The 56,940-nt window shown below is 58.6% G+C and carries 54 protein-coding genes and 1 tRNA gene (1 of these 55 only partly in view); 21 read left to right on the top strand and 34 right to left on the bottom strand.

The genetic code is table 11. The annotated features are described in order from the left end of the window. From CJ255_RS00890 to CJ255_RS00805, 18 genes are all read right to left on the bottom strand, one after another. Positions 1-1,696, bottom strand: partial view of a tetratricopeptide repeat protein gene (locus tag CJ255_RS00890; RefSeq protein ID WP_097642204.1) — the 5' portion only. 1,592 nt of this gene lie to the left of the window's left edge; 1,696 of the gene's 3,288 nt are visible here — the first part of the coding sequence; it begins with the start codon at positions 1,694-1,696; its stop codon lies beyond the left edge, outside the window. 36 nt (positions 1,697-1,732) lie between these two features. After that, entirely contained in the window at positions 1,733-2,668 is a 936-nt protein-coding gene (gene argF / locus CJ255_RS00885) for an ornithine carbamoyltransferase (RefSeq protein ID WP_097642203.1), read from the bottom strand. A 100-nt stretch (positions 2,669-2,768) separates the two neighbouring features. Next, a complete protein-coding gene (locus CJ255_RS00880; protein WP_245863092.1) occupies positions 2,769-3,551 on the bottom strand; it encodes an ATP-binding protein in 783 nt (260 codons plus the stop codon). Further along, positions 3,523-4,236, bottom strand: coding sequence for a DnaD domain-containing protein (locus CJ255_RS00875; RefSeq protein ID WP_097642202.1), 714 nt, complete (start codon positions 4,234-4,236; stop codon positions 3,523-3,525). The genes CJ255_RS00880 and CJ255_RS00875 overlap by 29 nt, the downstream gene beginning before the upstream one ends. Before the next feature lie 326 nt (positions 4,237-4,562). Further along, positions 4,563-5,915: a glycerate kinase type-2 family protein gene (locus tag CJ255_RS00870; RefSeq protein WP_097642201.1), complete on the bottom strand. Its 1,353-nt coding sequence runs from the start codon at positions 5,913-5,915 to the stop codon at positions 4,563-4,565. Between the two features lie 180 nt (positions 5,916-6,095). Beyond that, positions 6,096-6,866, bottom strand: coding sequence for an IclR family transcriptional regulator (locus CJ255_RS00865; protein ID WP_245863090.1), 771 nt, complete (start codon positions 6,864-6,866; stop codon positions 6,096-6,098). A 93-nt stretch (positions 6,867-6,959) separates the two neighbouring features. After that, positions 6,960-8,105 (bottom strand): alpha-D-ribose 1-methylphosphonate 5-triphosphate diphosphatase, encoded by a 1,146-nt coding sequence (locus CJ255_RS00860; protein WP_097642199.1) that lies wholly within the window; start codon positions 8,103-8,105, stop codon positions 6,960-6,962. A 112-nt stretch (positions 8,106-8,217) separates the two neighbouring features. Further along, positions 8,218-8,904 (bottom strand): phosphonate C-P lyase system protein PhnL, encoded by a 687-nt coding sequence (locus CJ255_RS00855; RefSeq protein WP_097642198.1) that lies wholly within the window; start codon positions 8,902-8,904, stop codon positions 8,218-8,220. Between the two features lie 196 nt (positions 8,905-9,100). Then, on the bottom strand, positions 9,101-9,937 hold the full coding sequence (locus CJ255_RS00850) for an ATP-binding cassette domain-containing protein (protein WP_097642197.1): 837 nt from the start codon (positions 9,935-9,937) through the stop codon (positions 9,101-9,103). Beyond that, positions 9,934-10,803, bottom strand: a complete 870-nt coding sequence (locus CJ255_RS00845) for an alpha-D-ribose 1-methylphosphonate 5-phosphate C-P-lyase PhnJ (protein ID WP_097642196.1) — start codon at positions 10,801-10,803, stop codon at positions 9,934-9,936. Before CJ255_RS00845 ends, CJ255_RS00850 begins: the two co-directional genes overlap by 4 nt. Before the next feature lie 369 nt (positions 10,804-11,172). Continuing rightward, positions 11,173-12,288 carry a carbon-phosphorus lyase complex subunit gene (locus CJ255_RS00840; RefSeq protein WP_097642195.1) on the bottom strand — a complete coding sequence of 372 codons (1,116 nt, stop codon included), beginning with the start codon at positions 12,286-12,288 and terminating at the stop codon, positions 11,173-11,175. 148 nt (positions 12,289-12,436) lie between these two features. Next, a complete protein-coding gene (gene phnH, locus CJ255_RS00835) occupies positions 12,437-13,066 on the bottom strand; it encodes a phosphonate C-P lyase system protein PhnH (RefSeq protein ID WP_097642194.1) in 630 nt (209 codons plus the stop codon). 54 nt (positions 13,067-13,120) lie between these two features. Further along, the gene (phnG, locus tag CJ255_RS00830) at positions 13,121-13,540 is read right to left on the bottom strand and encodes a phosphonate C-P lyase system protein PhnG (RefSeq protein ID WP_097642193.1); all 420 of its coding nucleotides are present in this window, start codon (positions 13,538-13,540) and stop codon (positions 13,121-13,123) included. A 9-nt stretch (positions 13,541-13,549) separates the two neighbouring features. Further along, positions 13,550-14,380, bottom strand: a complete 831-nt coding sequence (locus CJ255_RS00825; protein ID WP_097642192.1) for a PhnE/PtxC family ABC transporter permease — start codon at positions 14,378-14,380, stop codon at positions 13,550-13,552. Next, entirely contained in the window at positions 14,377-15,162 is a 786-nt protein-coding gene (gene phnE, locus CJ255_RS00820) for a phosphonate ABC transporter, permease protein PhnE (RefSeq protein ID WP_097642191.1), read from the bottom strand. Before phnE ends, CJ255_RS00825 begins: the two co-directional genes overlap by 4 nt. Then, the gene (gene phnC / locus CJ255_RS00815; RefSeq protein ID WP_097642190.1) at positions 15,152-15,937 is read right to left on the bottom strand and encodes a phosphonate ABC transporter ATP-binding protein; all 786 of its coding nucleotides are present in this window, start codon (positions 15,935-15,937) and stop codon (positions 15,152-15,154) included. Before phnC ends, phnE begins: the two co-directional genes overlap by 11 nt. Positions 15,938-16,274: 337 nt before the next feature. Next, entirely contained in the window at positions 16,275-17,354 is a 1,080-nt protein-coding gene (locus tag CJ255_RS00810) for a PhnD/SsuA/transferrin family substrate-binding protein (RefSeq protein ID WP_097642189.1), read from the bottom strand. A 204-nt stretch (positions 17,355-17,558) separates the two neighbouring features. Then, positions 17,559-18,299 carry a DUF4349 domain-containing protein gene (locus CJ255_RS00805; RefSeq protein WP_245863089.1) on the bottom strand — a complete coding sequence of 247 codons (741 nt, stop codon included), beginning with the start codon at positions 18,297-18,299 and terminating at the stop codon, positions 17,559-17,561. Positions 18,300-18,847: 548 nt separating this feature from the next. On the opposite strand from CJ255_RS00805, the gene CJ255_RS00800 reads away from it, so the two are divergent. The 7 genes from CJ255_RS00800 to CJ255_RS00770 all read left to right on the top strand — a co-directional run bounded on the left by CJ255_RS00800 (position 18,848) and on the right by CJ255_RS00770 (position 28,454). Further along, positions 18,848-20,815 carry a hypothetical protein gene (locus CJ255_RS00800; protein WP_097642188.1) on the top strand — a complete coding sequence of 656 codons (1,968 nt, stop codon included), beginning with the start codon at positions 18,848-18,850 and terminating at the stop codon, positions 20,813-20,815. Positions 20,816-21,805: 990 nt separating this feature from the next. After that, a complete protein-coding gene (locus CJ255_RS00795; RefSeq protein ID WP_097642187.1) occupies positions 21,806-22,525 on the top strand; it encodes a M50 family metallopeptidase in 720 nt (239 codons plus the stop codon). Then, a complete protein-coding gene (locus CJ255_RS00790) occupies positions 22,522-23,688 on the top strand; it encodes a methyltransferase (RefSeq protein ID WP_097642186.1) in 1,167 nt (388 codons plus the stop codon). The genes CJ255_RS00795 and CJ255_RS00790 overlap by 4 nt, the downstream gene beginning before the upstream one ends. Positions 23,689-23,739: 51 nt before the next feature. Then, positions 23,740-24,084: a Uma2 family endonuclease gene (locus CJ255_RS24795; RefSeq protein ID WP_097642185.1), complete on the top strand. Its 345-nt coding sequence runs from the start codon at positions 23,740-23,742 to the stop codon at positions 24,082-24,084. 200 nt (positions 24,085-24,284) lie between these two features. Next, positions 24,285-25,031, top strand: a complete 747-nt coding sequence (gene allE / locus CJ255_RS00780) for a (S)-ureidoglycine aminohydrolase (protein WP_097642184.1) — start codon at positions 24,285-24,287, stop codon at positions 25,029-25,031. Continuing rightward, on the top strand, positions 25,019-26,257 hold the full coding sequence (locus CJ255_RS00775; protein ID WP_097642183.1) for a hydantoinase/carbamoylase family amidase: 1,239 nt from the start codon (positions 25,019-25,021) through the stop codon (positions 26,255-26,257). The genes allE and CJ255_RS00775 overlap by 13 nt, the downstream gene beginning before the upstream one ends. 232 nt (positions 26,258-26,489) lie before the next feature. After that, positions 26,490-28,454 carry an acetoacetate--CoA ligase gene (locus CJ255_RS00770; RefSeq protein WP_097642182.1) on the top strand — a complete coding sequence of 655 codons (1,965 nt, stop codon included), beginning with the start codon at positions 26,490-26,492 and terminating at the stop codon, positions 28,452-28,454. 199 nt (positions 28,455-28,653) lie between these two features. Here CJ255_RS00770 and CJ255_RS00765 read toward each other — a convergent pair whose 3' ends face one another. Continuing rightward, a complete protein-coding gene (locus tag CJ255_RS00765; protein WP_097642181.1) occupies positions 28,654-28,875 on the bottom strand; it encodes a Flp family type IVb pilin in 222 nt (73 codons plus the stop codon). 140 nt (positions 28,876-29,015) lie between these two features. On the opposite strand from CJ255_RS00765, the gene CJ255_RS00760 reads away from it, so the two are divergent. After that, positions 29,016-29,240: a hypothetical protein gene (locus tag CJ255_RS00760; protein ID WP_097642180.1), complete on the top strand. Its 225-nt coding sequence runs from the start codon at positions 29,016-29,018 to the stop codon at positions 29,238-29,240. Between the two features lie 106 nt (positions 29,241-29,346). On the opposite strand, the gene CJ255_RS00755 is transcribed toward CJ255_RS00760, so the two are convergent. Further along, the gene (locus CJ255_RS00755; protein WP_097642179.1) at positions 29,347-30,390 is read right to left on the bottom strand and encodes an ABC transporter ATP-binding protein; all 1,044 of its coding nucleotides are present in this window, start codon (positions 30,388-30,390) and stop codon (positions 29,347-29,349) included. A 5-nt stretch (positions 30,391-30,395) separates the two neighbouring features. After that, a complete protein-coding gene (cobA, locus tag CJ255_RS00750) occupies positions 30,396-31,166 on the bottom strand; it encodes a uroporphyrinogen-III C-methyltransferase (RefSeq protein ID WP_097642178.1) in 771 nt (256 codons plus the stop codon). A 701-nt stretch (positions 31,167-31,867) separates the two neighbouring features. On the opposite strand from cobA, the gene tpx reads away from it, so the two are divergent. After that, a complete protein-coding gene (gene tpx / locus CJ255_RS00745; RefSeq protein WP_097642177.1) occupies positions 31,868-32,383 on the top strand; it encodes a thiol peroxidase in 516 nt (171 codons plus the stop codon). Positions 32,384-32,426: 43 nt separating this feature from the next. Here the strand turns inward: tpx and cas4 are convergent, their stop codons facing one another. From cas4 to CJ255_RS00725, 4 genes are all read right to left on the bottom strand, one after another. Further along, on the bottom strand, positions 32,427-32,933 hold the full coding sequence (gene cas4 / locus CJ255_RS00740; protein ID WP_245863088.1) for a CRISPR-associated protein Cas4: 507 nt from the start codon (positions 32,931-32,933) through the stop codon (positions 32,427-32,429). Continuing rightward, positions 32,930-33,151, bottom strand: coding sequence for a hypothetical protein (locus CJ255_RS00735; protein ID WP_097642175.1), 222 nt, complete (start codon positions 33,149-33,151; stop codon positions 32,930-32,932). Before CJ255_RS00735 ends, cas4 begins: the two co-directional genes overlap by 4 nt. Positions 33,152-33,168: 17 nt before the next feature. Next, on the bottom strand, positions 33,169-33,432 hold the full coding sequence (locus CJ255_RS00730) for a DUF433 domain-containing protein (RefSeq protein WP_097642174.1): 264 nt from the start codon (positions 33,430-33,432) through the stop codon (positions 33,169-33,171). 213 nt (positions 33,433-33,645) lie between these two features. Then, positions 33,646-34,833: a M50 family metallopeptidase gene (locus CJ255_RS00725; protein ID WP_097642173.1), complete on the bottom strand. Its 1,188-nt coding sequence runs from the start codon at positions 34,831-34,833 to the stop codon at positions 33,646-33,648. A gap of 539 nt (positions 34,834-35,372) precedes the next feature. On the opposite strand from CJ255_RS00725, the gene bicA reads away from it, so the two are divergent. Beyond that, positions 35,373-37,091: a bicarbonate transporter BicA gene (gene bicA / locus CJ255_RS00720; protein WP_097642172.1), complete on the top strand. Its 1,719-nt coding sequence runs from the start codon at positions 35,373-35,375 to the stop codon at positions 37,089-37,091. On the opposite strand, the gene arsM is transcribed toward bicA, so the two are convergent. The 3 genes from arsM to CJ255_RS22350 all read right to left on the bottom strand — a co-directional run bounded on the left by arsM (position 37,057) and on the right by CJ255_RS22350 (position 38,596). Then, positions 37,057-37,890 (bottom strand): arsenite methyltransferase, encoded by an 834-nt coding sequence (gene arsM, locus CJ255_RS00715; protein ID WP_097642171.1) that lies wholly within the window; start codon positions 37,888-37,890, stop codon positions 37,057-37,059. The two genes, bicA and arsM, sit on opposite strands and share 35 nt — an antisense overlap. 104 nt (positions 37,891-37,994) lie before the next feature. Then, positions 37,995-38,339: an ArsR/SmtB family transcription factor gene (locus CJ255_RS00710; RefSeq protein ID WP_097642170.1), complete on the bottom strand. Its 345-nt coding sequence runs from the start codon at positions 38,337-38,339 to the stop codon at positions 37,995-37,997. A gap of 62 nt (positions 38,340-38,401) precedes the next feature. After that, positions 38,402-38,596: a hypothetical protein gene (locus CJ255_RS22350; RefSeq protein ID WP_124681772.1), complete on the bottom strand. Its 195-nt coding sequence runs from the start codon at positions 38,594-38,596 to the stop codon at positions 38,402-38,404. Positions 38,597-38,926: 330 nt separating this feature from the next. On the opposite strand from CJ255_RS22350, the gene CJ255_RS00705 reads away from it, so the two are divergent. Next, the gene (locus CJ255_RS00705) at positions 38,927-39,673 is read left to right on the top strand and encodes a metalloregulator ArsR/SmtB family transcription factor (protein ID WP_097642169.1); all 747 of its coding nucleotides are present in this window, start codon (positions 38,927-38,929) and stop codon (positions 39,671-39,673) included. Here the strand turns inward: CJ255_RS00705 and CJ255_RS00700 are convergent. Then, positions 39,663-40,892 (bottom strand): ATP-binding response regulator, encoded by a 1,230-nt coding sequence (locus CJ255_RS00700; RefSeq protein WP_097642168.1) that lies wholly within the window; start codon positions 40,890-40,892, stop codon positions 39,663-39,665. The genes CJ255_RS00705 and CJ255_RS00700 overlap by 11 nt on opposite strands. Positions 40,893-40,989: 97 nt before the next feature. Beyond that, positions 40,990-42,444, bottom strand: a complete 1,455-nt coding sequence (locus tag CJ255_RS00695) for a DUF2135 domain-containing protein (RefSeq protein WP_097642167.1) — start codon at positions 42,442-42,444, stop codon at positions 40,990-40,992. Positions 42,445-42,798: 354 nt separating this feature from the next. On the opposite strand from CJ255_RS00695, the gene CJ255_RS00690 reads away from it, so the two are divergent. From CJ255_RS00690 to CJ255_RS00665, 6 genes are all read left to right on the top strand, one after another. Next, positions 42,799-43,221, top strand: coding sequence for a single-stranded DNA-binding protein (locus CJ255_RS00690; RefSeq protein WP_097642166.1), 423 nt, complete (start codon positions 42,799-42,801; stop codon positions 43,219-43,221). A 261-nt stretch (positions 43,222-43,482) separates the two neighbouring features. After that, positions 43,483-45,444, top strand: coding sequence for an ATP-dependent helicase (locus tag CJ255_RS00685; protein ID WP_097642165.1), 1,962 nt, complete (start codon positions 43,483-43,485; stop codon positions 45,442-45,444). Continuing rightward, positions 45,441-46,199, top strand: coding sequence for a class I SAM-dependent methyltransferase (locus CJ255_RS00680; RefSeq protein ID WP_097642164.1), 759 nt, complete (start codon positions 45,441-45,443; stop codon positions 46,197-46,199). The genes CJ255_RS00685 and CJ255_RS00680 overlap by 4 nt, the downstream gene beginning before the upstream one ends. A 168-nt stretch (positions 46,200-46,367) precedes the next feature. After that, positions 46,368-49,229: a DNA polymerase I gene (polA, locus tag CJ255_RS00675; protein WP_097642163.1), complete on the top strand. Its 2,862-nt coding sequence runs from the start codon at positions 46,368-46,370 to the stop codon at positions 49,227-49,229. Positions 49,230-49,346: 117 nt separating this feature from the next. Further along, on the top strand, positions 49,347-50,339 hold the full coding sequence (locus CJ255_RS00670) for a glycosyltransferase family 2 protein (RefSeq protein ID WP_245863087.1): 993 nt from the start codon (positions 49,347-49,349) through the stop codon (positions 50,337-50,339). A gap of 148 nt (positions 50,340-50,487) precedes the next feature. Continuing rightward, entirely contained in the window at positions 50,488-51,444 is a 957-nt protein-coding gene (locus CJ255_RS00665; RefSeq protein WP_097642161.1) for an SPFH domain-containing protein, read from the top strand. Between the two features lie 323 nt (positions 51,445-51,767). Here CJ255_RS00665 and CJ255_RS00660 read toward each other — a convergent pair whose 3' ends face one another. Together CJ255_RS00660 and CJ255_RS00655 are read right to left on the bottom strand one after the other, a co-directional pair. Then, on the bottom strand, positions 51,768-53,282 hold the full coding sequence (locus CJ255_RS00660) for a ComEC/Rec2 family competence protein (RefSeq protein ID WP_097642160.1): 1,515 nt from the start codon (positions 53,280-53,282) through the stop codon (positions 51,768-51,770). 62 nt (positions 53,283-53,344) lie between these two features. Next, a complete protein-coding gene (locus tag CJ255_RS00655; protein ID WP_097642159.1) occupies positions 53,345-54,040 on the bottom strand; it encodes a TIGR04283 family arsenosugar biosynthesis glycosyltransferase in 696 nt (231 codons plus the stop codon). 188 nt (positions 54,041-54,228) lie between these two features. Between CJ255_RS00655 and CJ255_RS23255 the strand changes: the two genes are divergently transcribed. Together CJ255_RS23255 and CJ255_RS00645 are read left to right on the top strand one after the other, a co-directional pair. Continuing rightward, positions 54,229-54,323 (top strand) — tRNA-Sec (locus tag CJ255_RS23255). 203 nt (positions 54,324-54,526) lie between these two features. After that, positions 54,527-54,814 carry a hypothetical protein gene (locus tag CJ255_RS00645; protein ID WP_097642157.1) on the top strand — a complete coding sequence of 96 codons (288 nt, stop codon included), beginning with the start codon at positions 54,527-54,529 and terminating at the stop codon, positions 54,812-54,814. A 102-nt stretch (positions 54,815-54,916) separates the two neighbouring features. On the opposite strand, the gene CJ255_RS00640 is transcribed toward CJ255_RS00645, so the two are convergent. Together CJ255_RS00640 and CJ255_RS00635 are read right to left on the bottom strand one after the other, a co-directional pair. Then, complete coding sequence (locus CJ255_RS00640) at positions 54,917-55,135, bottom strand: type II toxin-antitoxin system HicB family antitoxin (protein ID WP_097642156.1); 219 nt, start codon at positions 55,133-55,135, stop codon at positions 54,917-54,919. 19 nt (positions 55,136-55,154) lie between these two features. Beyond that, positions 55,155-55,340, bottom strand: a complete 186-nt coding sequence (locus tag CJ255_RS00635; protein WP_097642155.1) for a type II toxin-antitoxin system HicA family toxin — start codon at positions 55,338-55,340, stop codon at positions 55,155-55,157. Between the two features lie 700 nt (positions 55,341-56,040). On the opposite strand from CJ255_RS00635, the gene CJ255_RS00630 reads away from it, so the two are divergent. Next, on the top strand, positions 56,041-56,310 hold the full coding sequence (locus tag CJ255_RS00630) for a hypothetical protein (RefSeq protein WP_097642154.1): 270 nt from the start codon (positions 56,041-56,043) through the stop codon (positions 56,308-56,310). 239 nt (positions 56,311-56,549) lie between these two features. Next, complete coding sequence (locus tag CJ255_RS00620; RefSeq protein WP_097642153.1) at positions 56,550-56,732, top strand: hypothetical protein; 183 nt, start codon at positions 56,550-56,552, stop codon at positions 56,730-56,732. The last annotated feature ends 208 nt before the right edge of the window (positions 56,733-56,940 follow it).

Raw genomic sequence — 56,940 nt, 5'->3', positions numbered from 1 at the left:
GCACGCGGAAGGTGTCAATCAGCAGTTGATACTTAGCCAAGGCATCTTCGGAGCGTCCTTGACGCTCAAAGACCTCACCCATACGCAAATGGATGGGCAGATAGTCTACATCGAGCCGAATTACTTCATGGCATGCATCGAGGGCCGCCTCAGTCAAGCCTTGATCCAGGTAATTGCCACTGAGCCGCACCCAGCCAGCCAATTCTTCACTGAGGCCGGTGGTATCGAGCGGAATAGCGGGGGCCACGCCTGCCGCCTCACTGCTCGGCATACTCTCAAGCAGAATCATCGGCTCAGGAATAGGCGGCGCAGCGGGTTTACTATCAAACGAGGAACTGGTATCGGGCTTACCGCCACGCAGGAAGTCGGTAATGGGGCGAATTTTACCCCAAACTTCCGAGGTAGCGGGCGCCTCATCAACCGGCTGGGTAGTCGGTTCTTCAGGCATGGTCAAGGCACCTGTGCCCATGGTGCGCAACTTGGCGAACATGTTGCGATCAGACAGTTCTTTGGAGCGGCTCTTAAACTCCCCAGCGCGTTCGCGGCCCCAACGCTTGCTGTCTAAGAAACTCGCCAAGGTACCATAGAGCGCGGCAGCACGGGCAATATCACCAATCTGCTCATAGATCGTCGCCGCATTCTCATACATCTGGATCAGATCATCGGCCTCATTGCGCCCAATTGTCTCCAGATCAACCAAGCGGATCGTCTGTTCAAACTCCTGGGCGGCCTGGGGCAACTGACCCAGATCATGGTAAATCTGGCCAAGCGCAAAGTGGACGGAGAGGGCGTACTCTGGATCGGAGGTAGCGCGGTTGAGCACACTGGCCGCTTGGCGCAGATCGCCCCGTTCTTGATAGATCAAGCCCAGCGAATAGAGCACATCGGCCCGTTCGAGGCCACCTTCAACCGCCTGTTCATAGAGTTTTGCTGCCTCTTCAACATCGCCCGCCTCTTGAGCTTTTTGGGCCTGTTCGACAAACTTCTCCAAGGCGAACTGTTGCGAACGGAGTGCCCCGGTCATACCGCTCAGATTGACCCGTGGCTCAGGGGCGGCAGCAGCGGCCTGCGCTTCGCTAGGCTGTTCACCAAAACCGGCAGCGCGGGCCATCGCCTCACGGATGGTCACAATCAGATCTTTGGCCTCGCGGCTATTAGGATCGAGGCGCAGAGCCACCTCAGCCGCTTCGGCGGCCTGATCAAGCTGGCGTGCCTGCAACTGACGCTGTGCGAGTACCAGATGTTCCCCCGCAGCCTCACGCACTGCGCCGGCATCCTCAAAGAGCTTGGCCAGGCGTTTGCGCTGATCATCGGCTTCAGGATGCAACTTGAGCAGCGCACGTAGCGCCTCCACCGCCTGCATTGGGCGGCGCTGGGCCACATGCATATCCGCCAACAGACGGTAGCTATCTACTGCCTTGCGATTGCCCTGTTTGGCTTGGGCCTGAGCGATATAATTGAGGAATAGGGGGTTATTCTGATCTTCTGCCCGCAACTCCTCAAAGACTTGCAGCGCCCGATCGAGCTTCTCGGTATGAAAGAGCGCGACCGCCACATTCATACGTGCATCGCTATCCTGCGGAAACTCTTGCAGGGCGCGGACAGCCAATTTCAGCGACTCGTCCCATCGTCGTTGGCGAGCCGCTTCGCGGCTCTGCTCTAGGGCTCGATCAAAGATTGCGCGGTTGCCAGCCATAGGTTTGGGGATCTTGCTATGCGGTGTATGGAACTACTACAGACCTAACAGGGTGAGAATCAGCGCCTTTTGTACATGCAAACGATTCTCGGCTTGATCAAAAACCACCGATTGGGGGCCATCAATGATCTCGGTGGTCACCTCTTCTTCACGATGCACCGGTAAACAGTGCATAAAACGAACATTGGCATCTGCTTGGGCCATAAGGGCCGCATTGACTTGATAGGGTTGAAAGACGGGCCGCCGTCGGGCGGCTTCGTGCTCTTGGCCCATGGAAGTCCACACATCAGTATAGATCGCATTGGCCCCGCGTGCAGCCTCAATTGGATTTGCGGTCACCTGGATCGTTGCACCACTCGCGGCGGCCAGGTGTTGGGCATGGGCCAAAATTTCCGCATCGGGGCGATAGTCAGGCGGGCAGGCCACGGATACACTCACCCCCAGGATGCCACCGAGCAGCATCAACGAGTGGCAGACATTGTTGCCATCGCCCATATAGGCTAAACGCAAGCCCTGCAAGTGCCCAAACTGTTCACGCAGGGTCAAACAATCAGCCAAGGCCTGACAGGGATGCTCACGATCCGAAAGGGCATTGATGATCGGAATGTTCGCATGGCGCGCCAAGGTCTCTACAGTACCATGCTTAAAGACACGGGCGGCAATGGCTTGCACCCAACGGCTCAGGTTGCGCGCGACATCGGGCACACTCTCGCGCCCGCCCATATCAATATCATTGGCCGACAGATAGGAACCATTGCCGCCAAGTTGGGTCATGCCCGCTTCAAAGGCAACCCGCGTGCGTAACGAAGGCTTCTCAAAGACGAGCGCCAGCGTTTTGCCCCGTAGCGGCCATTGTGCATGCAGCCCAGTGCCACCTGCACGCCATTCTGCCTTGAGGCTTGCGGCCCGCTCCAGCAGCGCTTCCGCTTCAGCGCGGGTGAGATCGGCCACCGAGAGAAAGTGTTGTTGCATGGTTCGTATTTACTCCATAGTAGCATCTTGCGAGGATGCATGAGGCGAAGACGTGCGGGCCTCGCGTCAGCGCAAACCGTAGTGTAGCACCAACGCATCCCTAACCACTATGCCGTTCACGCCGAGGGGCGCGCCGTTTTGCTTCCTGTTTTGATTGGGTAAACCGTTGGTTGGGCAGCCGCATGCGATAATCCCCCGCATCAATGATGGTAATCTCATCACAAAGTTCACGGTCACTCATGCGTGAGAAGATGCGTTGATCAATCTCCTTCGGATCACGATTACTGGTAATAACGGTTGGCAGGCGATAGTTGTACCGATGGTTAAAAATCTGATAGACCTTTTCACGCGCCCAGGGGGTCGCATTCTCGGTACCAAAGTCGTCCAGAATGAGCAGATGGGCCCCACGGATCTGCTCAAAGCGTTCATCGTAAGCAACTTCGCTACTTGGGCCAAAGGTACCACGCAGGTGATCGAGCAGATCAGGCACAACGGCAAAGAGGACACTAATGTAGTGGTTTTGTAACACATCGTTGGCAATCGCGGCGGCGAGGTGGGTTTTGCCACAGCCATAGTTGCCCATCAGCACGAGCCAACCCTCAGGCTGTTGGGCAAACTGCCGTGCGCGCGCAAAAGCGCGGCTCACCCCCTTGATGCTCGTATCAAAATTGTCAAAGGTTTTGCCCTGAAAAGGGCCAAGGTTACTCATCTCCACAAGGCGTTGACGGCGTTGTTGTTGCTTCTCAAAGGCACGACAGCGGCATGTAATCAACTGACCAAAATCGGCATGGCCAAAGGGAACATCGAGCAAGTAGTAGCCTACGCCTTTACAACGACTACAGACTTCAGCGGGCTCATTCGAGGTCGCTATCGTCGCTGCCACGACGGAAGAGTCCGCCGAACTGGCCGCTGGTATATTTGTCAATATCGATAGGTCGTCCGGCCTGATCGGGCGCATCGTTTCGTCCATCGGCAGCCCACCTCTCCAAGACTCTGCGTACATAGCGCCACGAACGCGCATTGGCCCGTACCGCCTCGCGCATGGCATCCTCGATCCAGGCACGGGGGTAGCGCTCTTCAGCCTCACGCAGTTCATCAATCAACATCGGGGTCACGAGACCAATATTCTGCTCATAGAGACGCAACAGTGAGGGCCGTTCCAGCACCTCGTGAACTGGCGTCAGGAAGACTTGGGCAGCAGCGATCTGTTCAGCCCAAGCACGATTCGCGGTGGTATTGACAAGGTACCAATTATTGATTCGTCCATCGGTAGGAACGGCTAGGTGCAACAGGGTACGACGGCGCACTGCCGCCTCCAAGCCTTCCGCCAAGAGATCCTCAAAAGGGCGCAGTTTACTAATGCTCCGCAACGAGCGCCGCAGGATCCGATCTTGGGCCAAATCGTCCCAACAAAGGCGGCGCGGCGTTGCCCGCTGGCGGCTCAGGCGATAGAAGATATGCAAGGTCACCTTAAGTTCACTCGGCAAGGTGATATTGGGGATCACCTCGCTGAACAACTCAGGCGGCAGGCTCACCAGCGTATCGGTCGAGAAACCGGCAAAGACCATGAACCACCTCGGTGCATGAACAGATGTCATTGCGTCATGGTACCACAAACAGAGGCAGAGAAGAACAGGGGAGCAGAGAAGAACAGGGGAACAGAGAACAGGGGAGCAGAGAAGAACAGGGGAACAGAGAACAGGGGAACAGAGAACAGGGGAACAGAGAACAGAGAACAGGGGAACAGGGGAACAGGGGAACAGAGAACAGGGGAACAGAGAACAGGGGAACAGGGGAACAGGGGAACAGAGAACAGGGGAACAGGGGAACAGAAATCTCTGTTTCCCTCTGCAATCTACAATCTACAATCTACAATCTACAATCTAAAATGGTATCACCACGCACACAAGAAGGTCAAATCATTCACATTGGTGCCGGTTGGGCCGGGGCGCAGCAGGTCATCGAGGGCGGCGAAGAAGGGGTAGGCATCATTGTTGGCCAAATGGGCTGCGGGATCAAGGCCGAGGGCTTGGGCGCGCGCCAGGGTCGTGCCGGTCACAACGGCCCCGGCGGCGTCAGTGGGGCCATCACCGCCGTCGGTGGCGAGGGTCACCAAAGCGATCCGTTCGAGGCCCGCGAGGCTTTGAACGGCGGCGAGGGCCAATTCTTGGTTGCGCCCACCGCGCCCATTGCCACGCAGGGTGACGGTTGTCTCGCCACCGATCACGAGGCAGCAGGGGCGAGCTAGAGGTTGGTCATAGGTCGCCACCTCGCGGAGGATGGAAGCCAACATGCGCCCTGCTTCACGCGCTTCACCTTCAAGCGCGGTAGTGAGGATGAGGCTCTGCCAGCCAGCGGCATGCGCTGCCGCGCACGCCGCCTCGGCGGCCTGGCGATTGGCCCCCACCAGCAGATTGTGTACCCGCGCCAGAGCCGCATCACCAGGTTTAAGCGTCTCGGCCACAGCCCCAGCCACACCTTGGCGCAGATAGTCAACAAGCGCCGGGGGCAGTTGGCGCGTAAGCCCATAGTATTCAAGGAGCGCCAGGGCATCCTGGAAGGTCGTGGGATCGGCAACAGTCGGCCCGGAGGCAATCACATCAAGGGGATTGCCAACCACATCGGAGAGCAGCAGGGTCAGCAGGTGGGCTGGGGCGGCCATCCGGGCCAAGCCGCCGCCCTTGATCTGATCGAGGTGCTTGCGGAGCGTATTGATGGCCCCAATTGCGGCCCCACAGCCCAAGAGGGCTTGGGTGAGCGCTTGCAAATCGGCGAGGCTGACAGCGGGCACGGGCAGGCTCAAGAGCGCCGAGCCGCCACCGGAGATGAGGGCAATCACCAGATCACGCGGCCCCGCTTCAGCCAAGAGCGTGGCCATCGCCTGGGCAGCGGCAACCCCACGCTCATCGGGCAGCGGATGGCCCGCCGCGAGAAAGCGCAATTTTTCGTGGGAGGTGGTTTCACCGTGGCCATCCTTGACCACCACCAACCCAGTGGTGAGCCGCTCACCTAATAGTTCAGCAAGAGCCAAAGCCATCGGTACGCCAGCCTTGCCCGCACCAACGACAAAGACGCGCTCAATGGACGTGAGATCGAAGCAATGCTCACCAGCGTAGAGCAACGCACCCTCACGGCGCACCATGCGGCGCACCGCCTGAGCCGGATCAACCGCTGCCAGGGCCGCAGTCATAATCTGGGCAATCGTTGTCCCTGCTGGTTCTGTGCGTAGGGAATGGGGATGATGCATAGGCGAAAATCCGGTAACTCTGAGCGGCTGTCTGAAAAGCTAGGAAGCACATGCTGGAGTGCCGGCTTTAGCCGGCTAAAGCCGGCACTCCAGCGTGTACCCTCCGGCTTTTCAGACAACTTCTGAAACCATTCCTAGCAACACGTTGCGTCCTTGCGCCTTTGCGTCAAGCCCCCCGGCTTATTTGCAAGGTATTGGAGCCAAGCCCAACTGGCTGCTACAGGTATCGGCAATCTGGCGCACGAGCGCACCAAGGCTGATAGCGCGTTCCAGGCTCATGCGGGTACTTGGCCCAGAGATGCTGAGGGCGGCGATGCAGCGCCCAAAGCGATCAAAGATGGGGGCGGCGACGCAACAGACGCCCACTTCGCGCTCTTCGTCATCGAGAGCGAAACCGCGTTCGCGACAGAGTGCCAGTTCGCGCAAGAGCAACTGCGGGCTCGTTAGGGTCTTTGCCGTCCACATACGCAACTCCACCCGTGAGAGGTAGGCATCCAATTGATCGGGAGGCAAGCCAGAGAGGATAGCCTTACCGCCGCCGGTACAGTAGAGCGGCACCCGCTGGCCCACCTCGGTAAACATGCGTACCAAGCGCGGGCTGGCCACCTGCTCACTATAGACCCCCTCATCGCCATGGAGCGTCAAGAGATTACTGGTCTCATCGGTGGTTGCGGTCAATTCTTGCAGCCAAGGGCGCGCAATGCGCACCAGATCAAAGCGGCGGCTCATGGCCGCCCGAGCCGCTACCTCAAGCAAGCCCGGCCCCGGCCCATAGAGGCGTGTCTCAGGGTTTTGTGCCGCATAGCCACGCGCAATCAGCGCACTCAACAAACGGTGTACTGTCCCTAGGGGCAAACCGGTTCGCTCGGTAATCTGCGAGAGTGGCAGATCATCACTACTCGCAGCGAGCGTTTCGAGGACATCGAAGGCACGATCAAGGGACTGCACCATAGGTCTTGGTTTCCATCTCATGGAAAAATATTTCCGCAGAGGGAGTATAGCCTGAGGGAGGGGCGGATGTCAACATTGGGGTTTGAAGTTACCCTAGATGCGCATCACCAACCGGCCCGCAACAAAGACCTGGCGCACGATCGGGTCGGGGCTGCGTTCCACCACGATCAGATCGGCGGCGTGGCCAAGGGTGATGCTGCCGAGTTCGTGGGCCATGCCGACGGCTTGCGCTGGGTTGTGGCTGATCAGCGCGACGGCTGCCGCAAGATCCATCAACCCCTCTTCGGCGAGCAGAAAGACGGCGGGCAGCAGCGCAGCGGGGTAGTAGTCGGCGCAGAGCCAATCTACGACGCCGGCGGCGAGGGCGGTGCGGGCGTTGAGGTTGCCGCCGCTCGATTGGCCGCGCAGCACGTTGGGTGCGCCCATGCCTACGGCCAACCCGGCTTCATGGGCCGCCTGAGCCGCGCTGAGTGTCGTAGGAAATTCGGCGATGCGGAGCCCCCGCTCGGCCCAGAAGTGGGCCTTTGCTGGGGTGTCGTCGTCGTGGCTGGCGACCGGGATGTTGTGCGTTTGGGCCACCGCCAGCACTTGGGCGATGTGAGCAGGGATGTAGCTCACGGCGATACGTTTGCGCTCTAAGATGAGGTCAATCTCCGCATCGCTGCGCCCGGTTGTCTGCACGATGTAGTTGCGAAAGGCGCGTTCGTCGGCGTACTGCCCCTGGCCTGGGCTGTGATCCATCACCGAGATGAGGCGCAGGCATGGATGGCCAACCATGGTGGCTAACGCCTGCACACCCCGTACACTGCTCACTTCGACCCGCGCATGGACAAAGTGGCGGGCATGACAGTGCTCTTCTCGACTTAAACGTTCTAAAAAACTGCCAACAAAGCGATCATTGCGCACGCCAAATTCATCATCATCGAGCGAGAGCGAATGGAATTCGCTCGTCACGCCACAACCTAAGAGCAGCCGGTCGGTGGCGTGCAGCGCCACACCGACGGGGATGTGGACGCCGGGACGTGGCTGTACCATGCGCTCGATCATGTCGCAGTGGAGGTCAACGATGCCGGGCAGGATGAATTTGCCCTGGAGATCATCGTGGTGCGTCGCCTCACCGTGCGGGCAGTCGGCCTCTTCGCCAATTCCGCTGATGCGACCAGCCTCAATGCTGAGCCAACCATTGCGCATGATAGCGTTGGGCAATACGATGTGGGCGTTACTGAGGAGGTAGTCCATAAGAGAACCTTAGAAGCTGTCTGAAAAGCCGGGGGGCACACGCTGGAGTGCCGGCTTTAGCCGGCTGAAGCCGGCACTCCAACGCCAAACCATAGACTTTTCAGACAATCTCTTACGCCAACGCCAACTGGCGATTGGCACATGGCCCCAGTGCAGCGAGATCGTGCGAGACGCTGATCACACTGGTACCGTTAGCTTGGGCCGCTTGAATCATGTGTACGACAATCTGCTTCGTCTCACCGTCGAGGCTGGCGGTCGGCTCGTCGAGGAGGAGCAGGCGCGGCGCGGCGATGAAGGCACGCCCCAGGTTGATGCGCTGCTGCTCGCCGCCACTAAAGGTGACCGGGCTGGCTTGCCAGAGGTGCGGGCGAATACCCAGATCGCGCAGCCACTGCCGCCCCTGCTCCTGGGCGGCGTCGCGCGCCCAGCCCTGGCGGTAGAGCGGTTCGCAGATCACATCCAGCGCCGAGACGCGCGGTAGGACGCGCAAGAATTGCGAGCAGTAGCCAATCTCGCGTTCACGCAGGCGCAGAATGGTGCTGTCGTGCGCCGCGACGAGATCGATACGCCCGTAGAGTTGCGACGTGAACCAGATGCGCCCCGCAGTGGCGAGGTAGGAGCGGTAGATGCATTTGAGGATGCTGGTCTTGCCCATGCCGCTGCGCCCGTGAATCAGCAGATGATCTTGCGGAGCAATGCTAAAGCTGATCGCCTGCACCGGCGTGATGGTGCGCCCGTCAATCAGGTGGAGAACGAAGCTCTTGGTTAAGTCTTCGACGGTGAGGAGGGTTTTGTTCATGTCTTTTTGCTTGAAGGGGGCTTGCGGGAACCCGGTTCCCGCTCCACGCCGGAAGGCGATGCGGGAACCCGGTTCCCGCTCCACGCCGGAAGGCGATGCGGGAACCCGGTTCCCGCTCCACGCCGGAAGGCGATGCGGGAACCCGGTTCCCGCTCCACGCCGGAAGGCGATGCGGGAACCCGGTTCCCGCATCGCCTCACAACGCCGATGAGACGAGCAGTTGCGTATAGGGGTGTTGCGGATCTTCCATAATCTGGTCGGTCAGGCCGGACTCGACGATCTGGCCGTTCTTCATGACGATGGTGCGGCGGGCGAGTTGGCGGATGACGCCGAGATCGTGGGAGACGAGGAGCATGGTGATCTGCTCTTCCCATTGAATGCGTCGGATCAGATCGAGAACCCGCGCCTGTACCGAGAGATCGAGACCGCTCGTCACCTCGTCGAGCAACAGCAGGCTGGGGCGGCTGGCGAGGGCTTTGGCAATCTGTACCCGTTGCAGCATGCCGCCGCTGAAGGTGTGAGGTTCGTCGTCAATCCGCTCGGGGGGCAGTTCGGTTTGGCGCATGAGTTCGCTGGTGCGTGCGCGGATGCGCCCCACATGACGCCATTCGGCCAGTAGCAGCTTTTCGGCAACGTTGCCCCCCACCGAGAAGTGCATATTGAGGCCCAATTCGGGACGTTGGTGGACAATGCCGAGGCGGTCGTTGCGGAAGTGGCGGGCGCTGTAGCCGTTCATCTGGCAGAGATCGACCGCCGCGCCGCTCTCCGGTGGCTGATAGAGGATCTGCCCCTGATCGGCGGGCAGGCTCAGGTTCACCATCTGGAGCAGGGTACTCTTGCCGCTGCCGCTCTCGCCGACGATGCCGAGCACTTCGCCCGCCTGTAGGCTAAAGTTGGCGGCAACGCAGGCGTGAACGGTGCCACAGCGCGGGCATTGGCTGCGCCCCTGGCGCGGGCCGGTCAGTTCAGCGCAGGCGGGGCAGCCGGGGCCGTAGCGTTTGTGCAGATCAACCACCTGGAGGAGCCACGTCATGGTTGCACCTCCGCACTAGCAAGGCGCTTATCGCAAAAACTGCTATCGGAACAGCTCGTCACCCACTGCCCCGCACCCGCGCCATCGGGCACAAAATGGCTGGTCAGAAAGGTCTGCTCAGCGCCACAGCGCACACAACGCTGCCCCGCCTGGTACTCGGTGCGAAAGGGGTAGTCCTCGAACTGCAACGGCACCACCGGCGTATGGGGCGGCACGGCATAGATACGCTTCTCGCGCCCAGCCCCAAAGAGAAAGAGCGTCTCGGCCATGTCAAGGCGCGGCACATCCCAGCGCGGAATGGGCGTCGTATCCATCATGTAGCGCCCATTGACCATCACCGGATATTGGCTGGCGATACGCAGATCGCCCGCCCGCACCACACTCTCATACATATAGACCCACATGCGCCCATAGTCCGCCTCGCCGTGCATCACCGTCGCCCGCTCCAGATTGGGTTCAACCCAGCGCAGCGGATCAACCATCGGCACCTGCAAGACCAGAATCTGATCGGCGCGCAGCGGCTCTTCCGGAATACGGTGGCGCGTCTGAATGAGACTCGCCGCGCAGCTATCCACCGTCGTCGCCACGCCGGTCGTCTGGGTAATCAGGCGGCGCAGATTGACCGCATTGACGCCCGCGTCGTCGCCCTGATCGATCACTTTGAGACAATCCTCAGGGGTAATGATAGCCAGGGTAATTTGTAGGCCGCCGGTACCCCAGCCGCGGGCAATAGGCAGATCACGGCTGGCAAAGGGGATCTGGTGGCCGGGGATAGCCACCGCCTTGAGCAGGCTACGGCGAATTTCGCGCTTGGCATCTTCGTCAAGTAGGCCAAAATTGTAGAGTTGTTCATTGGTCTGTTGCATTCGCTCGATTCCTTGTACTTCGGGGCGCTGCCCCGAACCCGCGCTCTTCTTCCGCTGTGGCGGCTTCGCCGCCACAGCGGAAGAAGAGCGGGTTTTTTGGGGGAGGCGTCGCCTCCCCCAAACCCCCGCCGGGGGAGGCGTCGCCCCCACTGGGGGAGGCGTCGCCTCCCCCAAACCCCCGCCGGGGGAGGCACCGCCCCCACTGGGGGAGGCGTCGCCTCCCCCAAGCCCCCACCGGGGGAGGCTTCGCCTCCCCCAACCCCCCGCCGGGGGAGGCTTCGCCCCCGCCGGGGGAGACACCGCCCCCGCCGGGGGAGGCACCGCCCCCACTGGGGGAGGCGTCGCCTCCCCCAAGCCCCCACCGGGGGCTTACTCTGCATGGTGCTTGCGGGCGCGATCCAGGACGCGCAGGTCGGCCTCGAAGGTGACGTAGTGGGGCAGTTTGTAGTGGGCGGTGAAGCCGCTCGCTTCGATACCGTCGCAGTGGAGCAGGAGAAATTCTTCGTCGGCGGCTGGACCGGAGTTACCGCTGAGACTGCCGAGGCGCGCTTGGGTGAGGACGCTGTCGAGAATGGCCATGCTCATCACCTTCACTTCGCTCTGGCCAAAGGCGAAACCGTAGCCCAGGTTGAAACTCGGCGGTGCGCTGCTGTTGCTGACGCTGTGCGCCTTCGAGACAATCTCGCACTCGGTCGCCTCGATCTCGCCAATGGTGACCGCCTCGCCGGTGAGCGGATGGGCCACCTGGATGGGCAGGTAGCCATAGCGCAATTCGGCCAGCGTAGGATGCGCGTCGCCGTAGCCGCGCACGCTGCTGTAGGCGAAGGTCATGAGGCTGCTGCTATCGGCCTGCGCCAGCGCCTGGAGGCGGGCGCTCCGCGGGCAGGGGAAGATCAGGGCTTGGCGCGTCAGATCGAAGGGTTCATCTTCCACTTCAGCGGGCGGTGCAACGAGCAGTTGCTCGGCGCGCAGATAGTCGGCCACCTTGGGGAAGTGGCCAATCTCCCCCGCTTGGGGTGCGCCAACCGCAACAAGCGCGGCGTAACGAGCGAGCGCCTGGGCAACGGCGTCGCCATCTTCAAGCGCCAAGAGGGGCTGCAAGAGGCGAATCTGGTAGTCTTGGGCGGGGCCAAGCATCTGCCCCCCCGGAATATCCTTGAACGAGGCCGAGATGCGGCGCATACAGGCCATCGTGCGTCCCGACGCGGGCAGTGTTGCCATCACCCGCGTCAGCGTCGTGCGGTAGGCGCGCAGCAGAAAACTGGCCTCGATGCTATCACCTTCGGCCTGCTTCACCGCCAACGCCGCCAACAGCGGCGCATAGAGCGCCCCCTCGTGCATGGCCCGACTGACCGCGTGGCGCAACTGATCGCTGATCTGGGGCAATTGCAGCGGATCGCTCCCGCCAAGCAGGCGCAATGCAGCCGCCAACTCCTCGGCGCGCAGCACCGCCTCGGTGCCGCCACGGGCGGCGACGTAACCCATAGTTTCTCCTTTCTTTTTTGTTGCGCTTTGGCGGCTTCGCCGCCAAAGCGCAACAAAAAAGAGCTTTGCTGGGGGAGGCTTCGCCTCCCCCAGACCCCCGCCAAAAGAGCTTTGCTGGGGGAGGCGAAGCGCCCCCGCCGGGGGCTTCTTATGAGCAGACTTCCTCGATGCGCGTCGTGCGCGGCAGACCTAAGCATGCCCCGGTTACATCAATGCAGAAGATGTCTACGCCCAGCGGAAAGTCGCTGCGCGTAGCCATGATTACCGACAAAACATTCGCGGGCAGGCCGGGGATGCCAACCGTGCGACTACCGGCGATGCCCGGCCCGGCAAGTCGCCAGGTTGCGCCATGCTCGTCCAGTTGCGCGACGCAGAGGAAGGCGGTGCAACTCTGTTCGGGGAAGGTGAGGCTGCCGCGTTTGAGATCGCCCAGACAAGCAGCCGACGCGGGATCGTGGAGTAGTACATAGTCGGCGTAGGCCGGCGTCTCCACTTGGGCATTGCTGCGCAATGTAAACCAGCGCGTCAAGGGGTGCTCGGCGCTCAGCCAGAGCCCCCCGGCGGCATGCGCCATACTGGTACCCTGGTCGAGCAGACTGAGTAGCGCGGCCACCGCATAGTGGTTGGGCAGTTGCATTGCAGGCAGTAGGGGCAGATCGTAGCCCTGCGGCGGCGGCGGGAGCCGCCCCAGCGTACCAGGGCGGGCCAGAGAATCGAGGAGAATACGGAAGGTGCGGCTATTGAAATATGCTTGTGTGGTGGGTGGTGCAGCTATCATGATTTTTCAATTTTTTTGGCAGGATGCGCGGGAACCAGATTCCCGCGCGCACCCTTAAAACGTGTCAAACACCACTCGCGTCGCCGCAGCGGCAGCAAACCGGCGCTCTTGGGCGGCAGCGAGGGCTGCGCTGAGCGCATCAATGTGTGGGCGCAGATCGGCATGGGGATCGCCCGGCATACGCAGCGCCGCATCGAGAATGGCAAGCGCCGTCGCATGCTGTAGGTCGCGCCCGATGACCATGCCAAAGCCGAAATGCCCGGCCAACTCAAGGAGCGCCTCACTAACCAAGATCTCGCCCGCGTTGAACTGACTCTCGGCCACGCCTTCAGCCATACGCAACTGCACGAGCGCCGTGCGCGGCTCGGTGATGAAGACCAGCGCCTCGGCGGGGTAGCGCGCCAAAACCGTCGCGGACAACGCAGCAACTTCATGGGCCGGTGAACAACTAAGAATGTGGGTGATAGGGTACATTGATCACTACTACTCCCGCGACTTACCGAGGCGCGCCTTCATATGGGTAGCAAACCACTCAAGCGCCATCGCAAAGACCAAAATGGCATAGGTGAAGGCCCCCAACTCGCGCAGGTCGAGGTAGAAGGCGCTTGCCATGAACATATCGAAACCGATGCCGCCCGCCCCAGCGGTCGCGCCCATCGCAATCGCGGTTGAGAAGTTAATCTCGAAGCGCACAAAAGTCCACGAGAGGAGCGCCGAGGCGGAGGTGGGAACCACCGCTTGAAAGACGGTCTGCCACCAACTCGCCCCGCTCGCCCGCAGCGCCTCTAGCACGCCAGCATCGATCTCCTCAAACGATTCGGCGTAGGCCTTGATCAGATAACCGGCTGAGTGGAAGGTCATGCCGATGACGGCGGCGACACTGCCCATGCCCGCTGCAACAGCGAAGAAGAGTACCCAGAGGACGGTCGGCACGGCGCGGATGAAGGCGGTACCCCCTTTGATCAGGTTATTGAGCCAGATAGGAGCGAGATTCTGCGCGGCAAAGAGGGCCAAGAAAAAGGCGATGATCGCCCCAAAGACGGTGGTGAGCAGCCCCAAGCCGACAGTGACGAAGAGCGCTTCAAGCAGATCAGCAAAGCTCACACTCCGCAGCCGCGGCTCTAGGAGCAGCAGCCGAAAGTTGTTGAGCATATCCTGCAGCGCTTCAACCAGACCAATGCCCCGCGTATCGAAGGTGGTAAAGCTATAGAGTGTCAGCAGCGTCAGGCCGAGTAGCGTCAACTGGATGCTCAGATTGGCCCGCGTCAGGGGGCGCACGCGGATGCGTGGCAGCGGTTCACTTCGTTGGCTCACAGCACCGCCCTTCGAATCACATTGGAGAGCGCTTCAATGATCAAGACAGCAACCACGATTACGAGCACCACGAGACTGGCCGAACTGTAGTTCATACTTTTGTAGTAAAGATCAAACGAAAAGCCAATCCCCGTGCCAGTGAGAATACCAACCAGCGTCGCGCTGCGGATGTTGGTCTCGATCATGTAGAGCACCCAGCTAATCAACTGGGGCAGACAGGCGGGAATGACGCTCTGGCTAATGATCGTCAGGTAGTTGGCCCCCGTGGCGCGCAGCGCCTCGACCGAGGCCATGCCCACTTCATCAATCGTCTCGACCATCACGCGCACAATGAAGCCGAAGGTGACGAAGAAGAGGGCGAAGAAGCCGGTGTAGGTACTCTGGCCAAAGGAGAAGAGCAGGATCAGCGCCCACGCCGAGACATCAATGTTGCGAAAGATGCTGGCGATACCCCGTGCGGGCAGGCTAAACCAAGGGTGGGGGCGGGTGGTCGTAGCGCCAAGCAGGGCCACCACCAGCCCCAGCGCCGAGGCGGTAGTCGCCGACGAGACCGCCATCAGGATCGTCTCGAAGAGCTTCTCGAGAATCCGGGGCAGACGCCGCCACGCCGCCTCATCGGGGATGAAATGGGTAGTGGCCCAGCTAAAGGCGCGCGGAATCGCCGTAAAGCCCTGCACCACGTCGTATTTGGTGATCACAATCGAGCCATAGGTCAAGGCGGCCAGTATGGCAAAGAAGGCGATGGACTGTATCTGACGCAGCTTCAAGGGATCAGATGGCATAACGCTCCCGCAGGCTAAAGATCAGTTCACCCGACTCAGAGCCATAGATCTGCTGGATCTGCTCTTGCTGAAGTTCGGCAGGTGGCCCATCGAAGATCACCCGCCCACGGTTCACGCCAATGATGCGCTGGGCATAGGCGAGCGCCACATCAACCTGATGCAGATTGACCAGTACCGTGATGTCCAATTTCTGGTTAATCTGCTGTAGCGTATCCATGATAATCTTGGCCGAATTGGGATCGAGCGAAGCAATCGGCTCATCGCAGAGCAGCATCTTGGGCTGCTGCACCAGCGCCCGCGCAATGCCCACGCGCTGCTTCTGGCCACCACTAAGCTGGTCGCAGCGTTTATAGATCTGTTCACCCAACCCCAAACTCTCAAGAATACGCACCGCTTCGCGCTTCTCAGTTTCGCTATAGAGGCCCAACACGCCCTGAACCATATTCTTATAGCCCAGACGCCCGTGCAGCACATTCTCCAGCACACTCAAGCGATTCACCAGATTGTAGTGTTGAAAAATCATGCCAATTTGAGTGCGCTGGCGACGCAACGCACCGCCACGCAGCGTCGGCACACTCACCCCAGCAAAACGCACATCGCCACTCGTCAGATCAACCAAGCGATTGATACAGCGCAGCAGCGTAGACTTCCCCGCCCCCGAAGGGCCAATAATCGCCACAAACTCACCCGCCTGGATCGAGAAACTGATCTGATCCAGGGCCCGCGCCTCGTTACCGTAGCTCTTCGTCAGCGCCTCGATCTGCAACAGGGCCATAGTGGACACCTCATTACGCCTTGCGGCGTGGAGTGCCGGCTTTAGCCGGCTAAAGCCGGCACTCCACCGTGTAGCGACCGACTTTTCAGACAGACTCTAAAATCCGCTTTGGGGCTGCGCCCCAAGCTCCCTTTTTTCTTGCAATGTGGCGGCGCTGCCGCCCGCAGCGGGGGATCGGGGGCTTGGCCCCCGAAAAATTCCTCTACCCGCCGTTGGCGGCGCTGCCGCCCGCAGCGGGGGATCGGGGGCTTGGCCCCCGAAAAATCCCTCTACCCGCCGTTGGCGGCGCTGCCACCCGCAGCGGGGGATCGGGGGCTTGGCCCCCGAAGAGAAACCATCAGCGCATCGCCCGAATCGGATCGAAGAAGGAATCGGGTACAACCACAAAGCGATCCTCACCAGTCTTGCGCAGGAGTGGCCTAAAGCCCGCATCCATCGCCTCCTTGGTGGCAAAGATGCGGGGATTTTCGGCAACCGCATCGGAGGTGAGAACCTCTTGGAGCGCCTGGATCTCCTCGGCGCTGAGCATCGCACCATTGGCCACAAAGGGCGCATTCAGCACCGGCACCGACTCAATCAGCACAAACTCTGCGCCGGGATACTTATCAAAGGGCTCGTCAGCGTTCTCAATCACGCGGTAGACCGCGCCGACCGCATTCTCGCTCCCCGCGACTAGTTCAACATAGTTGGCAACACAGGTATCACAGAAGGATGCAACATCCACCCGATCGGTAATCAGATTGACCAATGTGCCCTGGTGCGAACCACCAAACTGTACGTCGGCGAAGAAGCTATTGCTGCCGCCCTCGATCAGATCATCCGCCGTGAGACCCTGCCACTGCTCCATCGCCCCAAAGTAGCGTACAATATTGGACGAAGGCACACGAAAGCCAGAGGTGGAGTTGTTGGAGACAAAGGAGAAGCGCTTACCCTGAATGTTGTCTATGCCATAGACCCCATTCTCCTGATAGTTCTCCTCCTGGCCGCGCATCACCGCCAGCCAACTGTAGTAGACCGCCGTCTCTGCCGTGCCATCGCTGCCGCTCGGAATCACCAAGGGAACAACGGCAGCATTGCGCTCATTGGCCTGAATGTACCCCTCCGCCCCAAAGAAGGCGAGATGGGCATTGTTGTTGACCATCGCCTCAATCGCGATGATATAGTCTGTCGTCGTCTGATGCTCAACCGGACGGTTCAAGGTCTCGCTAATGACTTCAGCCAACGCATCACGTGCATCTTTAAGATCAGACCCCGATTCATTCGGATACCACGCCATAATCAACGGCGTCGTCGGCGCACTTGCCGGTGCCGGTGTAGCACCACTCGGCGCGGGCGCAGCACTCGGCGCAGGCGTACCCCCACAGGCGGACAGGATCATGGCCACACTGATCAGCAGCAGAGCGAGCAACGAACGCATAGGTTAGGTTCTCCACGCATAAAATTCTCGCGACCGCATTGGTCGCTCTGCCGAATGTAGCCGATAAAGATTATGTTTATGTTAAGTTTGCAGGAGACTTGCTTTAACGTTTGGTAATCTCTCTGTTGTACGTTACGCATTTCCCGGCGTGAGGGAACCAAGTTCCCTCACGTACCCTACCTACACATTTTGGTCACACCCACATCACTTACGGCCCAGCCACCAGCGCCCCAGCAGCAAGATCGGCAACCAGACGGGTATCCAGACAAGCAGGATAATCCCTACGTTGATCAGCCACTGAACGAGGGAGATCAGGGCACTGAGGGCGTCGCTGGCGACAATGAGGGGTTGCCAGCTATCTTCATCAATAATGGGGGGGCGCGCCGGGATCGGACGCAGTTCCACGTTGATGGTCGAGAGGGCGGCACGATCACGTAGGTAGTTGATGCGCCCTTGGATCTGCTCAATCTGACTTTGAAGATCGGTGAGAGCGCGATTGACCTGCAGAGCATCTTCCACCTCATCGGCACGGGCGAGCAGATCGAGCAGGCGATCACGGGTTGTTTCAAGGCTACGTAGGCGCGCACTGATGTCTACAAACTCTTCGGTAACATCATCGCCGGTAACCGAGCGCGAGATGACGCGGTGGGCCAAGCCTTCAATGCCACTCAGAGCCTCATCAAAATGTTCCGCACGCACCCGGAAGGTGATGAAGGATGTTTTGGTATTGTTGTGTTCATGATTCACTGTGCGTACACTGACCACAAAGCCGCCGAGTTGTTCAGCGCGGCTCCGCAGCAGGCTCTCAGCACTATCCACATCTTGCACTTGGATGGTAAGATTAGCCTGTTTGATCACGATACGTTGGCTAGGAGGGACTTCTACTTGGGTTTGGCTTGCGCCACCAGCGGCTCGTTCCTCAAGAGCAACTTCATCAAAATCCATAGCCGGTGCTTGATGCGCAGCAGCGGGTGCCGAGTCTGCGGAAAGACCCTGTGCAACTTCAGAAAACGTCTCGTTTACCTGACCTCCGAGGAACGTTGCCCACACAACGCCCACAATGGAAATGAGAATGACTACGAAGGCGATCCCGGTGATCATTTTGCGTTTTTCATGCATGGTATATGTCCTTTCTATATTTTGGAGTGCCGGCTTTAGCCGGCTAAAGCCGGCACTCCAACGCCAGACCATAGACTTTTCAGACAGCCTCTTACCCTTTACGATCATGCTCTACTCTAACGTAACGTAACAATGCCCCAAAATGTTCCCAACATCCACACTTTCTGTTCCCCTGTTCTCTGTTCCCCTGTTCCCCTGTCCCCTTGTTCTCTGTTCCCCTGTTCCCCTGTCCCCTTGTTCTCTGTTCCCCTGTTCTCCGTTCCCCTGTTCCCCGTTCCCCTGTTCTCCGTTCCCCTGTTCCCCTGTTCCCTTGTTCTCCGTTCCCTGTTCCCCTGTTCTCCGTTCCCCTGTTCCCCGTTCCCCTCTAATCCATTATGCGATCCATAACTTGGGCTATCTTTTGGCTGCTCAGTGGGTTCTACCTGCTGACTATGAGTGGGCACACCTATTCGCCCGATGAAGAGACGATGCTGGCGGTGACGCGCAGTATGTTGGCGCGCGGCGAGGTGGCGGTGCGGGCTGAAGAGGTGGGCAGTGTGGCGGCGTTGCGCCCCGGACGTGACGCGGAACGCTATAGTCCCTATGGCGTCTTGCCCTCGCTCTTGGCTTTGCCGCTGCACATGTTGGGCGCAAGTTTGGGCGGGGCCGATGCGGCAGCACGGGATTATACGTCGCGTTTCCTGGTGACCGCCTTGAATGGGCCGATTACCGCAGCAACTGCGGCGCTCTTGGCGGCATGGGCGTTACGTTTGGGTAGCACGCGCCTTTGGGCGATAACGTTAGGCTTGGGCTATGGCCTGGCGACAATGGCCTGGCCTTATGCCCGGAGTTTCTTTTCAGAGCCATTGGCGGCCTTGCTTATCCTCGTGGCTGCCGAGCGTATCCATGCCAGCGCCACGAGCTCTCAGCCCTGGCGCGCCCTGATGCTCGCCGGGTTGGCCACGGGCCTGCTGCTGACCACGCGCCTCGCGGCGGGGGTGGTGCTGCCAGTGTTTGCTGTGGCGGTGCTGCTGGCGAGTTGGCATAGGGTATACCAAGGTCAAACTGACCCCAGACACCGCTTTGTGCGCTGGTCTGCCTCCAATCTCGTATGGCTGCTCGCGCTGTTGCCTGGGCTCGCGCTGCTCATGTGGTACAACTATGCCCGCTTTGGCACGCTGCTGGCCTCTGGCTATGCCAGCGAAGCGAGCCTCTTTACCACACCGCTGCTTGAAGGGCTGTACGGCTTACTCCTCAGCCCGGGCAAGGGCATTGTCTTCTATGCGCCGCCGCTGCTGCTGGCCATCCCTGGCAGTTACCTGCTCTGGCGGCGGGGGCAACGTGGCGTAGTACTGCTTGGCTGGGGGCTCTTCCTGAGCCATGTGCTGCTCTATGCGCGCTGGAGTGTCTGGGATGGTGGTGGAGTCTGGGGGCCACGCTTCCTGCTGCCCGTGGTGGCACCACTGCTACTCTTGGGGGCGGGCTATGGGCTGCGAGGGGGGAGAGAGTTTTTGAGCGACAGAGAATTGCACCACAGAGGCACCGAGGGCACAGAGGTAAGAAAAGGAATGGCCCTGAAGGGGCTCGCGGTGTTGCTGCTGCTCGTTGGTTGGCTTGGCAACCTGGGCGGGGTGCTTTTGAACTTCAGTACGTATGGGGTTATGCCTCTTGCCGCTGATCGGGTGCATAGTGTTGCTGGCGCGGCCCTAGTGGGTCATTGGCGCATCCTGAGTGAGCGGTGGGCGGCCTACCGTACCGCGCCGCCCGTCTGTCGTTTGGCTGATGGCTGGTTTGCCAGTGAAGCCAGCGATGGCGCAGTGCTGCCGCGACGCAGTGGGGCGTGGGGCGAACTGCATTGCAACGCACCTAGCGCCCGCATCTACTTCAACCTCGATGATCGGCGCCCACCCGAAGCGTCCGCAAGCGCTCTACGCCTGACGCTCAACGGAGCGTTGTTGGCTGAACCAAGTTCAGGAGAACTACGCCACTATCAACTGCACCTACCGCCCACAGCGGCAAGCATCCGCATCGAGGCAACCCCATGGAACCCGTTGGCAGTAGGTTTCAGTGGGCGTAACGACGAACTCGGCCCCAAGTTGACCGAGCTACGCGGCACCAGCCCTGATGCACAAAGCCTTACCCTTGCCGATACAGCCATTGCCCCCTTGCCCACACAGGCCAAGCCACGTTGGGCCTGGTACTACGATCCACCCAACCAGCACCTCGTTGACCACTGGGCCTGGTATCTGCCCCGCAGCGAACTGCAGGGACGCCGCGCAACACTCATGGCCAGCTTGCTGCTGCTGCTTGGCGGCGGGGCAATGGGCGTAGGGGCGTACCAATTATACCATTTACGATTGTAGATTGTAGATTGTAGATTGTAGATTGTAGATTGTAGATTGTAGATTGCCGAACATGGCGTTCCAATGGGCTTTCGCGTTCTTGATAATAGCGAAAGCGGCAAAGCGGGGAAGCCTTGGGTTCGCAGGAGCGCTTGCGGGTTTAAGAAACTATCTGAAAAGCCGGGGGCACACGCTGGAGTGCCGGCTTTAGCCGGCTAAAGCCGGCACCCCAACGCCAACCCATAGACTTTTCAGACAGCCTCTCAAACCTGCCAGGTGTGCGCCGTTGGGTCTTTGGGGCTACGCATGGCGGCTGCACGGCACACACCTAGCAGGTCGTTTGTCCGCTTTCAATGAGCAAATCCTTGACACCGCATCCAAAACCTCCAAAAAACTCTATGAGTTGAAAGGTGGGGGAGGGGGGTAAAGGGTTTATTTGCAAAGTATTGCTTCTAATTCGGCTTCGCGCGCTGCTGGTAAAGCATCGTCGCCGTGGCCTTGCTGCTCTGGGCAATCGCCTCGGTCGCACGCACTCCTTAGGTAGTGCCGACGTTAGTCGGCTTCCCATCGCTGCCAAAGACCTCAGCCGACTAATGGTGTTCCAGAAATTAATCCGGTGTCGCGGCACGGGCTAGACCTGATAGATATGCCAGATTTGCGAGGTCTGGTTAGCGGATTATTTACTGGAAGACCATAAGTCGGCACTACGATGCCCACCCATGGACTATTCAGCATGACAGGCTGCTGGGATACGTAACAATATCCGCCTCCCTAAAGTAATCTGAAAACATCCCTAAAATTCATTAGGACGTCATGTTCTGCAATCTACAATCTGAAATGGTATGCTGTCTATTAGGTATACGTACCAAGGCAGAAAAAGTTACAACGATTCTTGTTTGTCTATACGTGTACGCAAAGCAGAAGACTGCTTTACAATGTTGCGAGGATACGTGAGGCGCGTCCTCGCGTCTTCGCGTCCTCGCAAACAGTAAAGAGGCTACGAACTATTCTATGCTTGACATCATCCTCACCACATGGACACGGCCCGATATTCTGCTGCTGACTGCGGGGGCGCTCGGATCAACGCTGCTCTGGCGGGTTCCGCTGCTTGGCTGGCTCTTCTACCCGTTTCGGCTGCTGAATACCTTTGTGCATGAGTTGAGCCATGGGTTGGCCGCCATTCTGACTGGGGGGCGCTTTGAGCGCTTTGTGGTCTATGCTAACATGGAGGGGCTTGCACTGATCCGTGGTGGCAATCGGGTTATCATTGCTAGTGCGGGCTACTTGGGGGCGGCGCTCTTTGGTGGGCTGCTGATTCTGCTCACGGCCACGCCGCTGGCCGAACAGAGCCTGCTGCTGGGCTTGGGGGCAAGCCTGGGGCTACTGTGCCTCCTGTTTGTACGCAACCTCTTCGGCTGGCTCGCAGGCATGCTGCTCGCTGCGGCGCTCGGCGCAGCCGGATGGTGGCTCGACAGCCAAGCGGCCATGCTGCTCCTCGCGCTCTTAGCCCTACAGATGCCCCTTGCTGCCATTCATAGCCTGATTGACCTGATGCGTATTGCGGTGCGGCGCGCCCGCCCCGGCTACCTGAGCGACGCCCATCTGCTGGCCCGTCACACCCGCATCCCGGCCCCGTTGTGGGCGACCCTCTGGTTTCTGATGGCGCTGGCCATTGTGGTGGTGACGGTGGCAGTGGCGTATCACGATAGGTTGTTGTGGAACTACCAATGAGTATTCACCCTAACCCCCTCCATATCGCCGATACTACGGTGCTGCTGGTTGGCCAGCCAGGTGTGCCCGCTGGCCCCACCCTTGACCCCGCTAGTCGCCTTGCGGCTGAGTTGATTCGCCCTGCACCCCACGAGCGGGTGTTGCTGCTTGGTGCTGCTCACCCTGCCCTTGGGGTCGTGTTGGCGCAACGCTTGCCCGCTGGCCATTTGGTCTTGAGCGATCCCCATGTGCTGGTGCGGCGCATGGCCAGCCTTACGCTTGCGACGAATGCTTGTACGAACACGGAGGTTGCTGATGCGGTGAGCCTGTTGCCCCAGGCGGCGGGCACGTTCGACCGGGTGATCATCCTGGGGCCGCGGAGCCGCGCCCTCGCCCGCCGTTGGCTCGTGGAGGCTCAGGTGCTCTTGCGTCCCACCGGGATACTCAACCTCGCCGGGGCGAATCAGGCGGGCATCCAGTCGCTGATCAGCGACGCCAAGGCGCTCTTTGGTACCTCCCAGATGCTCGGCTATGGCGGTAGTTGTCGCGTGGCGGCACTGACCCAGGCCAACCCGCTGCCGCCCGCGCCGCCCTGGGCCAGCCTCGGGGGGATTGCGCCTGGCACATGGCATACGCTTCAGCTTGAATTGCCCGACGGCCCGTTGCATCTCGTCAGTCTGCCGGGCAGCTTCAGCTACGAACATCTCGACCCCGGCACCAAGTTGCTGCTCCGGCAGCTTGGCCCGCTTGCTGGCCTCAATGTGCTTGATGTTGGCTGTGGTTACGGCGTGCTTGGGATCGCCGCAGCACGCCAAGGCGCCGCCCATGTCACCATGCTGGATGTCTGCCAACTGGCGCTTGCCGCAGCCCACGAGAATTGTGCGCGCCTTGGGTTGCAAAATGTCAGCATCTACGCCAGCAATGGGCTTGAAGCGGTGAGCTCGGCTACGACACCGCGCTTTGATCTCATCCTGAGCAATCCACCCTTCCATAGCGGGCGCACCATTGATCGTTCCTTGGCCACAACCTTCTTTGGCAACGCGCGGAGCGTCTTGCAGCCGCAGGGTCGCCTCTTGCTGGTGGCCAATAGCTTCCTCAACTATGAAACACTCCTCGCGGCAAACTTTGCTCGTGTGGTGGTCGCACAACGAACACCCAGCTATAAGGTTCTGTTGGCAGAATAGCTTGTGGGCAGCTTTTTGCTGATAAATTTGCTCATTTGCCCCTCTTAACCTATAGTTAGAGATGGGTTCAGGACACGTTACAATAACGCTAACCTTGCCGTTGTTGCCCCGCAACGTCTCATTGGCCCACCCGATCTTGTGGTTGAAATTGCTTCACCTAGTACTGCTGTCTTCGACCGCGATCCTGCTCAGGGTAAACGTGGTGCCTATGCGCGTATTGGAGTTAGTGAATATTGGCTTGTAGAACCTCATGCGCGCACGATTGAAGTGTTGGTGCTTACTGGTGCAGCGTATCAATCATTAGGTGTATTCCGTGGCGAAGAGCCGCTCCATTCGCATGTGTTGCCAGGGGAAGCGCCATGGGCTGCGCGGTTTTTTCCCCATGGCTTTCGGTAAGAGGCTGTCTGAAAAGTCTATCAACTGGCGTTGGAGTGCCGGCTTTAGCCGGCTGAAGCCGGCACTCCAACGCATGCCCACGAGCTTTTCAGACTGCTTCTAATGATTATGCAGTGGTGTATCCGCTAGGTTTTACTTGCCGATAGGTGGTTTTTGGGAGGGCCAGGCCATCCCAAACCCGCCTGTAAGACATTCCCACCATGCAACCTTTGCTTGGCCAGACGCGCAGTGCTGTTACCGAGCGTTATGCGCTCTTGACGCCGGATAGCTTGGTGCGTGCGGCGCATCCCGCATGGCCGGGGGCGACATGCTGTGTGTTGATTGGGCCGCCTTTGGGTGCGCGTTTTGTGATGCTGTTGGTTGAACTTGATCCCGATGGGTTGGGCCAGCGTACCCACCACGATGATGAAGTGCTGCTCTTTGTGCGCTCGGGCAGTGTCGAGGTTGCCCTGGATGATCGCGTGGTAGCCTTGGAAACGGGGGGCTTTCTCTACCTTCCGCCCCAGCAGGATTATCGGGTGACGACGGAGTTGGCGGCGGGGTTGCTGCTCTTTCAGCGTCGCTACCACCCTTTGGCGGGCGTTGCGCTGCCAGCGTTGGTGATGGGCCATGTGCATGAGGTAGCCGATGAAGCCTTTTTGGGTGACGAGGGTTTGTTGCTGAAGACCCTGTTGCCTGCAACGCCTGCCTTTGATCTGGCGGTGAATGTCTTTACCTTCCAGCCCGGTGCGACGCTGCCGTTGGTCGAGACCCATGTGATGGAGCATGGTCTGCTCATGTTGGAGGGCCAGGGCATCTATCGGCTCGGCAACGAATGGTATCCGGTGCAGGCGGGCGATTGCATCTGGATGGGGCCATTCTGCCCGCAATGGTTTGCGGCGCTCGGCAAGCAACCGGCGCGCTATATCTACTACAAGGATGTGCAGCGAGAACCATGGAGTTGCTGATTGACCTTGAGACCATTATGGCCGATTTGGACATCCTCGCGGCCTATACGGAGGCACCCGCGCCCGCTGTGACCCGCTTGATCTATGGGGAGGCGGAGGTGCGGGCGCGGGCCTACGTGCGGGCCCGTTGTTTGGCCAGTGGGCTAGAGGTGCGCGAGGATGGTTTGGGTAACCTCTTTGCCCGTTGGCCCGGACGCGAGCCGCAATTGCCAGCGGTGGCGAGTGGTTCGCACCTTGATACAGCGCCCCAGGCGGGCCGTTTTGCGGGGGCGGTGGGGGTGGTGGGGGCGCTTGAGGCTGTGCGGGCGCTGCAACGGGCTGGCTTTCAGCCGCGCCGCAGCTTGGAATTGCTGGTCTTTGCGGGCGATGCACCAACCCGCTTTGGCTTAGGTTGTTTGGCCGGGCGCGCCCTCGCCGGTTTGGTGCAGGCCGAACAACTGCGGGCGCTCCAAGATGCCACTGGTCGCACGCTGGAGGATTGGCGTCAGGCTGCTGGCTTGGCTGAACCACTGGAGCAGGTGGCGTTGGCTCCGGGCCATTATGCCGCCTTTATCGAACTCTACATTGAACAAGGGCCGCTGCTCGCCACTGAGGGCGAAGCGATTGGCGTAGTGCGGGCGATGGCCGCAGCCACCACGTTGCAACTCTGGTTGCATGGGCAGCATAGCCATGCTGGTTCCACCCTGATGCTGGAACGGCGCGATGCGTTGCTGGCCGGAGCCGAAATTGCCCTGGCAGTCGAGGCGGCAGCCCTCGCCACCAACCGGCCCCATACGGTGGCCACCACCAGCCTTTTTCAGATTGAACCAGGGCTGGTCAATATGATCCCTGGCCATGCCGCATTGACCCTTGAAGTGCGTGAGATTGCTGCCGAGCCGCGTGATCATGTGCTACGCAGCATTGATCGGGCAGTAGCAAGTATCTGTGCGCGCCGCCATGTGACCTATGATTTCCAGATGCACAGCAGCGATGCACCAGTCACCTGCGATCCTGGGGTGGTCGAGCAGATTGTGCGTGTCTGTGAAGACCTGGGGCTGCCGCGTCAGTTCATGGTGAGCCGCACCTACCACAATAGCCTCTTTATGGCCCACCTCGCCCCGACCGCCATGATCTTCATCCCCTGCCGCTATGGGGATAGTTCGCTCACTGATGAGCAGGTCGAACCGGAACATATCCTCCAAGGAATTGCGGTGTTGGCTCATAGCCTGGCACGTTTGAGTGAGTAGAGAGGGAGGGCAGGGATAGAGTTTTTTGGACAAGGGATTCACAACGTTAACAAGAAGAGGTACTGAGGATTGAACCACAGAGACACCGAGGACACAGAGTATGGGAACGCAGGGAGTGTCAACTAACCAAAAATGGTGATTGCCATACCACCCCCTTCTCTGTGTTCTCTGTGCCTCTGTGGTTCAATCCTCTGCATCTCTGTAAAAACTCTATTAGACAAGGAATAGTTCAATGACGAATTTGCTCTGGTCTCCCTCGCGTGACCTCCAGGAAGCAACGAACCTTTGGGCCTATATGGCATGGCTGCGGAGTACCCGTGGCCTTGAGTTCGCCAATTACGATGATGTATGGCGTTGGTCGGTGGCGCATGTTGAGGATTTTTGGGCATCAATCTGGGACTATTTTCAAATCCAGGCAAGTAGACCCTACAGCCAAGTCTTGGGGGAGCGGCACATGCCGGGGGCGCAGTGGTTTCCTGGCGCACACATGAACTATGTGGAGCATGTCTTTCGCCAGGCCAATGAGCAACATCCGGCGCTTGTCTTTCAGTCGGAACGTCAGGCGTTGACGATGCTGAGTTGGGCGGAGTTGCGCGCTCAGGTGGCGGCAGTTGCGGCGACCCTGCGCGAGTTGGGGGTGGAAGCGGGTGATCGGGTGGTGGGCTATGTGCCCAACATCCCTCAGGCGCTGGTGGCCTTCCTCGCCAGTGCCAGTCTGGGCGCGATCTGGTCGAGCTGCTCGCCCGATTTTGGCAGTCCGAGTGTGATTGACCGCTTCCGCCAGATTGAACCCAAGGTGCTGGTAGCGGTAGATGGCTATAGCTATGGCGGCAAGGCCCACGAACGCTATACGGCGATAGCGGAAATTCAGGCGGCCCTGCCGAGCCTTCAGGCAACTATCTTTATTCCCTACCTCGATCCCCAGGCGGCCCCCAAGGATTTACAGGGGCCAATTGTAAGCTGGGCGAGCGCCCTGAATACGGCGGGTGAGTTGCAGTGCGTCGCGGTACCCTTTGACCACCCGCTCTGGGTACTCTACTCCTCCGGCACCACCGGCCTGCCCAAGCCGATTGTCCAGAGCCAAGGAGGAATCCTCATTCAGCATCTGAAGGAGTTGAGCCTGCACCTCGACCTGAAGCGGGGCGAGCGCTTCTTCTGGTTCTCGACCACCGGCTGGATGATGTGGAACCTCTTGGTGGGCGGCTTACTTGTAGGCAGCACAATCGTCCTCTATGACGGCAGCCCGGGCCACCCTGACATGGGCGTCCTCTGGAAGCTGGCCGAAACAGCGGGCATCACCTTCTTTGGCACCAGTGCGGGCTACCTGACGGCGCTCATGAAGAGTGAGGTACGTCCGGGAGCGCAGTACAATCTAAGCCGTCTGAAGGGCATCGGCTCAACCGGATCGCCCCTGCCCCCCGAAGGCTTCGCGTGGGTCTATGAGCAGATCAAAGCCGACGTATGGCTCGCCTCGATCAGTGGCGGCACCGACATCTGCGGCTGCTTTGTGGCGGGCACGCCCCTACTGCCGGTCTACAGTGGCGAAATTCAGTGTCGCGCCTTGGGCGTAGATGTGCAGGCACTCGACAGCGATGGCAACCACGTAATTGGCAGCATGGGTGAATTGGTCGTGGCCCAACCAATGCCTTCGATGCCCATCTACTTCTGGAACGACCCCGACGGACGACGCTACCGCGAGAGCTACTTTGAACTCTACCCTGGCAAATGGCGTCATGGCGACTGGATCGTGATCAATGAACGGGGCGGCGTAGTGATCTACGGGCGCTCCGATAGCACAATCAACCGCCAAGGGGTCCGCATGGGCTCGAGCGAAATCTACCGCGTCGTCGAGGCATTGCCTGAAGTACTCGACAGCCTCGTCGTTGACCTCGAAGGGCTCGGTGGCACCTCCTACATGCCCCTCTTCGTCGTCTTGCGCCCAGGGCTCACCCTCGATGCTGAACTTACTACAAAGATCAAAGGTGCCATCCGCAGCGCCCTTTCGCCGCGCCATGTCCCCGACGCCATCTTTGCCATCCCCGACGTACCACGGACACTCAGCGGCAAAAAGCTGGAAGTGCCGATCAAGAAGATCATGATGGGCATGCCCGTAGCACAAGCAGCCAACCCCGATTCCCTCAAAAACCCGGAACTCTTGTCCCTCTTTGTGCAATTGGCGCAGAATCGGGCAACGTAATGTTAGGGATGATTTCAGAAACGACCTTATGGCGCAAATGGTGAAGTGTCATGAAACCATCCCTTATATTTGTTCGGTTGTGGCGGCTTCGCCGCCACAACCGAACAAAAAATGTGGGGTTGGGCGTAGCCCAAAAACCACAGCACCTCCGCATAATGCGGAGGTGCTGTAGGGAATGAAAATAGCAAGAAAACAAAAATTAGGGCAAAGCGTCAACCAGGCCCTCGTACCAGACTTCGCTAAGGGTGCGCCCAACGAGGGTGAGAATGCCTACTGCTGTAATCGCAATAAGCACGAGCACAAGACCGTACTCGGTCAGACCTTGGGCCGGCGCACGCGCACGTGCCGCCAACAGCCACGCCATCAACCAGCGCACCATGTCTATGGCACGTTCCCAAGCTTGGCTTGCATACCAGCGCATGAAATACCTCCTTTCTCGTGTTATCAAGCCTGTGGTATGCTACCTACTATACAATACTTGGTACTTTTTGCCTATAGTACATCGGTAAGCTTTTGCACTAACCCCCCCCTGAAACCCATCAAGTCCACAAGGAGCCCCTCATGTCTGAATCGCAAGGATCATTCTTCAATCAGCAATTGAGCAACGCACTGGATACATTGATTGCCAGCAATCCCTTCTTGGTGCAAATGCGGGCGCTGATGCGCCAACTTCAGGACGAACGCGAACATCTGCCGGTCTTGTTGCCCCTGTTGCTCATCCTGTTCATTGTGGTCTATCGACGTGAGCGGGCGCAGATTGAGCGTCTCCGTCGCTTTTCTCTATAAGGCTGTCTGAAAAGTCTATAATCTGACGCTGGAGTGCCGGCTTCAGCCGGCTAAAGCCGGCACTCCAGCGCATGCCACATCGTGTGCAACGACATGATGCCCTTTTTCAGACAGCTTCTATGGATCGTTCCAGCGCATAGATGCGCTCTGGATCGAGCAGCAAGCCGATCTGGGTGCCAGGCGGGCCGGGGGGATTGGCCAGATCAAAGCTGAGACTGAGGCCACTCTGGTGGTGAACGAGGACGCGGTGGCTGCGCCCACGGAATTGGTGTTCGCGGATGCTGACTTGGCATGGTGCGTCGGCATGGAACTGTGCTGCGTCGGGGTAGATGACAATGCACACCGGGCTGCCTGGTGCGCCAATTGATCCGTTATGGCGACAGGCAAGCTGGCCCAAGGGGGTAGCGATGCGTCCATCCGCGCACCAGTGGCCCGCCACGAGGTTGTTGAGGCCCAAGAAGCTGGCCACCCAGGTACTCGCAGGTTGTTGGTAGACCAGTTCGGGGGGGCCGTGTTGCTCCAGTTGGCCTTGGTTCAAGAGTGCTACGTGATCCGCGAGGGCGAAGGCTTCCTCTTGGTCATGGGTGACATAGAGGGTGGTCACGCCGACACGGCGCAAAATCGAGCGTAGTTCATCTTGAAGCCGTTCGCGCAGGGCGCGGTCGAGGGCTGCCAGGGGTTCATCGAGCATCAGCAGGCGCGGGCGGGGTGCGAGGGCACGGGCCAACGCGACGCGCTGCCGTTCGCCGCCTGAGAGTTCGTAGACGCGCCGCCGTTCGTAGCCGCGTAGCCCTACTAGTTCGAGCAGTTCGGCGACGCGCTGCGGGGCCGTCCGTCCTTGCCCCTGCACCTTGAGCCCAAAGGCAATATTGCCAGCCACATCAAGATGCGGAAAGAGCGCATAGTCCTGGAACATCAGCCCAAAGCCTCGGCGGTAGGGGGGCACACCTGTGAGGCTTTGGCCTTCGAGCAGCACCGCCCCATGCTGGGCCGGTTCGAGCCCAGCTACGACGCGCAGCAGCGTGGTTTTGCCACAGCCCGAAGGCCCCAACAGGGCCGTAATGCTCCCCTCACTTACCCCCAAGCTCACCCCACGCAACACCGGCGTTGCGTCGTAGGTACAAACGATGGCTTGTAACTCAAGGAACATCGCGCTCAAAAGGTCGTAAAGCCCTCGGCAACCTCGTGCGGATCGAACCAGGCCAGTTGCTCGGCCATGGCCGCGACAGCACCAATGACTAGGATGGCCGGAGTTGGGAGCATGTGGTCGCGCAGCCGATCCGGCAGGGTCGCAAGGGTTGCTTGGAGCGTCTCTTGCTCATTGGTGGTAGCGCGGCTGATCACCGCCACCGGGGTGGTGGCGCTACGCCCAGCGGCGAGCAGAGCGGCACAGACGCGATCGGCGCGATGCAGGCCCATCATGATCACAAGGGTGGGAATGCGGGCCAACGCCGACCAATCGGTGGGGCTATTGGTATCAGATGCCTCGTGGCCAGTGACCACCGCGAAGCCGGTTGCAAGACCCCGGTAGGTCAAGGGGATACCGGCGTAGGCCGGGGCGGCGAGGGCCGACGAGACCCCCGGCACGATCTCGAAGGGCAGGTTGGCCGCAGCGAGGGCGGCGGCCTCTTCACCCGCATGGCCAAAGACACTCGGATCGCCGCCTTTGAGCCGCACCACTTGGCGTCCAGCCCGCACATGGGCCACCATCAACTCAGTGATGGCATCTTGTTCCAGGGTGTGCTTATCGTGCGACTTCCCGACAAAGACGCGTTCGGCAGCTTCGGGCGCTTCGGCCAGCAGTTGACGTGCCACCAGCCAGTCGTAGAGAACAACATCAGCTTGACGTAGGAGGTGTATACCGCGAACAGTGATCAGATCAGCGCGGCCAGGGCCAGCACCGACGAGGTAGGCTTTACCAGGCATAGGGCTAGGGCTCGTTTGGTCTAGGGTATTGGTTGGCTCCATCGGGGCTATTATATCAGACCTAGCCATGAGGGCAGGAAACAGAAACGAGAAACGAGAAAATAGGCAATAGCGCAAAAGTCACCCTAGCGGAGTGCCAACTTTAGGGAAGCGGATGCTGTTGATTACCCCGTTGCGTTGCCATCCTGAGCGAAGGTTCGTAGGAACATTCCTGTTTGCGCCGTAGGTAGTGCCAACTTATGGTGTTCCAGAAATTAATCCGGTGTCGCGGCACGGGCTAGACCTGATAGATATGCCAGATTTGCGAGGTCTGGTTAGCGGATTATTTACTGGAAGACCATTAGTCGGCTTCCCATCGCTGCCAAAGACCTCAGCCGACTAAAGTCGGCACTACGATAGTCGTAAACCATGAACTATTCAGCATGACAGGCTGCTGGGATACTTAAAAGTTTCTGCTTCCCTTAGTCGGGGCCAAGTATTGACAAATGGTTTGCATATCGTGTACAATAACTATGCACTATGAGGATAAGTGTTCAGACTTGGGGTAAGCAACTGCTGGGTGCGCGGGCCTCCGGCCCGCATGCGGGCCGGAGGCCCGCGCACCCAGAAGAAGTGTGAACACTTACACTATGAGAGGGTTTTGCACAGACTGCACCGCCCTCCGCGTATCCTAACCCCTTCTATAGCAAGGAGAAGACACCATGAGCGAGCGCGCTGCTGCGTTCGATTTCTTCGGTCCACGGGCCCTCGTCGGCCCTGAGTTGGCTGTTGGTCAGGCTGCTCCCGCCTTTACGCTGCTCAACAGCAAACTCAAAGAGGTCACCCTGGCCGATTTTGCTGGTAAACCCCTCATTTTGAGCGTCGTCCCTTCGCTTGATACTGGTGTCTGCTCGAAGCAGTCGGTGCGCTTCAATACCGAAGCGGTTGCCCTGGCCGATCAGGTCAATGTTGTGACGGTGAGTGCCGATCTGCCCTTCGCCCAAGCGCGCTGGTGCAGCAGCAGTGAGGCCAAGAACCTCATTACGCTCTCGGATCATCGTGAGATGAGCTTTGCCCAAGCTTACGGTACCTACCTAAAAGATTTTCGGCTCAACAGCCGCGCTGTTTTTCTGATTGATGGCGCAGGCATCATCCAGTACGCCGAATATGTACCACAGGCCGGACAAGAGCCCGATTATGATGCGCTGCTTGCGGCGCTACGTCCGCTGTTGGGGTAGGGGTAGAATACAGCAACAAGAAAATAGGAAATAGGAGTATATCTCACAGCGCCTCATCGCACTCGTCACGCAGGCCGCATCCGGCGCAGCGGGCGGGTGCGTTGTGGCTGCGGGCCACCGCCTCGGCCTCAAGGAGTTCGCGCATGTTCTCGATGGTAGCGAGCAGTTGGGCGCGGATGGCGGGCGTGTAGGGGCAGCGAAAGGTGTTGTCGGCATAGCGCAGCAGGCCGTAAGGGGGAGTTTCCCCATAGTGCTCTTCAACCAAGAGGCAATAGGCGGCAAGCTGCATTACATCAGATTCATAGGGGGCAAGCGCACGACGACTCGGCTTGACCTCAACCGGGATCATGGCGCCATCCTGCTCAATCAGGTAGTCGGGCCGTCCACTCAGGCCATAGCGTTGCGCGTAGAGTGGCCGTTCGGGTGTGTGCTGTGCGCTAACATCCTCGGCATGCACGCGAGCCCACGGCAGGCCGCTACGCCGACGCAGCAGCACCGCGCCGGTGAGCAGTAGCAGCGCAAGGGCAATCAGTACAAGGGCAAGATTCACAGCAGAAAGAGCAGTAAGAGGCCCAGGGCCATCGCCAAGACCCCGGCCCAGAGGGCGACATTACTCAGGCGCACGAGCATACCGTGGCGGGCGTGGCGGCGCACGCCTGCGGCGCGGCGGCCAGCCCCACGCGGCTGGGCCCCCGCCACACGGCGTAACCACCAAGCCTTGGCACAGAAGGTATATTCAGCGATTTCGCTGGCGCGAACATTTGGCATAGATTGCATGATTGGTATTAGATCTCAAGCTCTTCGTATGTGCCTAGCGCAGCCCGTTCGACCGGGAGGTTGAGCAACGCAACCTCATAATCCAACACGGCTTCCACATCAGCGCGCTGGACGCCGGGAAACCACTCAAGAAATTGGTCAATGGTTGCACCATCACGCAAATTCTCAAATAACGCCACAACCGGAACGCGTGTACCCCGAAAGACCCAGGTGCCACTTACAACATCAGGGTGAGCTTCGACGGCTGCAAGATCGCTCCAATTTCTTTCCATCAGACTCTCTCTTTGGCGGATTCGCCCTCAAAATAAAACCTGTAAGTTAGGATGCGCGAGGGAACCAGGTTCCCTCGCATCCTCCCGCCGTATGCCCCAAGGGGCGGGTTATACCAATTACCATTGAACATGCCGCATAGCAGATTACGTCAGACCGCATTGCAATGAGGTATACCCTGCTTGTCACTCGCCACTCATCACTCGTAACTGGTATTAGCCTCCGCCAAGCACGGGGTTGCCACGAATAGCATTCATGACATCATTGACCGTAATGAGCAGCATGAGCCCCATGAGCGCCATGAAGCCAAAGGCGTGAACCATTGCCTCCTTTTCCGGTGGAACCTTCTTGCCACCGCGTAGCCACTCGATCAGCGCAAAGATGATATGGCTCCCGTCGAGGGCGGGGATGGGGAGGAGGTTGAGGATGAAGAGGTTGAGGCTCAGGATGGCGGTAAGGTTCCAGAAGGCGAGGAAGCCACCGGGCTGCTGAATGACTTCGCCGGTAGCGCGGGCGATCCCGACGGGGCCAATCGGCTCGCCGTTGGGCGATGGTTCAGGCGTAAAGAGCCCGAAGAGTGCAGCGGGCAAGCCAGCGAGAGCCTCAAGCATGCGCCCGGTCAACTCGAAGCTATAGGTAATGCCGTGCCAGACGGCCCCAATTGGCCCAGTGGCAACCATCTCAACATCGGCGCTATAGCTAAAGCCAAAGCCAAGTGGGATATTCGCGCCGTCAGGGGTGGTCCAAGGGCCGGGGATGATATTGAGGCGCAGCTCTTGGCCATCGCGCAGCACGCGGGCCTCAATCGGGCGCCCTGCGTTGCTTTGGGCCACACTGCTGATCACATCTGCCGAGGTGGCGGGGCGACCATTGAGGCTCACCAAGAGATCGCCGCTCTGCATGCCCGCAGCGGCAGCAGGCGTATCGGGGTAGATCTGGCCGAGCATTTGGCGTCCGGTGGGGGTGGGGATGCCCATGACCATGAAGAGAATGGCGAAGATCAGCATGGCCAAGAAGAGATTCATGAGTGGGCCAGCGACCATGACGGCAATTTTGCGCCATGGTGGGGCTGCGGCGAGGCTGCCGCCAGCACCGTAGAGGGGATCATCGGGACTATCGCCACTTGCAAAGCGCACAAAGCCACCGAGTGGCAACCAATTGAGCGTATATTTGACCCCATTGCGCTCAAACATCACCATTGCTCGCGGTGGAAAGCCAATTCCAAACTCTTCGACTTTAATTCCCATCCGAATAGCAGTCAAAAAATGGCCCAATTCATGAACCACAACGAGCAAGCCAAGCATCAACAGAAAGGCAACAATCGAAATCAAGGGATTGCTGCTTTGCGTTTCAGCCGCTTGTTGGAGTACCTGGGTACTCGCGAGCGTGACCAGGGATTGCATAGAAACTCCAGAGCTTTTGCACAATCAGACAGCGGGCCGCCGCTTGCAGCCCGCCGCATCCAATAGTAGTAGTGTAGCGAATCCGCTAACGGGCGTCAAGGGGAGATGAAGCGGCGGGTGTGACGTAAATTTTTGTTAGCGCGAAAAAGCCTTGGGTTGGCAGGCGACCTCGCGGTGGCTTCGACAGGCTCAGCCACCGCGCCGCTGGCTCGGTGGTTGAGCCTGCCGAAACCAGCCTGTCGAAGCCAAGCGGCGCGGCCCAGAGCTTTTTCGCGCTAACAAATTTTTGCATGGTGTTCTCGGCGTTCCTCACGCCGCAGGCTAAAGCCTGCGTCTGGTATGCGGTCGAAGCCCGCTACGCGGGCTGAGCATGACTGGCTCGCAGCCCGCGTAGCGGGCTTTCGCATAGCAGCCGGCGGCTTTAGCCGCCGGCGTGGTACTGTTGAGGCTACGCCTCAACCCCGCTTGGTTTTGTGTTATAATACGATCCACAAGTCGTGATTTGCTATTCGTTCTTTACCAAAGCCAAAGGAGTGGGCATGCGGCTGTTCAACCAGATCCGGTTTGACAATCTGCGCGGAGATCTCTTTGGGGGCGTGACGACGGCGATTGTCTCGTTGCCGCTGGCCTTGACCTTTGGGGTGGCGTCGGGTGCGGGTGCGGCAGCAGGGCTTTATGGGGCGGTCTTGGTGGGCCTCTTTGCGGCGCTCTTTGGCGGCACTTCGACGCTCATTTCGGAGCCAACCGGGCCAATGACGGTGATTATGACGGCGGTGATTACGGCGATGTTGGCCGCTAATCCAGAGTATGGCTTGGCAATGGCGTTTACGGTGGTGATGATTGCGGGGCTTTTTCAGGTTTTGTTGGGGGTGCTGAAACTGGGCAACTATATTACCCTGATGCCCTATGCGGTCATTTCGGGTTTTATGTCTGGGATCGGGATCATTCTGATCATTTTGCAGTTGGGGCCGCTCATGGGCCAGCCTAGTCCGCCGGGGGGGGTGTGGGGCACCTTGCAGCAGTTGCCCACGTTGGTGGCGAACCTGCGTTGGCAAGAGTTGCTCTTGGGGTTGCTGGCACTGGCGATTCTCTTTCTCTTTCCCTCCCGCTGGAAACGCTATGCGCCGCCCCAATTGGTCGCCTTGGTGGCCGGTACCCTGGTGGCGCTCTTCTTCTTTGCCGATGCCGACCTGCGGCAGATTGGGGCCATTCCGGTGGGTTTGCCCACCCTGATCTGGCCGACGTTTACGCCGGAGTTGGTGATCACAATGGTGCTTGATGGGATGATCTTGGGCTTGCTGGGAGCGATTGATACGACACTGACCGCGATGATTGCCGATAGCCTTACCCGCAGCGAACACAAGACCGACAAAGAGTTGATTGGTCAGGGGCTTGGCAATCTGATGGCGGGGCTGTTTGGAGCCTTGCCGGGGGCCGGGGCCACAATGGGCACGGTGGTCAATATCCAGAGTGGGGCGCGTAGCGCTCTGGCTGGGATTGTTCGTGCGCTCATCTTGTTGTTTGTCGTGCTTGGTGCAGCCCAACTGACCGAACAGATCCCGTTGGCTGTCTTGGCCGGTATCGCCCTCTATGTTGGCTTCAACATTCTCGATTGGAGTTTCTTGAAACGGGCCCACCGTGTTTCTTGGCCAACGACGTTGATTATGTATGGTGTGTTGCTGCTGACCGTCTTGGTTGATCTGATTGTCGCGGTGGGGGTGGGCATCTTTATTGCCAACATCCTGACCATTGAGCGGTTGAGTGCGCTCCAGGCGGAGCAGGTGAAGACGGTGAGTGACGCTGATGATGCGATTGTGCTGACCCCCCGCGAGCGTGAGTTGCTCAACCAAGCGGGGGGGCAGGTGCTGCTCTTCTACCTGAGTGGCCCTATGATCTTTGGTGTTTCAAAGGCGATTGCACGGCAACATGCAAAGCTGGGGGCTTATCAGACGATTGTGTTTGATCTGAGTAATGTGCCGTTGCTGGATGATACGATTGCACTCGCGCTTGAGAATGCGATCAAGGATGCCCTAGAGACGGGCTGCACGATCTATTTGGTGCTACCGGCGGGGCAACTGCGGGCACAACTGGCGCGGCTCGATCTCTTCCAGTTGCTACCAGCCGAGCAGGTGCTACACGAGCGCGAGGCGGCCTTGCAGCAAGCGGTGGAGGGCTTGAAGGGGACGCGAGGACGCGAGGATGCGAGGCCCTCGCCGCTTCGCCTCACGCATCCTTGCAAGGCGGACGGCGGGCACTAATCGCGCAACTGGTCACGCGGCCTTCGAGCATGGGCAATAGCTCGGCAGGTAGACCTTCGAGCATCTCGGAGCCTTCGTTCCGCAGATCGGCAACGGTGTAGCGGTGCAATACCTCCAGGTTCACTGCGGTAAACCCGGCTGCCTCTAGGAGGTTTCGGTAATCGTCCATTGTCAATGCACCTGCAAAGCATGACGACCAACTCAAAGCCGAGCGGATGGTCGCTTCGGGAAGCGGAAAGGCTGTGAGATCGCCATCAAAAACAATGTCAGAGACAGCGAGGCGTCCGCCGGGGCGGAGTACGCGGAAGGCATCATTGAGTACCTGCGCCTTATCGGGTACGAGGTTGATCACACAATTGGAGATAATCACATCAACAGATTGATCGGGCAGGGGGATAGCCTCAATATCCCCCTTGAGGAAGCTCACATTGGTTGCCCCAACGCGGGCCGCATTCCGCCGGGCGGTCTCAAGCATCGCGTCGGTCATGTCAAGGCCATAGACAAAGCCGTCAGGCCCGACCTGCTGGGCCGCCAAGATTACCTCAAGGCCGCCCCCGGAGCCAAGGTCAAGCACAACCTCACCAGGTTGCAGCGTCGCCAGCGCAAGCGCATTGCCACAGCCAAACGACGTGGTCACCACACCCTCTGGCAACCGAGCCAGCGTCTCGGCACCATAGATCTGCACCTCAGTACTGGTGGTTGTGTCAGTTGTACAACAACTCCCCCGCGTAATCGCCTGCCCGTAGTGTTCCTGCACCGCCGCCTTGATCGCACTGGAATCGGGGATGGTCTGACGCATACGTTCCTCCTTAGATTGATGAACTTCGATATTTAACCCATAAGAAAGAAAACAGCAATGAGAACATAGAAAATAGGTTTGCGCCCTCGCGCCCTCGCGCCCTACTAGAGCAAGGCATCAAGATGGGCCACAATGCGAGCCCGCAGGGCTGCAAGGGCCTCGCAGCGCACCGTGTAATAGGCCCAGAGGCCACGGCGCTCACAATCAATCAGGCCCGCCTCACGCAACAGGCGCAGATGGTGTGAAACGGTAGGTTGCTTAACCGGCAAGGCCGCCTCAAGATCACAGACACAGACAGGTTCTTCGTGTTGGGCCAACAGATCAAGGATCTGAAGCCGAATCGGATGCCCAAGCAGCCCCAATTGCGCACCAAAAGCCTGCGCATCTTCGCTACTCAGGCGAGCTTGCAAGCGCGGAGCGCAACAACCTGTTGGGAGTAATTTTGCCATGTTGGGGTGGAGTATAGCATGTATATCGAAGGTTGTCAATATGAGAAATCACCACATAGGCATCATCGCTCCGCATAGATCACCTCAGATGAACGCAAAATCGTCTGGCGTCGTAGATAGTTGGCGCTTTGCTCGATCGCCTTGCGGTCAAGCAGATCGACGGGGCGGTGAAAGATCTGTTCCAACTGCTCGCCCATGCTGACGAGATCAAATAGGCTGTAACGCACATCGTCGTGGAACCGAACGAGTACATCCAAGGGTCATTGGTATGGGTGTGACTGGAATCTGTAGGGCGGTGCCCTGCAACCCCGCCAGACAGGGGGAAATGCGGGGGAACCAGGTTCCCCCGCACCCCCTATCTACACATTTTGGTCACACCCAATTGGTATGTATAGAGCCATATTGACAATCCCTTGGGCTCTGGGTATGATCTAGAGCTACCGCAATATTGTCTAAGAAGCTGTCTGAAAAGCTAGTGAGCACGCGTTGGAGTGCCGGCTTTAGCCGGCTGAAGCCGGCACTCCAACGCCAGTTCATGGACGTTTCAGACAGCATCTAAACCCTCTGGGAGAGAAGCCTGAAACCACGTGAGCGATTCAAAGCAATCCACTCCCAATACGCCAGCGTTGCTGCCTGAAGGGCTAAAGTTGTTGGCTGATGAGACGCGCTGGCGGCTGATTCTGGCCTTGCGCCAGGGTGATTACCAAGTGGGTGAATTGACCACCCAGCTTGGTCTGCCGCAGAATCTCGTCTCCTACCATTTGAGTGCCCTACGCCAGGGCGGGCTTGTGCAGATCCATCGCAGTGACGCCGATGGACGGGTGATCTACTATAGCCTTGATTTTGCTGCACTCAAGGATATCTACCGCGATCTCGGGGTGCGCTTGTGCGTTCCTAACCATGTCCCTGTAGCCCGTGAGCTATCAGGCACTATCGTTTTCCTCTGTACCGCCAATAGTGCCCGCTCGCAAATGGCTGAAGCGTGGTTACGCCACCTCGGCCAAGGCCAATACATCGTGCGAAGTGCTGGCACACGGCCACAGCCGATCCACCCGCTCACAAGCCGGGTTATGGCTGAAGTAGGCGTTGATCTCGGTTCGCAGTATGCCAAGGGCCTAGAGGCGCTGCAGGACCTGCGCCCCGACCTGATTATCACGGTTTGCGATATAACCCGCGAAGCGTGTGCCTATTGGGGCAGTGAGGTTGCTCAGATTCATTGGAGCATCAGCGACCCGCTTGCCGCCCCGGAAGGTGAGCAAGAGGCCATGTTCCGTGCGGTGCGCGACGCCTTGCACCTGCGGGTTGAGGGGCTTTTGGCCAGTTTCAGCGAATAAATTCCCAGGGTGGGGTTTGGCGCAGCACTCGTTCCTGTTCGGCAGCCCGCACGCGGGTAATGAGCAACTGGCGCAATTCGGGGTCATCGAAAGCGCGGGCCAGGGCGGCAACGCCGCTATTCTCAGCGGTGGCTGCGACGTAAAAGGATGGATGGGGTTGTTCGGCGTTGCGGTAGAGCAACCCCACCTCAGCCAACTCACCCAAGGCACTCTGCACCTCCCATGGTGGCTCCTTGAGCCATTCGCTGAGGCTGAGGGTATTGTGACGCATTTGGGGATGTTGGTAGAGGACGAGTAGCAGGTGCAGTTTGAGTGGGCGATCCACCCAGCCAGGCGCAATCAGGCTGGCACAGGCCGCCGAGAGGCGCGAGACTTGTCCGGGCTGACGGGGTTCAGGGCCGGGGCGGCGCGGCAACGGTGGTAGCGGCGCGGGGCGTTGTTCAGGTGTTGTTGCTGTGCGATAGGAGGGTGTCGTAGGCTGATCCCACATAATCATGACCGCCCCAGTATGGCCGGGCGCACCTGCGGTGGGCGCGGTACCAACGAAGATGCGGCGGGGTGGATGGCCAGGCAAACAGAGATCGAGCGCCCGTGGGCGGGGTGAAATGACCGAACCCAAGAGCGCATCAAGGGCCGGGGGATTGACGAGTACCCCACTGCTCGGATCGCGCAGGGGCAAGAGTGCAGCAACCGGATGGCCAACCGCAGCCATGCGATCCTGTTGAATCAGTGCTGCCGCATGGCTATTGAGGTACGTCACGAGGCCATTGGCATCTACGGCAATCACTGCGTCCCCGGCACCATCCAGGATCGAACTGAGCAACTCAGCACGAGCACTTGCCTGATGATCGCGGCGGTGGCGTTCAACCGCCATGGTCATCGAAGCCAGCAGGGTTGCCTCATCAAACGGCTTGACTAAATAGCCATAGGGGGCTGTACTACGCGCCCGCAGTAGGGTCATATCGTCGGCAAACGCCGTGAGGTAAATAATTGGAACTTGATAGTGGGCAAGAATCTGATCTGCCGCAGTAATTCCGTCCATCTCACCACGCAGACGAATATCCATAAGAATCAGATCAGGACGCAGATTGAGCGCCTGATTAACCGCTTCACCGCCACTCGTAGCTACAGCGGCCACCTTATAGCCATGGTTACTCAACAGCGCCCTGGTGTCCATCGCCACCAGTAGCTCATCTTCAACGATTAGGATGCTCGTCATGGCGTTATATCATTTCAGAGTTCAGGGGGGAAGCGAAGCCTCCCCCCAAAAAATTCTACACCTTTGCACAGGCGTGGCTACAACGGTAGCAAAGGTATTAGCGTACCTCCACCCGGCCAACTTCCACCCGACGATCACCAGGACGTGAGACCCCAGTGAAGGTATAGACTTGGCCTTGGATCACGGCACGTACACTGAAGGGCACAGCCTCACTTCCGCCACAGCCACTGAAGTAGTCAACCTGAATAATGTAGGTTCCAGGCGGTGCCTCGCCGCTCGGCCAGAAGATATTCTCAGGCCGCCCTAAGATCATATTCCAACACAGGTTATCACGGTCGAGTTGGCCCCCACTCCGGCTGCGTGTATTGGCATAGTAGATGCGTTCCCCATTGGGATCGATCACATGGAGGTCAAGGTCAACCCGAGCGTTCCAATTGAGGGTAATCTGCACATCGCCCGTACCAGCCGAGGTGTCTTGGCGGCCAAAGCAAGGCGGACGACCAGCGGTGAAGTTGGCGAGATCAAGGTTGGCCTCAGAGTAGACAAACTCCTGCGGATTTTGGGCATTGACGGTGGTATTGCCAATGGGTCGCCAGTAGCTAGCGAAGCGCGGGACATAGCCAGTCGAGCGGTTTACTTCAGAGAAGTGCCACACCTCGATCAGATCATAGGTTCCATTGGGAAGCCACCAATCGGCTTGGCGCGGTTGCCCATAGTTCCAACTCAGCGGGTGAACATAGGCATTTACCGTCATCGTCCAGTTCTGCGGTGGTGTCCAAGCCCAACTCTGTTGCGGGTCGGCAAGCGTATAGCTTCTGACACACACCCCATAGGTGACCGTGTAGGGAAGGTTGCCGTCAGGTGGTGGGTAGACACCGCTCTCGTAGCGATGCGGATTGCGTACACGGATTCTGCCACCGTTGGTATTACGCCACGTCGTATCACTGCGAGAAAAGCGGAATAATCCCCAAGGTGAGAAGTGGGTGGTTGCCACTGTCGCTATGCGATTCTCGGCATCTACCGTCGCTGGTACCATCTGCCATTCCCCACTTGTGGCATCGTAGTAGGTGAAACCAAGGACACTGGCGGGATCGACGTCGTTGGGAATAGGCAGATTGAGGATCACTGGGGTATTAAAGGTAAAACCCTCTGGCCCGAGTTGGTAGACCAAGCCAACTGGGGTAAACTCGCTTGGTAGGCTTGGGGTACGATCGACCACCTGCATATTGAAGGTCATCTCGCCCACCTGCCCATCATCCCGAAGTGGCACTGCTCCAGGAGGAATCTCTAAGCTCGCGCCGCTATCGGTGGTTACGAGCCCACCAGTTTGACTGTCCACAACCACGACGCCTTGGCCAAGCGCATCGGGAAAGGGTGTGTTCACAATCGGCAGGTAGATGCGATGGTTGCCATCACTCTCGGCTGCCTGCACGCTACGTTCGCTCGGTACTAACGTTAGCCCCGTTGTAGCGATGCCAACAATGCTCATGCTGATGAGTAACCAAATGGTTAATCCACTTGTCACGATACGTCTCAACGAATGTTTAGGCATAGTCCCCTCCTTGCAACTATACACCACATACAATGCAGTATAAATCCAAAAAAGTTCCTGTGCCGTAAAGAAATCTCAACGGTGTAGCAATAACTATAACACCCTTCGGAGAGTTCGGTGGGGTCGTGTGCCCATTCGTATTACATGTAGGGCTGCCGCCCTGAAACCCGCTTTGGGGCTATGCCCCAAAACCCCGCCGGAGGGTTAACGTCATGCGCAACGAGCAATATTTGACCAAAAGCGTAACTTTTGGCCCCTTCAAACGGTATACATGATAAGAGGCTGATCAGCCCAAGCCATACGCGGGGTGTTGCGCGACACCCCGCGTGCAAAGAAAGAGACGAAGAGACGCCCATGAGTGCAATCAAAGGTACGATCAACAATGTCGAACTGCTCGGCTGGCTCGGTAATGACCCCGAGATGCGTTTTCTCGCCAATGGTACGCCCGTCTGCCGTTTGAGCATCGCCACCCGCCGCTTTGGCCCGCAAAACCCGAATGGTGAGCGTGAGTACGAGACCGAATGGACCAGTGTTGAGACCTGGGAGCGGCTGGCTGAACGCTGCAACACCTACCTGCACAAAGGCAGTCGCGTGTTTGTCAGTGGGCGCTTACGCACCGACTCTTGGACAGATAAGAACACTGGCCAACCCCGCTCTCGGACGCTCGTGCGCGCCTATGATGTCCTCTTCCTCGATGGACGTCCCGGCATGCCCAGCGAAGTTCCCGTCGCAGAGGAGGAGGAGCATGCCTATAGTGATGAAGAGACGCCGTTTTAGGGGATGGGTTACCCTGCGCTGAGTATGGTAAGATGCGCGGCAGCCCTCCATGCAAGAGGTACCGAGAATTGAACCATAGAGGCACCGAGGGCACAGAGGTTTATAAAAGAGGGAGTGCCAACACGACATATGGTGATTGCCATGCCACACCCTGCTCTGTGTGCTCTGTGCCTCTGTGGTTCAATCCTCTGCATCTCTGCAAAAACTCTCTACCTGAAGAATGGGCACAGCCCCAAGCTTAAGCATAGAAAATAGAACTCCATGGAAGCCCTGAAGAGCCTCAATGCTGAACAGCGTGCCGCTGTGAGCGCCGCTGTTGGCCCGGTGTTGGTACGCGCTGGCGCAGGTAGCGGTAAGACCCGCGTCTTGACGCTGCGGATCGCGTACCTTATTAGTAATTATGGTGCTAAACCTGATCAGATTTTAGCGTTGACGTTTACCAACAAGGCTGCGCGTGAGATGCGCGAGCGCTTGGGGGTGGTGTTGGGCCGGGGGGGCCGTGGCTTGACCAGTGGGACGTTCCATGCGGTCTGTGCGCGCCTGTTGCGCCAGGTGATCAGTGGGCGGCTGGGGAGCTATACGGGCGATTTTTCGATCTATGCGGGTGATGAGCAGTTGCAGTTGGCGACGATTGCCCTCGAGACGGCCACCGAGCGTGCTCCGGTATTGCTTGAACCCGATGAGGTGTTGCGTCGCATTTCGCGTGCCAAGAGCCGCATGCTGACGCCGCGCCTGATGGCGCGCTTTGCGCCCGACCCGATTGAACGTTTTGTTGCGGGCTGCTATCGGCGCTATCAACGCGCCCTTGAGCAGGCCAATGCCTTCGATTTTGACGATCTGATTCTGGTTACCCATCGCCTCCTTAGCGAACAGCCCGATCTGCTCGAAGAGTGTCAAGCCCGTTGGCGTCACGTTTTGGTAGATGAATACCAAGATACCGATCCAAGCCAACATGCGCTCGTGGAGTTGCTGAGTCGTCCGAGTAGCGCCAATGAGCAGCGCCGTTCCCTCTTTGTGGTTGGTGATGCTATGCAGAGTATCTACGGCTTTCGTAATGCTGATCATAGCATCATTACGCGCTTCAATAAGGATTTTCCCGAGGCACAGATCATCGAGTTGCTGACCAACTACCGTTCGCGCCAAGCCATTCTTGATGTGGCCTACGCGGTGATCCGTCAGAGTCGTGTGGTGCCGCCGATGGCGTTGCGGTCGGCGGGGGGTGCTGTGCCCAACGAACGCTGTGTGCTGATCAACGAGGCCAAGGACGGGCGCGAAGAGGCTGAACAGGTGGTGCGGAGCATCAACGAGTTGCAGCGTCAAGGGCGACGCCTACGCGACATTGCGGTACTCTACCGCACCCGCCACATGAGCCGCACCATCGAGCAGGCGCTGCGCCACGCCCGTCTGCCCTACAGCATCCGTGGGAGCGTCGGCTTCTATGATCGGGCGGTGGTGCGCGATGCGCTCGCCTACCTACGGGTGATCAACAACCCTGCCGATGGTCTAAGCCTGAACCGGATTGCCAACGTGCCTGCCCGTGGCTTTGGGCAACAGTCGTTGGCGGCGCTCACCAACTTTGCGGCGCAGCACAACCTGACGCCGGTGGCGGCCCTTGGTCAAGAAGCTTTTGTTCGTAGCCTGCCGAGCAAAGCCGCAGCGGGTGCCCGCCGTTTGGCCAGCCTCTTCGCCCGCTGGCAGCGCCTTGCTGCTGGCACCATGCCCCCTGACCATCTGCTGGCCGATGTGCTTGAGCAGAGTGGCTACATGGCCGCCCTAGAGCAGCGCTTCAGCCCGGCGGATCTGCCCGATGCGCGGGCCCATTTGCAAGAATTGGTCAGTGCCGCCGAAGAACATACCAGCCTCACCACGTTCTTACAAGAGATTGCCTTGATCACTGCGACCGACACACGCGAAGATGAGCGCGACCAGGTGCAACTGTTAACCATTCATGCCTCGAAGGGGCTCGAATGGCCGGTAGTCTTTGTGATTGGCTTGGAGGAGAAGACCTTGCCCCACGAGCGCAGCATGGGTAGCTCAGACGGGATCGAAGAGGAGCGACGGCTCTGCTATGTGGCCCTCACCCGCGCTGCCGAGCGACTCTACCTCTCGTGGGCACCAGGGCGCAACCGAGGGCAACGGCTGAAACCTTCACGCTTCCTGAACGAAATCCTGGCTTATGGGCGGGAGCGGGCTGGTGGGAAGGCGTTAGCTGATTCACAATGATCTACAACAGCTACGCGCCCATCTACGATGCCATTGGTCAAGGGGCATTTGCGGCGCAACTCGTGGTCCATCTGTTGGCTGCACGAGCCGCGCCGCCGCGCCGTGTCCTTGACCTTGCCTGTGGCACGGGGGCGGCGGCCTTGGCCTTGGCACGCACGGGGGCTGAGGTGGTTGGGTTGGATCATTCAGGCCCAATGCTGCACATTGCCCAGGGGCGTGCCCGTGATGAAGGCTTGCCCATCCGCTTCATTGAAGCCGACATGCGCCAACTTACCACCTGCTTCAGTGCGGATCACGAAGGGGCTTACGATCTCGTTACCTGCCTCTACGATAGCCTCAACTATCTCACCGACCCAAACGATCTGCTTCAAGTCTTCCAGGGTGTCGCCAAGCTCGTAACCCCAGATGGTCAATTCATTTTTGATCTCAATAGTGAATATGAATACGCAAATTGGGACGACTGTGACCAAGTGGTCTATGACGCCAACGGGATCCTGGTCTACAACCGTTTGAACTACAACCCCGACACACGGTGCGCCCGTGGCCAGATTGTCTGGTTCAGTTATGATGGCAACCTGTGGTGGCGCGGTGCCGAAGAACACCTGCAACGGGCATGGAGCGAAGCCGAAGTAGGTGCGGCGCTCAGCGCGGCGGGTTTCGTCCTCCATGAACGCCGTACCCCCACCTGGCAATCTGCCGCCCCTGATGCGAAGCGGGTGGTGTATCTTTGTGGTAGGAATTGGTATAATGCGTAAGCTTATGTTAGTGATGAGTGGGGAGTGGTAAGAAGCTGTCTGAAAAGCCAATGGGCATGCGCTGGAGTGCCGGCTTTAGCCGGCTGAAGCCGGCACTCCAACGCCAGTTCATAGACTTTTCAGACAGCCTCTAAGATCACTCATCACTACTACACAAGGTGCTGTCCCATGCCTCAACCGCCGGTTCTTGCGCTGATTGATGGCCATGCCTTGGCCTATCGGGCCTTCCACGCGATGCGTGAGACGGGTTTGCGTACCTCTGGGGGTGAACCTACCTTCGCTGTCTTTGGTTTTGCCCAGATTGTCTTGTCGATGATCCAAGAGCAACAACCTTCCCATGTGGCGATTGCATTTGATGTGGGCCGTACCTTTCGTGATGAACTCTACGCTGAGTATAAGGCGGGTCGCGCTGAGACGCCGGAGGAGTTTTATCCTCAGTTGGAGCGCATGAAGGAGTTTATGACGAAGTTGGAGATTCCGATCTATACCGCGCCAAACTATGAGGCTGATGATGTGTTGGGAACCTTGGCGCGCCAAGCGAGTGCAGCCGGGGTTCAGACCATTATTCTCACCGGCGATACCGATACACTCCAATTGGTTGATGCGAATGTGCGTGTGTTGTTGGCTAATCCCTATGCGCGTGGCAACAAAAGCACAACGCTCTACGACGAAGCGGCGGTGCGGGAACGCTACGCCGGGCTCCAGCCGGGCCAATTGGCCGATCTGCGCGGGCTCAAGGGCGATAGCTCCGATAATATTCCGGGGGTCAAGGGGATCGGCGAGAAGGGCGCGGTGACCCTGCTGAACCAGTTTGGCGACTTGGCTACGCTCTTTGCCCAACTCGACCAAGCGCCGAAACGTTACCAGAAGTTGCTGGAGGGGCAGTGGGAGGCGGCGCAGTTTAGTAAAAGATTGGCGACGATTGATTGCCATGCGCCGGTACAGCTCGATCTGGCGGCCTGTGCGCTCGGTGCCTATGACCGTGGCGCGGTGATTGCGTTGTTTCAAGAGCTAGAGATTGGCGCGAGTTCCAATTTGATCAAGAAGTTGCCGCCCTTGCCGAGTGACCTGCCCCCCGCGCCGAGTGCCTCGCTGCAGACGAGCCTCTTTGCTGCGCCGAGCAGTGGGCCGGTTGCGCTGCCGACAGGGACACAGCAGTTGAGCCTCTTTGAACAGGCGGGGAGTAGTGTACAGGCGGGCGAGCTCGCAAAGTCCGCGTTGGGCGCCTATAGCGCCGTGACGACCCGTGAGCAGCTTGAGGACTTGGTGGCCGCGCTGGAGGCTGCGCCCATTCTTGCCTTTGATGTTGAGAGTAGCGGCCTGCGGCCTTTCGAGAGCGACCTGGTGGGGATTGCCTTTGCGGCCCAGCCGGGGCGGGCCTACTACCTGCCCTTGGGCCACCAGCAGGGGCCTCAACTGCCGCGTGAGGAGGCTCTTGCCGCGCTGCAACCCATCTTTGCCAATGGGCAGCAGCCAAAGGTGGCCCATAATGCCAAGTTTGACCTAGAACTGCTGCTCAATGCAGGGATCGTGGTGCAGGGACTGCATTTTGATACCATGCTTGCCGCCGCGCTGCTAGGCCGGGCCCGTCTGGGCCTGAAGGAGTTGGCCTTCTACAGCCTGAAGCTGCCCGAACCGCCCCCTGCAATTGAGACGCTGCTCGGCAAGGGCAGCAAGCAGATCAGTTTTGACCATGTGCCCATTGAGCAGGCAACCCCCTATGCTGCCGCTGATGCCGATATGACCCTGCGCCTGCACGCGATCTTTGCGGCGGAGTTGGGCGCCAATGAGCGTCTTGCAGAACTCTTTCACCAGCTCGAAATGCCCCTGATTGAGGTGCTGGTGGCGATGGAACAGGCCGGGATTGGGCTTGACCTCGCTTATTTGGCCAAGTTGGGCACTGATCTGGCAGCACGGATTGCGGATTATGAACAGCAGATCTACGCCCATGTAGGCAACAAATTTAACATCAACTCCAGCGACCAACTCAGCGAAGTTCTCTTTGAACAACTCGGAATCTCGGCGGAGGGGGTGGGGCGCACAGCCAAAACGAAGAAATATTCGCTCACAGCCGATACGCTTGAGCAGTTACGTGATCGGCATCCCATTTTTGGGCAAATTCTGCACTACCGCCAACTGAGTAAGCTGAAGAGTACCTATGTAGATGCTCTGCCAAACCTGGTCAATCGGCGCAGCGGGCGGGTGCATACGAGCTACAACCAGGTGGGAGCGGCCACGGGGCGTCTAAGTTCCAACGATCCCAATCTGCAAAACATTCCGGTGCGGAGCGAAGAGGGTCGTGCGATTCGGCGAGCCTTTGTTGCGCCAGCGGGGCAACACTTCATCGCCGCCGACTATTCGCAGATCGAACTACGCATTCTGGCCCACTACACCCAAGACCCGGCGTTGATGACAACATTTACCTCAGGACGCGACATCCATGCTGCGACAGCAGCGCACCTCTTTGGCGTTCATGCTGATCAGGTGGACAAACAGCAGCGGCGTATGGCTAAAACGGTAATCTTTGGGATCATCTATGGCATGAGCGCCTTCGGGTTAGCCCAGCGGCTCGACATTGATCGGAGCATGGCCCAAGCGCTAATTGACGGCGTGTTTCACAGCTTTCCGGGAATCAAAGGTTATGTTGACCAAACCCTGGCACGGGCGCGGCGCGAAGGCTTTGTGACCACACTCTTTGGGCGGCAGCGTCAATTCCCCGAACTGCAAGGCAATGCCAAAGGCCCACGGGTGCAGGCCGCCATGCGCGAAGCGATCAACGCACCAATCCAGGGAACTGCCGCCGATATTATGAAGATTGCGATGATCCGTTTGCAGCATCGTTTAGCTGAAGAGAAGCTCAAGACGCGCCTGCTGCTACAAATCCACGACGAACTGATCCTCGAAGCCCCCACAGCCGAACTGGAGGTAGCCACCCAACTCGTGCGTGACGCCATGGAGGGCGCTTATCAGCTCGATGTTCCGCTTACGGTAGAAGTTGAGGTGGGCAGCAACCTTGATTTTGGAGGATAATGACGTTAGCCCCTGGCCGGGGTTCGGGGGAGGCTTCGCCTCCCCCGAAGAACCTTTTTTCTTCCAATGTGGCGGCTTCGCCGCCACATTGGAAGAAAAAAATGGAAGGAAAAAACCTTGACAACTACGGAGCCATTGCCCACCGTCTCGGTGGTGGCACCGGTCTACAATGAAGAGGCGTTGGTTGAGGAATTCTGCCAACGCACGGTCGCCATGCTTGAAGGGCTCGGTGAGCCCTTTGAAGTGGTGTTGGTCAATGATGGCAGCCGCGATGGTTCAGCCGCGATTATGCGTGCGCTGCATGAACGCGATCCACGGGTGAAGGTACTAAACTTCTCGCGCAACTTTGGCCATCAGTTGGCGATTACCGCTGGCACCGACTATGCCCGGGGGCAAGCGGTGGTGGTGATCGATTCCGACCTACAAGACCCGCCTGAAGTCATTCCCAAACTCGTGGCAACGTGGCGCGAAGGCTACGAGGTGGTCTATGCGGTGCGCGAAGAGCGCGAGGGTGAAACCTGGTTCAAGACCTTTACCGCTGCCTTTTTCTACCGGCTGATTGATCGAATAACCAGTGTGAATATTCCGGTAGACGCGGGCGATTTTCGTCTGATGGATCGCAAGGTGGTGAACGCCCTCAATCGTATCCGCGAACACCACCGTTTTATGCGCGGACTCTCGGTCTGGGTCGGCTTTAAGAGTACGGGGGTGACCTATCAGCGCCATGCGCGCAAAGCGGGCAGCACCAAATACCCACTCCGCAAAATGCTCAAGTTTGCCCTTGACGGCATTACCAGTTTCTCCTACCTACCGCTGCAACTCGCCACCTACCTGGGCTTCTTTGCGGCCAGCATGAGTTTACTCTTCATTCTAGTCGTCTTTGTGCTACGCTTAGGCGCACCCAACCCCCAGGATGCCGCCTTCTACGGCCAAGCCGCCACCCTAGCCAGCGTCCTCTTCATTGGGGCCATCCAGATGCTCTCATTGGGCATTATTGGCGAATATGTCGGACGTATCTACGACGAAGTGAAAGGACGGCCCCTCTACATCGTGGCCGAAGCGTTAGGCTTTGAGCCAGTTCACCAAGCAGGGATGAAGGATGAAGGATGAAGGATGAAGCAGGGAGCAGGGAGCAGGGAGCAGGGAGCAGGAACAGAGGATTGCACCACAAATTCCTCTGTGTTCTCTGTGTCTCTGTGGTGAAATTCTCTGCATCTCTTCAAAAACTCTATAAAGGAATAATCCAGGAGGTAAGGCTATGCGTATCGGGATCATATTCGGTGCGCTTGTTGTCCTGATCATCATCGCGGTTGGCTTTTCGACCATGAAATTTGCCCAGATCAACGAGGGCGAGCGCGGGATTATTGTCACCCAGGGACGGGTCGAGGGTATTCAGGAGCCGGGCATCTTCTTTCGTCCCTTTGCCCCCTTTACCACCGTGGAGATCGTGAACGTGCGTCGTCTCAGCCGCACCATTTCGCAGAATGTGGCGAGTAGCGACAAGCAACTCTATGACATTGATATTCAAGTGGACTTTAGCCGCATTGCGACCCACGAGGCGCTTCGGAATAGCTACGGGCGCATTGGGGTGCGCGATGAGCAGCTCAACGCCTTCCTTGACGGCTTTATCAACGATGCCTTGAAGAGTGCTTCAACCCAATTCACCCTCGACCAAGTTCTCTCTGATCGGGGCGGCTTCGCTGATCGCATCCGCCAATTCTTGGTCACCAGCCCAGGCCAAGGGCTAGAAGCGCCCGCTGATCAGCTCTACGTGCGCCTTGAGGCGGTGAAGGTGCTGGATATTGGGGTTGGTGAGCAGTATGCCCAATTGTTGGCCGAAAAGGCCAACCTTGAGGTGCAGATCGAGACGGAGCAGAAGCGTCGTGAGCAGATCCAGGCCCAGCAGGAGAACAACCTCTTCCAAGCGCAACAAGAGGCCCAGGTGTTGCTCACCCGCGAGCGCGGCCAGACCGAAGCGGCCCTTGAGGCGGCCAACCGCGATGCTCAGGTGCGGGCCATTCAGGGTCGCTACTGGCGCGAAAACCCTGAACTCTTCGAGTTGCGCCAGCGCGAACTCATGGTTGAAATGATGCGTAATGGCAACATCTGGTTCATTGATCCCAACACCGACATCACGTTACTCCTAAACCAGATGGGCCACAGCAGCCCAGTGGTGCCAGTACAGACCACGCCGCCTGCGCCGGAGAGTCCGTAAGGCTTGGGGATGCCTTGGATAGCCCTCATACCAAATCCGATAGCCGATAGCCGATAGCCGAACATGGCGTCTCAATGCGCTTGAATGTCATGAGGCATGCGGCCTGTTCAATGGTAATTGGTATCCCCCCACCACCTGCGCTGTCTCCCTACGATGCGGTGGCTGAGCCTGTCGAAGCCACCGCACCGTAGGGGTACGGCGCACGCTCACTCCGTTGCTTATACCATTTACGATTGTAGATTGCAGATTGCAGATTGCAGAACATGGCGTTCCAATGGGCTTTCGCGTTCTTGATAATGCGGCATGTTCAACGGTAATTGGTATTACTGGCCACTGGCTCGCGGGCCATATCCTGCTCCCCGTTGCTGCGCCCACCACCATGCTGCAAGCACCAGCCCGTAGTAGCTCAACAGGAGCCACAGCGGGAAGGGCGGAACTTGGAGCGCGGCCCAGCGCGGCGTGGCCAGCAGGCCAACGCCGGTACTCATCCAGGTGAGGGGCAGCCACGCAAAGGGAGCGATCATCTGGCCCAGGGGCAGCCAGATGAGGGCAGCGAGGAGCGTAAGGGCACTGGTGGCCATGGCCAAGGGTAGTGCGGGTACAATCAGGATGTTGGCTAACGGCGCAATGATGCTCAGATTGCCAAAGTAGTAGGCAATCAGTGGGAGGGTCAGCACCTGTACCGCCAGGGTAGCAGTGAGGCTCGTGCGCACGGCGGCCATGCCGGGCCATGGGACGTTGAAGGGGCGACGTGCTGCCAGCCAAGCCTCAATCGGCTCCGAGAAAGCAAAGAGACTGGTGATCGCCAAGGCCGAAAGCTGAAAGCCAATATCCCAGAGGGTATGGGGATTAGCGAGGCAGATGAGCCAACAACTGGCGCAGAGCAAGCGCCAGGGATCGCGTTCACGCTTGCTCGCCCGCCCAATCGCCGCGAGGCTGGCCATAGTTGCGGCGCGCAGCACGGCTGCCGATGCCCCCGCAAAGAGCGCATAGAACCACATGGTGCCGAGGGTGAGGAGCAGTGCTGGGATACGCTTGAGCCGCATGTTGCTGGCCAAGCCCGCCAGTACCCCCGCGACAATCGAGAAGTGCCAGCCAGAAATAACCAGGATATGGCTAGTACCAGTGGCTGCAAAGGCATTGGCAACCGTTTCAGGGATGGTGGAGCGAATACCGAGCATAATGCCCACGGCCAATGATGCCTGCGGTTCTGGCAGGGTACGAAGCAAAAGCGTGCGACAATGCTCACGGAAACGGAGCAGCAGCGCCAGAGCGCGATTGCCCCCACTCCCAGCCAAGAGGCGCACCTCTGTTGGCTGCTGCATCAGCACAAAGATATTGCGGTGCGCCAGATAGGCGCGGTAATCAAACTCACCCGGACGTTGAGCGCCACGCGGCTCGCTCAACGCACCGTGGACACGCAAGCGTTGCCCATAGGCATAGGCAGGATAGGTCGGCAGCACCACCAGCACACGCCCCTCAGCCGCTTGCTGGCGTCCATCCACCTGCAGCGCCTCCACAGCCAGCACCAAGCGCTGAGCGGAGGCGGTCTGCCGTGGTGCTTCAGCCACCACCCCTACGAGCAGCACCTCACCCTGATCGAGCATAGTTGCCACGCTACTCGGCCCCAAAGTGGGGAGCCCGGCGCTATAGCGGAGCGCCCCAAACAGCAGCGCGAGGCCCAGAATTGTCCACTTGTGCATACGGGGCTGATCGCGGACGAGCCACGCGACCAGTGCAAGCACCACCAGCGCAACAACAAGCCAAAAGAGCGAGGGCGCAACCAGATATGCACCAACCGTACCCAACAGCCAACAGAGGACAAAGCGAATAAACATAGCGGTAGACCATGAGGAAAAAAACAGACCCTACATGATCTACCGTTGCAAGGGGCCAAAAGTTACGCTTTTGGAGGCATACCTCGACGCCGCTCATAGCGAGCGGCAATCTCAAAGGGCGAGACCCCAGCGACATACTCAAGCCAAAGGCCCAGATCAATAATGAGTTGCGGGAGGCTGCCATTCGCTTGGAAGCGGCGTGACGAGGTGACCACCTGGGCGGGCAGGACATAGACCTGTGTTTGGGCGCGAGCCAATTCAAAGAGGCGCACATCCTCAAAGAGGGGCCAGGGGGGAAAGCCACCGAGCGTATTGAAGAAGGAGCGTCGGACAACGATGCCCTGATCGCCATAGCTCGTGAGACGCGAATCCAGCCACATCATACAGGCAGCGAGATCAAGCAGCGGATTACTAACATCAAAACTCAGCCGAAACTTCGCAATCTGCACTTGAGGTTCAGCAAACCAGCGTTGCAGCAGCGTAAACGCATCTGCGGGCAGTTTCGTATCGGCATGCAAGAAGATCAGCACATCACCACTAGAAGCAGCGGCACCGGCATTACACTGCGGGCCGCGACCGCGTGGAGCCTGAACGACCAGGGCACCAGCCTGTTGAGCCGATGCAACCGTCGCATCGTCGCTACCCCCATCGGCCACAACAACCTCAACCGCAGGATCAAGGTCACGGACGGCAGCAACACAAGCCGCGATACCATCAGCCTCATTGAGGGCAGGAACAATCACACTAAACGTCGTCATAGCATTTTCGATTGTAGATTGCAGATTGCAGATTGTAGATTGCAGATTGTAGATTGCAGATTGTAGATTGTAGATTGCCGAACATGGCGTCCCAATGGGCGTTATCGCTCTTGATGATGCGGCATATTCTAAGGGTAGTTGTTACATAGCATTGACAGAGGGGCAATGAAGGAACTACAATCACCACTGAGAGCGGATGTAGCCGGGTGGCTGCCTTGGTCTTCAAAACCAAAGAGCGCGGTGACGAGCCGCGTTGGTGGGTTCGACTCCCACGCGCTCTCGCGGTTGATGGATTCGATAGCCGATAGCCGATAGCCGATAGCCGATAGCCGATAGCCGATAGCCGATAGCCGATAGCCGATAGCCGGACATGGCGTCTCAATGCGCTTGAATGTCATGAGGCATGCGGCCTGTTCAATGGTAATTGGTATAATACGCAGCGCGTGCTGCAACGGCCTTCTTTAGTATAGCTGAGATCGTGCGATCATGCAGCAGCAAATCGAGGGCTTCCCCGTTATCGGCTATCGGCTATCGGCTATCGGCTTTGGTGCCGAAGAGCTTGCATTATTGGAGCGCAATGCGCGACTGGTGCAGCGTCTTGCCGTGGTGCTTGATCAGGACGAGCAACTCCTTGAGGCGATTGGTCAGGGTAGTGTTCACCCGGCGATGAGCGTCTTTGGCCTCTGGCGCGATGACCCGGCCATGGATGATCTTGCAGAGCGCCTAGCAGATCAGCGCACAGATCAGCCGAGCCGTGCGGTTCCAGAGCTATGAAGATTCTTGATAGTGACCACTGGATTGCGTTGTTGCTTGGAACATTGGTTGGTTGAGTGCGCGGGTTTGCGCAAGACTGGGTGCCTCCTGCGCGAGCGATCACTAGGCCGCAAGCGGAATCTCAATGTAATCGCTTTGCGACCTGGGAGGCGGAAGCGCGAGCCCATCAGCCTGTAGACTCTCCAGATGCAGCAGAATCGCCTCGTGGATCAAGGCACGAACCTCATCGGCTGTCGCGCCGACCGCCACACATCCCGGCAGATCTGGCACATAGGCACCATAACTGGTTTGGCCTTGTTCAATAATAATCACATAGCGCATGAGCTTTCTCCATTAGGTGTTATTTCAATCCCGCCTGTTTTAGAATACTGTTCAGCGTTCCGGGTGGCACATCCACACTTGGCTTGCCCGCCACAGTGACGGTGCCACGTTTGGTTGGATGCTTGAGTTGGCGATGGCTTCCGGTTGTGCGTGCGACATACCACCCATCAGCTTCCAGTAGTTTAAGCACCTCTTGAATCTTCATTGTGGCTCAGTATTCGCCTGGCGTATAGGTACCAAGCTCATTCATTTGGCAGTCTAGAGAGATTGTAGCACAAAGAAGCGGATTACACAAGATATTCGGACGGAGATAAGGGCATCTGACTATTGCATTGTAAGCGCCCACCATCGATCCGAAAATGTAACCCTTCAATATGCGGCGCTACCGCCCCTCGACAGCTAACGCATTGAGGTACTGCGCCTCCTTGGACGGCTTGAGTTGATGGATGCGAGGGAACCAGGTTCCCTCGCGCACCCTACCCCGCCACTGAGACAATGCAGCACCGCTTGGTGTGTAAGGAATTCTTGACCCGCTCCAATGGACCAAGAGCAGCGCACATGACCTGGCAGGTGGGGCGCGTGCCGCTACCATGAGGACGTCAACGATCCCACCGCGCCGCACATGCGAGGTCTCATGGGCCGTTGGCACCTTAGACCTGCCAGGTGCGCGCCGTTGGGTTTGGGGATACATATGGTGGCTGCACGGCACACACCTAGCAGGTCGTTGGTTCGCGTTGCATGAGAAAACTCTTGACACCGCATCCAAAGCTTCTCAAAAACTCTATACCTGAAAGGCGAAGCCCCTCCAAACCTCCCCGCAACTGCGGGAGTGGCGTTGATCTTTCACCAAAGCCGTGTACCATGAAACCACACACATGCAGCGATAACACCGATGGGAGGACACCATGCAAGCAACGATTGAATATGAGCAGGCGCTGGCAATGATCCGGCAGTTTGACCGTCCCACGCGGGCGCGCCTCGTGGCGCAGGTAGTGCAAGAGTTGGCGGTCGGGCCGGATGATGCCCTGCGCCGTTCCAATGAGGCCTGGGAGCGCTTGGCCCAACTGCGTGAAGACTTTGCGCGGATGGGGCCGGTCTCGCCCAGTCCAGCCGAGCAGCTTGAACTTGATCGCCAACACCGGGCCGATCTCCTTGAAGGTAGGATCAGTGAGTGATGTATACCCTTGATGCCAATATCTTTGGGGTGGGCGTGACTGGAATCTGTAGGGCGGTGCCCTACACCCCTGCCGGAGAGGGGGAAAATGCGGGGGAACCTGGTTCCCCCGCACCCCCTATATGCACATTGCACAGATTGCGGGGGCGTTGAGCCGCACATTTCGCGATCCGATCCGCGCACGCTTGGAAGTTGACCTCCTGCGGAGAATTTGGAAGACGCCTCTATGAGCGAGTCGCAGTGATTGGGAAAGCCGAATGGAACACTGAAACATGGAAAATAAAAGAATTTCAAATCGAGGAAATTCAAGGTTTTTTAGATCAAGCACCAGATAGAGTACTTTCTAGCTTGCGCGAGCAGTTTGGGTCACATTTCGACGATATTGATGATGTTGATGGGTTTATCTATGCGCTCCGGAAATGATGATGATACGCAGTTTGATGACTCAGATGTTTAGTTTAAGAGCGTCAATTTTCAATCACAATCGCTTCTTCTTTCCAAACCATTCCGGTGGCACAAGAAAGATCGGGCCACGGCTATGAAGCGTAATCTGGGATTTGTGGCTACTCAGCCAGCGATCAAAGTGGTTGGCAAGATGCTCGGCCTCGGCGTTGGGGATGAGTTGCATCGC

It is taken from the genome of Candidatus Viridilinea mediisalina (assembly GCF_002532535.1).
Taxonomy (GTDB): domain Bacteria; phylum Chloroflexota; class Chloroflexia; order Chloroflexales; family Chloroflexaceae; genus Viridilinea; species Viridilinea mediisalina.
Note: the sequence above shows the minus strand (reverse complement) of the source record. Positions and strands in the feature narration are given on the sequence as shown.

What these genes read in the sequence shown, in the direction of transcription:
- argF (WP_097642203.1), bottom strand. Translation starts at nt 2,668, where the DNA reads ATGCAACAACACTTTCTCTCGGTGGCCGATCTCACCCGCGCTGAAGCG.
- CJ255_RS00875 (WP_097642202.1), bottom strand. Translation starts at nt 4,236, where the DNA reads ATGGTCTTTGCCGGTTTCTCGACCGATACGCTGGTGAGCCTGCCGCCT.
- CJ255_RS00870 (WP_097642201.1), bottom strand. Translation starts at nt 5,915, where the DNA reads ATGCATCATCCCCATTCCCTACGCACAGAACCAGCAGGGACAACGATT.
- CJ255_RS00865 (WP_245863090.1), bottom strand. Translation starts at nt 6,866, where the DNA reads ATGGTGCAGTCCCTTGATCGTGCCTTCGATGTCCTCGAAACGCTCGCT.
- CJ255_RS00860 (WP_097642199.1), bottom strand. Translation starts at nt 8,105, where the DNA reads ATGGACTACCTCCTCAGTAACGCCCACATCGTATTGCCCAACGCTATC.
- CJ255_RS00855 (WP_097642198.1), bottom strand. Translation starts at nt 8,904, where the DNA reads ATGAACAAAACCCTCCTCACCGTCGAAGACTTAACCAAGAGCTTCGTT.
- CJ255_RS00850 (WP_097642197.1), bottom strand. Translation starts at nt 9,937, where the DNA reads ATGACGTGGCTCCTCCAGGTGGTTGATCTGCACAAACGCTACGGCCCC.
- CJ255_RS00845 (WP_097642196.1), bottom strand. Translation starts at nt 10,803, where the DNA reads ATGCAACAGACCAATGAACAACTCTACAATTTTGGCCTACTTGACGAA.
- CJ255_RS00840 (WP_097642195.1), bottom strand. Translation starts at nt 12,288, where the DNA reads ATGGGTTACGTCGCCGCCCGTGGCGGCACCGAGGCGGTGCTGCGCGCC.
- phnH (WP_097642194.1), bottom strand. Translation starts at nt 13,066, where the DNA reads ATGATAGCTGCACCACCCACCACACAAGCATATTTCAATAGCCGCACC.
- phnG (WP_097642193.1), bottom strand. Translation starts at nt 13,540, where the DNA reads ATGTACCCTATCACCCACATTCTTAGTTGTTCACCGGCCCATGAAGTT.
- phnE (WP_097642191.1), bottom strand. Translation starts at nt 15,162, where the DNA reads ATGCCATCTGATCCCTTGAAGCTGCGTCAGATACAGTCCATCGCCTTC.
- phnC (WP_097642190.1), bottom strand. Translation starts at nt 15,937, where the DNA reads ATGGCCCTGTTGCAGATCGAGGCGCTGACGAAGAGCTACGGTAACGAG.
- CJ255_RS00810 (WP_097642189.1), bottom strand. Translation starts at nt 17,354, where the DNA reads ATGCGTTCGTTGCTCGCTCTGCTGCTGATCAGTGTGGCCATGATCCTG.
- CJ255_RS00805 (WP_245863089.1), bottom strand. Translation starts at nt 18,299, where the DNA reads ATGGATTTTGATGAAGTTGCTCTTGAGGAACGAGCCGCTGGTGGCGCA.
- CJ255_RS00800 (WP_097642188.1), top strand. Translation starts at nt 18,848, where the DNA reads ATGCGATCCATAACTTGGGCTATCTTTTGGCTGCTCAGTGGGTTCTAC.
- CJ255_RS00795 (WP_097642187.1), top strand. Translation starts at nt 21,806, where the DNA reads ATGCTTGACATCATCCTCACCACATGGACACGGCCCGATATTCTGCTG.
- CJ255_RS00790 (WP_097642186.1), top strand. Translation starts at nt 22,522, where the DNA reads ATGAGTATTCACCCTAACCCCCTCCATATCGCCGATACTACGGTGCTG.
- allE (WP_097642184.1), top strand. Translation starts at nt 24,285, where the DNA reads ATGCAACCTTTGCTTGGCCAGACGCGCAGTGCTGTTACCGAGCGTTAT.
- CJ255_RS00775 (WP_097642183.1), top strand. Translation starts at nt 25,019, where the DNA reads ATGGAGTTGCTGATTGACCTTGAGACCATTATGGCCGATTTGGACATC.
- CJ255_RS00770 (WP_097642182.1), top strand. Translation starts at nt 26,490, where the DNA reads ATGACGAATTTGCTCTGGTCTCCCTCGCGTGACCTCCAGGAAGCAACG.
- CJ255_RS00765 (WP_097642181.1), bottom strand. Translation starts at nt 28,875, where the DNA reads ATGCGCTGGTATGCAAGCCAAGCTTGGGAACGTGCCATAGACATGGTG.
- CJ255_RS00760 (WP_097642180.1), top strand. Translation starts at nt 29,016, where the DNA reads ATGTCTGAATCGCAAGGATCATTCTTCAATCAGCAATTGAGCAACGCA.
- CJ255_RS00755 (WP_097642179.1), bottom strand. Translation starts at nt 30,390, where the DNA reads ATGTTCCTTGAGTTACAAGCCATCGTTTGTACCTACGACGCAACGCCG.
- cobA (WP_097642178.1), bottom strand. Translation starts at nt 31,166, where the DNA reads ATGCCTGGTAAAGCCTACCTCGTCGGTGCTGGCCCTGGCCGCGCTGAT.
- tpx (WP_097642177.1), top strand. Translation starts at nt 31,868, where the DNA reads ATGAGCGAGCGCGCTGCTGCGTTCGATTTCTTCGGTCCACGGGCCCTC.
- CJ255_RS00735 (WP_097642175.1), bottom strand. Translation starts at nt 33,151, where the DNA reads ATGCCAAATGTTCGCGCCAGCGAAATCGCTGAATATACCTTCTGTGCC.
- CJ255_RS00730 (WP_097642174.1), bottom strand. Translation starts at nt 33,432, where the DNA reads ATGGAAAGAAATTGGAGCGATCTTGCAGCCGTCGAAGCTCACCCTGAT.
- CJ255_RS00725 (WP_097642173.1), bottom strand. Translation starts at nt 34,833, where the DNA reads ATGCAATCCCTGGTCACGCTCGCGAGTACCCAGGTACTCCAACAAGCG.
- bicA (WP_097642172.1), top strand. Translation starts at nt 35,373, where the DNA reads ATGCGGCTGTTCAACCAGATCCGGTTTGACAATCTGCGCGGAGATCTC.
- arsM (WP_097642171.1), bottom strand. Translation starts at nt 37,890, where the DNA reads ATGCGTCAGACCATCCCCGATTCCAGTGCGATCAAGGCGGCGGTGCAG.
- CJ255_RS00710 (WP_097642170.1), bottom strand. Translation starts at nt 38,339, where the DNA reads ATGGCAAAATTACTCCCAACAGGTTGTTGCGCTCCGCGCTTGCAAGCT.
- CJ255_RS00700 (WP_097642168.1), bottom strand. Translation starts at nt 40,892, where the DNA reads ATGACGAGCATCCTAATCGTTGAAGATGAGCTACTGGTGGCGATGGAC.
- CJ255_RS00695 (WP_097642167.1), bottom strand. Translation starts at nt 42,444, where the DNA reads ATGCCTAAACATTCGTTGAGACGTATCGTGACAAGTGGATTAACCATT.
- CJ255_RS00690 (WP_097642166.1), top strand. Translation starts at nt 42,799, where the DNA reads ATGAGTGCAATCAAAGGTACGATCAACAATGTCGAACTGCTCGGCTGG.
- CJ255_RS00685 (WP_097642165.1), top strand. Translation starts at nt 43,483, where the DNA reads ATGGAAGCCCTGAAGAGCCTCAATGCTGAACAGCGTGCCGCTGTGAGC.
- CJ255_RS00680 (WP_097642164.1), top strand. Translation starts at nt 45,441, where the DNA reads ATGATCTACAACAGCTACGCGCCCATCTACGATGCCATTGGTCAAGGG.
- polA (WP_097642163.1), top strand. Translation starts at nt 46,368, where the DNA reads ATGCCTCAACCGCCGGTTCTTGCGCTGATTGATGGCCATGCCTTGGCC.
- CJ255_RS00665 (WP_097642161.1), top strand. Translation starts at nt 50,488, where the DNA reads ATGCGTATCGGGATCATATTCGGTGCGCTTGTTGTCCTGATCATCATC.
- CJ255_RS00660 (WP_097642160.1), bottom strand. Translation starts at nt 53,282, where the DNA reads ATGTTTATTCGCTTTGTCCTCTGTTGGCTGTTGGGTACGGTTGGTGCA.
- CJ255_RS00655 (WP_097642159.1), bottom strand. Translation starts at nt 54,040, where the DNA reads ATGACGACGTTTAGTGTGATTGTTCCTGCCCTCAATGAGGCTGATGGT.
- CJ255_RS00645 (WP_097642157.1), top strand. Translation starts at nt 54,527, where the DNA reads ATGCAGCAGCAAATCGAGGGCTTCCCCGTTATCGGCTATCGGCTATCG.
- CJ255_RS00640 (WP_097642156.1), bottom strand. Translation starts at nt 55,135, where the DNA reads ATGCGCTATGTGATTATTATTGAACAAGGCCAAACCAGTTATGGTGCC.
- CJ255_RS00635 (WP_097642155.1), bottom strand. Translation starts at nt 55,340, where the DNA reads ATGAAGATTCAAGAGGTGCTTAAACTACTGGAAGCTGATGGGTGGTAT.
- CJ255_RS00630 (WP_097642154.1), top strand. Translation starts at nt 56,041, where the DNA reads ATGCAAGCAACGATTGAATATGAGCAGGCGCTGGCAATGATCCGGCAG.